The 55,388-nt window shown below is 65.5% G+C and carries 52 protein-coding genes and 1 riboswitch (2 of these 53 only partly in view); of the genes, 25 read left to right on the top strand and 27 right to left on the bottom strand.

Annotated elements, in window-relative coordinates:
• Window positions 1–615 carry the end of a xanthine dehydrogenase family protein molybdopterin-binding subunit gene (locus EUB48_RS20910; protein WP_420821422.1) on the top strand. 1,755 nt of this gene lie to the left of the window's left edge, so 615 of the gene's 2,370 nt are visible here — the last part of the coding sequence; the start codon falls outside the window, past its left edge; its stop codon occupies window positions 613–615.
• A 4-nt stretch (window positions 616–619) separates the two neighbouring features.
• Here the strand turns inward: EUB48_RS20910 and EUB48_RS20905 are convergent, their stop codons facing one another.
• Together EUB48_RS20905 and EUB48_RS20900 are read right to left on the bottom strand one after the other, a co-directional pair.
• On the bottom strand, window positions 620–1,246 hold the full coding sequence (locus EUB48_RS20905) for a glutathione S-transferase family protein (protein ID WP_142820971.1): 627 nt from the start codon (window positions 1,244–1,246) through the stop codon (window positions 620–622).
• 66 nt (window positions 1,247–1,312) lie between these two features.
• Window positions 1,313–2,248 carry a LysR family transcriptional regulator gene (locus tag EUB48_RS20900; RefSeq protein ID WP_142820970.1) on the bottom strand — a complete coding sequence of 312 codons (936 nt, stop codon included), beginning with the start codon at window positions 2,246–2,248 and terminating at the stop codon, window positions 1,313–1,315.
• Between the two features lie 144 nt (window positions 2,249–2,392).
• On the opposite strand from EUB48_RS20900, the gene EUB48_RS20895 reads away from it, so the two are divergent.
• Genes EUB48_RS20895 through fahA form a run of 4 tightly spaced genes read left to right on the top strand, consistent with a single transcriptional unit; the run spans window position 2,393 to window position 7,015 of the window.
• Window positions 2,393–2,950 carry a VOC family protein gene (locus EUB48_RS20895; RefSeq protein WP_142820969.1) on the top strand — a complete coding sequence of 186 codons (558 nt, stop codon included), beginning with the start codon at window positions 2,393–2,395 and terminating at the stop codon, window positions 2,948–2,950.
• 60 nt (window positions 2,951–3,010) lie between these two features.
• Window positions 3,011–4,363 (top strand): MFS transporter, encoded by a 1,353-nt coding sequence (locus EUB48_RS20890; protein WP_142820968.1) that lies wholly within the window; start codon window positions 3,011–3,013, stop codon window positions 4,361–4,363.
• A gap of 22 nt (window positions 4,364–4,385) precedes the next feature.
• Complete coding sequence (hmgA, locus tag EUB48_RS20885; RefSeq protein WP_142820967.1) at window positions 4,386–5,732, top strand: homogentisate 1,2-dioxygenase; 1,347 nt, start codon at window positions 4,386–4,388, stop codon at window positions 5,730–5,732.
• The gene (gene fahA, locus EUB48_RS20880; RefSeq protein ID WP_142820966.1) at window positions 5,729–7,015 is read left to right on the top strand and encodes a fumarylacetoacetase; all 1,287 of its coding nucleotides are present in this window, start codon (window positions 5,729–5,731) and stop codon (window positions 7,013–7,015) included. Before hmgA ends, fahA begins: the two co-directional genes overlap by 4 nt.
• Before the next feature lie 35 nt (window positions 7,016–7,050).
• Here the strand turns inward: fahA and EUB48_RS20875 are convergent, their stop codons facing one another.
• From EUB48_RS20875 to EUB48_RS20865, 3 genes are all read right to left on the bottom strand, one after another.
• Complete coding sequence (locus EUB48_RS20875; RefSeq protein WP_142820965.1) at window positions 7,051–7,686, bottom strand: DNA-3-methyladenine glycosylase I; 636 nt, start codon at window positions 7,684–7,686, stop codon at window positions 7,051–7,053.
• Window positions 7,687–7,786: 100 nt separating this feature from the next.
• Complete coding sequence (locus tag EUB48_RS20870) at window positions 7,787–9,184, bottom strand: M20 family metallopeptidase (protein ID WP_142820964.1); 1,398 nt, start codon at window positions 9,182–9,184, stop codon at window positions 7,787–7,789.
• A gap of 93 nt (window positions 9,185–9,277) precedes the next feature.
• Window positions 9,278–10,615 (bottom strand): D-amino acid dehydrogenase, encoded by a 1,338-nt coding sequence (locus EUB48_RS20865; protein ID WP_142820963.1) that lies wholly within the window; start codon window positions 10,613–10,615, stop codon window positions 9,278–9,280.
• A 77-nt stretch (window positions 10,616–10,692) separates the two neighbouring features.
• On the opposite strand from EUB48_RS20865, the gene EUB48_RS20860 reads away from it, so the two are divergent.
• Window positions 10,693–11,601 (top strand): LysR family transcriptional regulator ArgP, encoded by a 909-nt coding sequence (locus EUB48_RS20860; RefSeq protein ID WP_142820962.1) that lies wholly within the window; start codon window positions 10,693–10,695, stop codon window positions 11,599–11,601.
• A gap of 38 nt (window positions 11,602–11,639) precedes the next feature.
• On the opposite strand, the gene EUB48_RS20855 is transcribed toward EUB48_RS20860, so the two are convergent.
• The gene (locus EUB48_RS20855; RefSeq protein ID WP_142820961.1) at window positions 11,640–12,197 is read right to left on the bottom strand and encodes a hypothetical protein; all 558 of its coding nucleotides are present in this window, start codon (window positions 12,195–12,197) and stop codon (window positions 11,640–11,642) included.
• A gap of 166 nt (window positions 12,198–12,363) precedes the next feature.
• On the opposite strand from EUB48_RS20855, the gene EUB48_RS20850 reads away from it, so the two are divergent.
• Entirely contained in the window at window positions 12,364–12,981 is a 618-nt protein-coding gene (locus EUB48_RS20850; protein WP_142820960.1) for a TetR/AcrR family transcriptional regulator, read from the top strand.
• 81 nt (window positions 12,982–13,062) lie between these two features.
• Here EUB48_RS20850 and EUB48_RS20845 read toward each other — a convergent pair whose 3' ends face one another.
• The 3 genes from EUB48_RS20845 to EUB48_RS20835 form a co-directional block, all read right to left on the bottom strand.
• Entirely contained in the window at window positions 13,063–13,485 is a 423-nt protein-coding gene (locus EUB48_RS20845; RefSeq protein WP_142820959.1) for a universal stress protein, read from the bottom strand.
• Window positions 13,486–13,581: 96 nt separating this feature from the next.
• Complete coding sequence (locus EUB48_RS20840) at window positions 13,582–14,406, bottom strand: metallophosphoesterase (RefSeq protein WP_142820958.1); 825 nt, start codon at window positions 14,404–14,406, stop codon at window positions 13,582–13,584.
• A complete protein-coding gene (locus EUB48_RS20835; protein WP_142820957.1) occupies window positions 14,403–15,371 on the bottom strand; it encodes a LysR family transcriptional regulator in 969 nt (322 codons plus the stop codon). The genes EUB48_RS20840 and EUB48_RS20835 overlap by 4 nt, the downstream gene beginning before the upstream one ends.
• 216 nt (window positions 15,372–15,587) lie before the next feature.
• Here EUB48_RS20835 and EUB48_RS20830 point away from each other — a divergent pair, with 216 nt between their 5' ends.
• Window positions 15,588–16,040, top strand: coding sequence for a hypothetical protein (locus EUB48_RS20830; protein ID WP_142820956.1), 453 nt, complete (start codon window positions 15,588–15,590; stop codon window positions 16,038–16,040).
• A gap of 222 nt (window positions 16,041–16,262) precedes the next feature.
• Complete coding sequence (locus EUB48_RS20825; protein ID WP_210411669.1) at window positions 16,263–16,844, top strand: hypothetical protein; 582 nt, start codon at window positions 16,263–16,265, stop codon at window positions 16,842–16,844.
• Window positions 16,845–16,934: 90 nt separating this feature from the next.
• Here EUB48_RS20825 and EUB48_RS20820 read toward each other — a convergent pair whose 3' ends face one another.
• From EUB48_RS20820 to EUB48_RS20815, 3 genes are all read right to left on the bottom strand, one after another.
• Window positions 16,935–18,812, bottom strand: coding sequence for a phosphoenolpyruvate carboxykinase (GTP) (locus EUB48_RS20820; protein ID WP_142820955.1), 1,878 nt, complete (start codon window positions 18,810–18,812; stop codon window positions 16,935–16,937).
• 474 nt (window positions 18,813–19,286) lie between these two features.
• Window positions 19,287–19,439: a hypothetical protein gene (locus EUB48_RS21460; protein ID WP_168226790.1), complete on the bottom strand. Its 153-nt coding sequence runs from the start codon at window positions 19,437–19,439 to the stop codon at window positions 19,287–19,289.
• Window positions 19,440–19,516: 77 nt separating this feature from the next.
• A complete protein-coding gene (locus EUB48_RS20815; RefSeq protein WP_142820954.1) occupies window positions 19,517–20,719 on the bottom strand; it encodes a threonine ammonia-lyase in 1,203 nt (400 codons plus the stop codon).
• A 120-nt stretch (window positions 20,720–20,839) separates the two neighbouring features.
• Here EUB48_RS20815 and EUB48_RS20810 point away from each other — a divergent pair, with 120 nt between their 5' ends.
• On the top strand, window positions 20,840–23,155 hold the full coding sequence (locus EUB48_RS20810; RefSeq protein ID WP_142820953.1) for an ATP-binding protein: 2,316 nt from the start codon (window positions 20,840–20,842) through the stop codon (window positions 23,153–23,155).
• Window positions 23,156–23,192: 37 nt separating this feature from the next.
• Here EUB48_RS20810 and EUB48_RS20805 read toward each other — a convergent pair whose 3' ends face one another.
• From EUB48_RS20805 to EUB48_RS20775, 7 genes are all read right to left on the bottom strand, one after another.
• Window positions 23,193–25,151 carry a RecQ family ATP-dependent DNA helicase gene (locus tag EUB48_RS20805; RefSeq protein WP_142820952.1) on the bottom strand — a complete coding sequence of 653 codons (1,959 nt, stop codon included), beginning with the start codon at window positions 25,149–25,151 and terminating at the stop codon, window positions 23,193–23,195.
• 170 nt (window positions 25,152–25,321) lie between these two features.
• The gene (locus EUB48_RS20800; protein ID WP_142820951.1) at window positions 25,322–26,035 is read right to left on the bottom strand and encodes a GntR family transcriptional regulator; all 714 of its coding nucleotides are present in this window, start codon (window positions 26,033–26,035) and stop codon (window positions 25,322–25,324) included.
• Window positions 26,036–26,140: 105 nt separating this feature from the next.
• Window positions 26,141–26,896 (bottom strand): aspartate/glutamate racemase family protein, encoded by a 756-nt coding sequence (locus tag EUB48_RS20795; protein WP_142820950.1) that lies wholly within the window; start codon window positions 26,894–26,896, stop codon window positions 26,141–26,143.
• A gap of 28 nt (window positions 26,897–26,924) precedes the next feature.
• A complete protein-coding gene (gene hydA / locus EUB48_RS20790) occupies window positions 26,925–28,349 on the bottom strand; it encodes a dihydropyrimidinase (protein ID WP_142820949.1) in 1,425 nt (474 codons plus the stop codon).
• Between the two features lie 27 nt (window positions 28,350–28,376).
• The gene (locus tag EUB48_RS20785) at window positions 28,377–29,105 is read right to left on the bottom strand and encodes a maleate cis-trans isomerase family protein (protein WP_142820948.1); all 729 of its coding nucleotides are present in this window, start codon (window positions 29,103–29,105) and stop codon (window positions 28,377–28,379) included.
• A gap of 107 nt (window positions 29,106–29,212) precedes the next feature.
• Window positions 29,213–30,445 (bottom strand): MFS transporter, encoded by a 1,233-nt coding sequence (locus tag EUB48_RS20780; RefSeq protein ID WP_210411772.1) that lies wholly within the window; start codon window positions 30,443–30,445, stop codon window positions 29,213–29,215.
• 260 nt (window positions 30,446–30,705) lie between these two features.
• The gene (locus tag EUB48_RS20775) at window positions 30,706–31,098 is read right to left on the bottom strand and encodes a rhodanese-like domain-containing protein (RefSeq protein ID WP_142820946.1); all 393 of its coding nucleotides are present in this window, start codon (window positions 31,096–31,098) and stop codon (window positions 30,706–30,708) included.
• 68 nt (window positions 31,099–31,166) lie between these two features.
• Here EUB48_RS20775 and EUB48_RS20770 point away from each other — a divergent pair, with 68 nt between their 5' ends.
• The gene (locus tag EUB48_RS20770; RefSeq protein ID WP_142820945.1) at window positions 31,167–32,243 is read left to right on the top strand and encodes a homocysteine S-methyltransferase family protein; all 1,077 of its coding nucleotides are present in this window, start codon (window positions 31,167–31,169) and stop codon (window positions 32,241–32,243) included.
• 15 nt (window positions 32,244–32,258) lie between these two features.
• Complete coding sequence (locus tag EUB48_RS20765) at window positions 32,259–32,699, top strand: PACE efflux transporter (RefSeq protein ID WP_142820944.1); 441 nt, start codon at window positions 32,259–32,261, stop codon at window positions 32,697–32,699.
• An 18-nt stretch (window positions 32,700–32,717) separates the two neighbouring features.
• Here the strand turns inward: EUB48_RS20765 and EUB48_RS20760 are convergent, their stop codons facing one another.
• On the bottom strand, window positions 32,718–33,317 hold the full coding sequence (locus tag EUB48_RS20760; protein ID WP_142820943.1) for a Crp/Fnr family transcriptional regulator: 600 nt from the start codon (window positions 33,315–33,317) through the stop codon (window positions 32,718–32,720).
• Between the two features lie 54 nt (window positions 33,318–33,371).
• Window positions 33,372–33,460, top strand: a riboswitch (S-adenosyl-L-homocysteine riboswitch).
• Between the two features lie 74 nt (window positions 33,461–33,534).
• Here EUB48_RS20760 and metH point away from each other — a divergent pair.
• A complete protein-coding gene (metH, locus tag EUB48_RS20755) occupies window positions 33,535–36,249 on the top strand; it encodes a methionine synthase (RefSeq protein WP_142820942.1) in 2,715 nt (904 codons plus the stop codon).
• A gap of 22 nt (window positions 36,250–36,271) precedes the next feature.
• Here metH and EUB48_RS20750 read toward each other — a convergent pair whose 3' ends face one another.
• Entirely contained in the window at window positions 36,272–37,504 is a 1,233-nt protein-coding gene (locus EUB48_RS20750; RefSeq protein ID WP_142820941.1) for an MFS transporter, read from the bottom strand.
• Between the two features lie 200 nt (window positions 37,505–37,704).
• Between EUB48_RS20750 and EUB48_RS20745 the strand changes: the two genes are divergently transcribed.
• Window positions 37,705–38,748, top strand: a complete 1,044-nt coding sequence (locus EUB48_RS20745; protein ID WP_142820940.1) for a pirin family protein — start codon at window positions 37,705–37,707, stop codon at window positions 38,746–38,748.
• A gap of 121 nt (window positions 38,749–38,869) precedes the next feature.
• Here EUB48_RS20745 and EUB48_RS20740 read toward each other — a convergent pair whose 3' ends face one another.
• The 4 genes from EUB48_RS20740 to EUB48_RS20725 form a co-directional block, all read right to left on the bottom strand.
• A complete protein-coding gene (locus tag EUB48_RS20740) occupies window positions 38,870–39,940 on the bottom strand; it encodes a GlxA family transcriptional regulator (protein ID WP_142820939.1) in 1,071 nt (356 codons plus the stop codon).
• Entirely contained in the window at window positions 39,937–40,719 is a 783-nt protein-coding gene (locus EUB48_RS20735) for an ABC transporter permease (RefSeq protein ID WP_244618278.1), read from the bottom strand. Before EUB48_RS20735 ends, EUB48_RS20740 begins: the two co-directional genes overlap by 4 nt.
• Complete coding sequence (locus EUB48_RS20730) at window positions 40,709–41,485, bottom strand: ABC transporter ATP-binding protein (protein ID WP_210411668.1); 777 nt, start codon at window positions 41,483–41,485, stop codon at window positions 40,709–40,711. The genes EUB48_RS20735 and EUB48_RS20730 overlap by 11 nt, the downstream gene beginning before the upstream one ends.
• A 97-nt stretch (window positions 41,486–41,582) precedes the next feature.
• Window positions 41,583–42,569 carry an ABC transporter substrate-binding protein gene (locus tag EUB48_RS20725; protein WP_142820937.1) on the bottom strand — a complete coding sequence of 329 codons (987 nt, stop codon included), beginning with the start codon at window positions 42,567–42,569 and terminating at the stop codon, window positions 41,583–41,585.
• Between the two features lie 148 nt (window positions 42,570–42,717).
• Between EUB48_RS20725 and EUB48_RS20720 the strand changes: the two genes are divergently transcribed.
• Complete coding sequence (locus EUB48_RS20720) at window positions 42,718–43,629, top strand: LysR family transcriptional regulator (protein ID WP_142820936.1); 912 nt, start codon at window positions 42,718–42,720, stop codon at window positions 43,627–43,629.
• A gap of 7 nt (window positions 43,630–43,636) precedes the next feature.
• On the opposite strand, the gene EUB48_RS20715 is transcribed toward EUB48_RS20720, so the two are convergent.
• The gene (locus EUB48_RS20715; protein ID WP_142820935.1) at window positions 43,637–44,860 is read right to left on the bottom strand and encodes an MFS transporter; all 1,224 of its coding nucleotides are present in this window, start codon (window positions 44,858–44,860) and stop codon (window positions 43,637–43,639) included.
• Between the two features lie 263 nt (window positions 44,861–45,123).
• Here EUB48_RS20715 and EUB48_RS20710 point away from each other — a divergent pair, with 263 nt between their 5' ends.
• The 8 genes from EUB48_RS20710 to EUB48_RS20675 all read left to right on the top strand — a co-directional run bounded on the left by EUB48_RS20710 (window position 45,124) and on the right by EUB48_RS20675 (window position 51,426).
• Window positions 45,124–46,209: a TauD/TfdA dioxygenase family protein gene (locus tag EUB48_RS20710; RefSeq protein WP_168226789.1), complete on the top strand. Its 1,086-nt coding sequence runs from the start codon at window positions 45,124–45,126 to the stop codon at window positions 46,207–46,209.
• A 13-nt stretch (window positions 46,210–46,222) separates the two neighbouring features.
• Window positions 46,223–47,692 (top strand): aldehyde dehydrogenase family protein, encoded by a 1,470-nt coding sequence (locus tag EUB48_RS20705; RefSeq protein ID WP_142820933.1) that lies wholly within the window; start codon window positions 46,223–46,225, stop codon window positions 47,690–47,692.
• A complete protein-coding gene (locus EUB48_RS20700; RefSeq protein ID WP_077562151.1) occupies window positions 47,689–48,297 on the top strand; it encodes a BMC domain-containing protein in 609 nt (202 codons plus the stop codon). The genes EUB48_RS20705 and EUB48_RS20700 overlap by 4 nt, the downstream gene beginning before the upstream one ends.
• Complete coding sequence (locus tag EUB48_RS20695) at window positions 48,297–48,761, top strand: hypothetical protein (RefSeq protein ID WP_142820932.1); 465 nt, start codon at window positions 48,297–48,299, stop codon at window positions 48,759–48,761. The genes EUB48_RS20700 and EUB48_RS20695 overlap by 1 nt, the downstream gene beginning before the upstream one ends.
• Entirely contained in the window at window positions 48,758–48,997 is a 240-nt protein-coding gene (locus EUB48_RS20690) for a EutN/CcmL family microcompartment protein (protein WP_077562153.1), read from the top strand. Before EUB48_RS20695 ends, EUB48_RS20690 begins: the two co-directional genes overlap by 4 nt.
• Window positions 48,998–49,043: 46 nt before the next feature.
• Window positions 49,044–49,322, top strand: a complete 279-nt coding sequence (locus EUB48_RS20685) for a BMC domain-containing protein (protein WP_077562154.1) — start codon at window positions 49,044–49,046, stop codon at window positions 49,320–49,322.
• Between the two features lie 36 nt (window positions 49,323–49,358).
• A complete protein-coding gene (locus tag EUB48_RS20680) occupies window positions 49,359–50,009 on the top strand; it encodes a microcompartment protein (RefSeq protein WP_142820931.1) in 651 nt (216 codons plus the stop codon).
• 136 nt (window positions 50,010–50,145) lie between these two features.
• Window positions 50,146–51,426, top strand: a complete 1,281-nt coding sequence (locus tag EUB48_RS20675; RefSeq protein WP_142820930.1) for an MFS transporter — start codon at window positions 50,146–50,148, stop codon at window positions 51,424–51,426.
• 34 nt (window positions 51,427–51,460) lie between these two features.
• Here the strand turns inward: EUB48_RS20675 and EUB48_RS20670 are convergent, their stop codons facing one another.
• Window positions 51,461–52,381: a ketopantoate reductase family protein gene (locus tag EUB48_RS20670; protein WP_142820929.1), complete on the bottom strand. Its 921-nt coding sequence runs from the start codon at window positions 52,379–52,381 to the stop codon at window positions 51,461–51,463.
• Between the two features lie 174 nt (window positions 52,382–52,555).
• Here EUB48_RS20670 and EUB48_RS20665 point away from each other — a divergent pair, with 174 nt between their 5' ends.
• Together EUB48_RS20665 and EUB48_RS20655 are read left to right on the top strand one after the other, a co-directional pair.
• Window positions 52,556–53,200, top strand: a complete 645-nt coding sequence (locus EUB48_RS20665; protein ID WP_142820928.1) for a hypothetical protein — start codon at window positions 52,556–52,558, stop codon at window positions 53,198–53,200.
• A gap of 457 nt (window positions 53,201–53,657) precedes the next feature.
• Window positions 53,658–55,388 carry the 5' portion of a TrlF family AAA-like ATPase gene (locus EUB48_RS20655; protein ID WP_210411667.1) on the top strand. 1,221 nt of this gene lie beyond the right edge of the window, so the window shows 1,731 of its 2,952 coding nt (coding positions 1–1,731); it begins with the start codon at window positions 53,658–53,660; its stop codon lies off the right edge, out of view.

Below are 55,388 nucleotides of genomic sequence, written 5' to 3'. Positions count from 1 at the left end.
GCCGCCGCCGAAGACATTCAATACGCCAACGGCACCTTCAAGGTCGCCGGCACGGACCTGGAGCTAGACCTGTTTGCGCTGGCCGCGCGGCAACCCGAGCAGCGCATCTTCATGGACTCGACCAGCAGCGTGGCCGGGCCGACCTGGCCGAATGGCTGCCATGTGAGCGAGGTCGAAATCGATCCGCAGACCGGAGCGGTCGCCGTCGTGGCCTATGCCTCCGTCAACGACGTGGGCCGTGTCGTCAACCCGATGATCGTGCGTGGCCAACTCGACGGCGGGGCCGTGCAAGGCATTGGCCAGGCACTGCATGAGCATGTGGTGTACGACCGCGAGACCGGCCAGCTCGTGACCGGCAGCCTGATGGACTATTGCGCGCCGCGCGCCGACGACGTACCCGCCTTCCGGCATGAACTGGACGAATCCTCGCCCTGCCTGAACAACGCGCTGGGCGTCAAGGGCGTGGGCGAACTCGGCACCATCGGCGCCGTGCCCAGCGTGGTCAACGCCGTGGCCGATGCGCTGGCGCGCGGCGGTCACGCGAGCCAGGCGCCGGGCCTGCAGATGCCGCTGACAGCGGTAAAGATATGGCAGTCATTGCAGGCGGCTGGCTGAGCATTCAGCGCGCGTGCGCGTAGGGCCCGCCGCGCTCGATGGCGCGGCGGTAGGCGGGCCGGGCCTGGAAACGCTCGACCCACGCCTGGATATGCGAAAAGTTCTCGCGGTTGCCGCGACTGCCCGCCACTTCTCCGACAAAGCTCATCTGGATGTCGGCGCCGGTCAGGTTGTTGCCCACCAGCCAGTCGCGGCCCTGCAAGGATTGATTGACATAGCCCAGGTGGTTGGCGATTTCGCTCTCGATGCGCGGGAACAAGGGCGCACCGGCGTCACCGAGCCGCGAGACGTACAGCTTCAGCATCAGCGGCAGCATGGCCGAGCCTTCGGCGTAATGCAGCCACTGCTGGTAGGCGTCGTACTCATGCGTATGCGGCGCCGGTTGCAGGCGCCCGCCGCCGTGGCGCCGGATCAGGTAGTCGACGATCGCGCCGGATTCGATGATGGTTTGTCCGTCGTCGGTGATCACCGGCGACTTGCCCAGCGGATGCACGGCCGTGAGTTCGGGCGGCGCCAGCCGGGTCTGGGCGTTGCGCTGGTAGCGCTTGATCTCATAGGGCAGGCCGAGCTCTTCGAGCAGCCACAGTACGCGCTGCGAGCGCGAATCGTTGAGGTGGTGGACGACGATCATGGCGTGCTCCGGGGGTGTGGTATCGCTAAGCCGGCGCCGGTGTGTCGGCGTGGGGTGGAGCGCAGATTATGGACTCGGCTTGCCAGCGACAGTCCACCGGGCAATGTCTTCATGCGCGGCGACATACTGGAACAAAAAGTCCATGAAGCTTGTGGCGGCCGGCGATAGCGATTGCTCTTTACGGCTGAAGATGAAGAAGCAACGACTGACCACCGGATCGCCCAAGGCACGCATCTCCAGCTTGTACAGGCGCACCAGAGAAGCGGCGTAGGGGATGCACACGGTGACACCGAGCCCGGCGTTCACCATGCTCAGCGCTGTCGACATGAAGGCCACCTCGTTGGCGGGCATCAGCTTTGGTCCGTACACTGCGGCGCTCAGATCGATGGCAAGCCGGTCGGTGAACTGGCCCTGCAGGGAAATAACAGGGAAACGCATCAGATCGCCCCAGCAAATCTCGGGCAGCCGGTCCAGCGGATGCCCGGGCGGAAATACCGCCATGAACGGCGCTTCAAACAGGGGTGTTGCCGTGATGTCGGAGTTCGGGTCGCGTTCGGGCCCGATGCCAAAATCGACCTCGCCTGAAAAAACCCGTGACATGACGGTTTCCACCGCGCAGTCCACCAGTTTGATGCGGATGTTCGGATGTTGTGCGGTGTAGGCCGCCATTGCCTCCGGAATCAGGGTGGAGGCCATTAGCTGCGGGGCCGCAATGCGTACCAGTCCCGCTTTGAGTGACTTGAGATTGGTGACATCGTCAAGCACACCATCGAGATCGTGAATGATTTTGTCCACCAGCGGATAAAGGTCGCGCCCGACTTCTGATAACCGGGCCTTGCGCGTACTGCGGTCGATCACGCGCAGCCCGAGCGCCTGCTCCAGCTCCTTGATGAGTCCGCTCAGCGCCGATTGCGTGACGAAGAGGCTCTCGGCTGCCAGCGTGAAGCTGCCACTGCGGGCGACGGCCGCGAAGGCGCGCAATTGTCGAAGCGTCACATTCATTGGAAAGCCTCATAAATGCATCAACAAATCCCGTTTGTATTATGAATGCGGCGACGCTTTAATCAAGTTCATCCATTGCCCGCCACACTGCGAACGGCCGGGGCGCTGGACACTTCCATCAACCCTGTCAACCGGAGAAAAGCCATGCAGATCATGAGAATTCATCACGTCGCCTACCGCTGCAACGACGCCAAGGAAACCGTCGAGTGGTACGCTAAAAATTTGAACATGAAGCTTATCCTCGCGATCGCCGAGGATCAGGTACCGTCGACCAAGGCGGCCGATCCGTACATGCACCCGTTTCTGGACGCCGGTGGCGGCAACGTGCTGGCATTCTTCGAAATCCCCAACTCGCCGCCTATGGGCCGCGATCCCAACACGCCGGCTTGGGTGCAGCATATCTCGTTCAAAGTCGAGAGCGAGGCGCACCTGCTTGAGGCCAAGGCCCAGCTCGAGGCCAACGGCATCAAGGTGCTCGGTGTGACGGACCACACCATCTTCAAGTCGATCTATTTCTTCGACCCGAACGGCCACCGGCTCGAACTCGTGGCCGACACCGCCACGCCCGAGATGCAGCGCAAGCTCGACGCGGTGAAGTGGGAGATGCTCGAGGAATGGTCGAAAACCAAGAAGGCGCCCAAACATGCCGCCTGGATGCACGATGGAAGCTACGACCTTGCGGGTGAAGCCGTTGCCGCGTAGCACGGGCCACCGGAGCTACGCGTGCAAGCGCCCTTTCTTGTGGCACACAGGAGATCTCTCATGAGCATAAGCAGGACCATCGACATCCCCGCGGTGATCGATGCGAACAAGGTCGGCGGCTTCCAGAAATGGATTCTCATCCTGGTCGGCCTGACGGTGGTGATGGACGGCTTCGACGTGCAGTCCATGGGCTACGTGGCGCCGGTGATCATCAAGGAGTGGGGCGTCAACAAGGCCATGCTCGGGCCGGTGTTCGGCGCCGGCCTGCTGGGCATGCTGGTGGGGTCGCTGGCCTTGAGCGTGCTGGCCGACAGGATCGGGCGCCGCCCGGTGCTGATCTGGGCCTCCGTGTTCTTTGCGGTGTTCATGATCTGGACGGCGCACGCCACCAGCATCAGGGAGCTCGAGATCCTGCGCTTCATTGCCGGCCTGGGTCTGGGCGCCATCATGCCCAACGCGATGGCGCTGGCCGGTGAATACAGCCCCAAGCACAGGCGCGTCACGCTGATGATGCTCGTTTCGTGCGGCTTTACGCTCGGCGCCGTGCTCGGCGGGCTGGTCTCCGCCGCCCTGATCTCGGCGTTTGGCTGGCGCTCCGTGTTCTGGGTCGGCGGGATCTTCCCGCTCATCATGGCGGTGCTGATGTATATACGCATGCCCGAATCGCTGCAGTTCCTCGTGTTGCGTGGCAAGCATCTGGATCGCGTCGGGGCGTGCCTGAAGAAGATCGACCCGAGCGTGCGCATCGACCGCGACACCGAATACGTGGTGCCCGAGCCCAAGGGCAAGGGCACACCCGTCGGGGAGTTGTTCCGGCACGGCCGGGCCAAGGCTACCCTGTTGCTGTGGGTCGTCAACTTCATGAATCTGCTGAATCTCTACTTTCTGTCGAACTGGTTGCCGACGATCGCCGCCAGTTCCGGACTGACCACCACCAATGCCGTGCTGGTGGGCACCGCGCTGCAGGCCGGTGGCGTGCTGGGGACGGTGTTAATGGGACCAGCCATCGATCGCGTCGGCTTCTACCGCGTGCTGGTGCCGTGCTTCCTGGTCGCCGCGGTCACGATTGCACTGATCGGTCAGCCGGGCCTCTCGCTGGCGGTGCTGTTCGTGGTGGTGACGATCACCGGCTTTTGCATCATCGGCGGCCAGCCCGCAGTAAATGCGCTCGCCGCCACCTATTACCCGACGGCGGAGCGCTCCACCGGCGTTGGCTGGAGCCTGGGCATCGGCCGCTTCGGCTCGATCGTCGGCCCGGTTCTTGGCGGGATATTGATCCAGTACCAGTGGTCGAATGCCGGTATCTTTTACGCGGTCGCCGTGCCTGCGCTGATCTCAGCCCTGATGTTGTGGCTGATGAGCCGCGAAACGGGCACCAGCCCCAACATGGCGGCGGCCGCGGTGGGACACTGAGGCCTGCTTTTTGGAGGTGAAAATGACTGTGCTTAAGGAAAAATCGCAATCGGTGGGCGCCTTGCCCGCCGGGTCCGATCTGCGTTACCAGGCCGGCTTCGGCAACGAGCATGCGAGCGAGGCGGTGGCCGGCGCGCTGCCGCAGGGGTGCAACAGCCCGCAGCGCGCGCCGCTGGACCTGTACCCCGAGCTGGTGTCCGGCACCGCCTTTACCGCGCCGCGCCACGAGAACCGGCGCTCCTGGCTGTACCGGCGCCAGCCCTCGGTCGTCTCGGGCCGCTACCAGCCCTATGCGCAGACCGGCTGGAGCACTGGCGCCGACCGCACCGTTGCCCTGCCGCCCGAGCCGATGCGCTGGCACCCGTTCCCGCTCGACAACGCTGAAACGGATGGGGCGGACTTCGTCGACGGCATGTGCACGCTCGCGGCCAATGGCGATGCCGAGGCACAAGTCGGCATCGGCTCGCTGGTCTATCGCGCCAATCGTTCAATGCAGCGGCGCGCCTTCGTCGATGCCGACGGCGAGCTGCTCATCGTGCCGCAGCAGGGCCGCCTGGTTCTCACCACGGAGATGGGCGTGCTCGAGGTCAAGCCCGGCGAGATCGCGCTGGTGCCGCGCGGCGTGGTGTTCAAGGTGGCATTGCCCGACGGTCTTTCGCGCGGCTACGTCTGCGAGAACTACGGCGCGCAGTTCCGCCTGCCCGAGCTCGGCCCCATTGGCTCCAACGGGCTGGCCAATGCGCGCGACTTCCAGGCGCCCGTGGCCGCCTACGAAGACAGCTCCGGCGCGTACGAACTCGTGAAGAAATTCGGCGGCCGCTTCTGGTGCGCGCCGATGCAGCATTCGCCCTTCAACGTCATCGCGTGGCACGGCAACCTCACCCCGCTGAAGTACGACACCGCCAATTTCATGACCATCGGCTCGATCAGCTTCGACCACCCCGATCCGTCCATCTTCACCGTGCTCACCTCGCCCAGCGACACGCATGGCACCGCCAACTGCGACTTCGTGATCTTCCCGCCGCGCTGGCTGGTGATGGAAGACACCTTCCGCCCACCCTGGTACCACCGCAACCTCATGAGCGAGTTCATGGGCCTGATCTATGGCGAATACGACGCCAAGCCCGGCGGCTTCAAGCCCGGCGGCGCGAGCCTGCATAACAGCATGGTGCCGCACGGGCCGGACGAGGAAGCCTTCAACAAGGCCAGCCATGCCGACCTGAAGCCGCAGAAGCTCGACCACACGCTGGCCTTCATGTTCGAGAGCCGCTACCGTTTCATCCCGACCAACTGGGCGCTGCAAAGCCCGGCGCTCGACACCGACTACGCCGACTGCTGGGCCGGCCTCAAAGACAGGTTCAAACCATGAACACCCTCAACGAAACCCATGACCCGAAACTGCGCAGCTGGGTGGTCTCGGCCAACGCCGCCGGTTGCGACTTCCCCATCCAGAACCTGCCGTTCGGGCGCTTTCGCACGGCGGGCGGCGTTGATGCCCTGCGCATCGGCGTCGCGATCGGCGACCAGGTGCTGGATCTGCGCGCAACCGGCCTGATCCACACCGACGACATGAACGCACTGATGGCCGCCAGCCCGGCGGATCGACAGGCGCTGCGCGCCGCGATCTCCGCCGGCCTGGCCGAGGGCAGCAGCCAGCAGGGCGCCTGGCAGGGCGCCCTGCACGCGCAATCCGCGCTCGAGATGGCCGTGCCATGCCGCATCGGCGACTACACCGACTTCTACACCGGCATCCACCACGCCACCACGGTCGGCAAGCTGTTTCGCCCCGACAGCCCTTTGATGCCCAACTACAAGTGGGTGCCGATCGGCTACCACGGCCGCGCCTCGTCGATCGGCGTGAGCGGCCAGCGCGTCAAGCGCCCGCGCGGCCAGACCAAGGCGCCCGATGCCGCGGTACCCAGCTTTGGCCCCAGCCAGCGGCTGGACTACGAACTGGAACTGGGATTCTTCATCGGCCGCGGCAACGCGCTCGGCGAGCCGATTCCGATCCAGGAGGCTGAGCAGCACCTGTTCGGCGTCGGACTGTTCAACGACTGGTCGGCGCGCGACATTCAGGCCTGGGAATATGTGCCGCTCGGGCCGTTCCTGTCGAAGAACTTCGCCTCGATGATCTCGCCCTGGATCGTGACCATGGAGGCGCTGGCACCGTTTCGCGCCCCGTTCGAACGGCCCGCGGGAGATCCGCCGCCGCTGTCGTATCTCGACTCGCCCGCCAACCGCGAGCACGGCGCGCTCGACATCACGCTGGAGGTCTGGCTGCAGACCCGAAAGATGCGCGAGGCCGGCGCGCCAGCGGTGCGCCTGACCAAAGGCAACGCCCGCGAAGCGGCCTACTGGACGCCGGCGCAGCTGATCGCACACCACACCGTGGGCGGCTGCAACCTGCAGCCGGGCGACCTGCTCGGCTCGGGCACGCTCTCGGGACGCAAGCCTGACGAGGCCGGCTCGCTGCTCGAACTGACCCTGGGCGGAAAGAACCGTATCACGCTGCCCAATGGCGAGAGCCACACCTTCCTGGAAGACGGCGACACGCTCACGCTGCGCGGCTATTGCGAGCGCGACGGCGCCGTGCGCATCGGGCTCGGGGAGTGCGCCGGCACCGTACTGCCGGCGGTCGCGCTTGACGGATAGCGCGCGGGGTGCGCGCCCCATCGAGGGGCCTCCCGCTAAGCCGGCAACTTGAACTTCGCGCGCGCGGCCAGGGCTGCCGCTCGCGCATGGCAGCCCTCGAGATGGTCGTTGACCAGCCCCATGGCCTGCATGAAGGCGTACATGGTGGTCGGGCCGACAAAGCTCCAGCCGCGCTTGCGCAGGTCCCGGGACAGCGCGTGCGACGCAGGCGAGGTCGGCATCGCCTTGACCGCCTCGTGCGTGAGGCGCTCGGGCCGGTTGGCCGGCTCGGGTTCGAAGCGCCAGACATAGGCCGCCAGGGAACCGAATTCCGCGCGCAGTTCGAGCACGCGTTTGGCGTTGTTGATGGCCGAGCGGATCTTGCCGGCGTGGCGCACGATGCCGGCATCGCCCAGCAGGCGCTGGACATCGCTCTCATCGAAGGCCGCGACCCGCTCGGCGTCGAACTCGGCGAAGGCGCGCCGGAATGCGTCGCGCTTGTTCAGGATGGTGAGCCAGGACAGGCCGGCCTGGAAGCCTTCCAGGCACAGCTTCTCGAACAGCCGGCGCTCGTCGGCCACCGGCCAGCCCCACTCGTTGTCATGGTAGTGCCGGTACAGCGGCGTGGCCTGGCACCAGGCGCAGCGCGCGGTACCGGCGTCATCCGCAAAGAGGCCGGGTATATCGGTCATATCGGCTTGTAGCCCATATGGATCATGCACATATAGCTATCTATTTTATAGTGAGCAAGGTGAAACCATGGCGTCACTTCGCCACGGCTTTGATGGGGTCTCAAGTCATTTTCTCCTTGGGCGTCTGGCCCGCACCGAGGTCCCAGTACAGGCCGGTCATGATGCACAGGCCCTCGCGCAAGAGCGCGGGCGGCAGGTGTTCGTTGGGCGCGTGCTGCGAACAGCCGGGGTAGGAGTGCGGCACCCAGACCGTGCGCAGGCCCAGCACGTCGGTAAAGATGTCATTCGGCAGCGAGCCGCCCAGATTGGGCAGCAGCGCCGGCTTCTGGCCGCTGGTCTGCGCGATCGAGGCCACGGCCCAGCGCACCCAGGCGTCATCGGGGTCGATGCGCGTGGCGCGGAACATGTCTTCGGGCGGGGCGGAAATTTCCACCATGGGGAAGCCCTGGCGGTCCAGATGGCGGCGCAGTGCGGGCACAAAGTCGTCCGGATTCGGGCCCGCCACAAAGCGCAGCTGGCAGCGCGCCCAGGCGCGCGGCGGGATTGCGTTGACCGGCGTTTCGGGATTGCCGGTTTTGTAGGCCAGCACTTCGAACGAGCACCAGCCGAACACGCGCTCGGCGGGCGACAGGCCCGGCTCGCCCCACCCCGGGTCGATCGCTGGGCCGTCGGCGCCGCCATCGACCTCGCAGTCGGCCAGCGCGCGCCGCACCGAGTCCGGCAGTTCCGTGGGCACCCATTCGGGGATGCGGATCTGGCCGGTGGCCGAGACAATGCTGGCGATTGCATGCGCGAGCTGGATGCCGGGGTTGGAGATCAGCCCGCCCCAGTTGCCTGAGTGGTGGCCGCCCGCGCGTGCGTCGATGCGCAGGTCGAAGTTCATGCTGCCGCGCGAACCCAGGAACACGGTGGGGCGCTCGGCGCGCAGGCGCGGCCCGTCGGAGGCTATGAGCAGGTCGGCGTCGAACAGGGTTTTGTTGGCCTCGCACAGTTCGCGCAGGCCGGGCGAGCCGGTTTCCTCGCCCATCTCGATCAGATACTTGGCGTTGAAGCCCAGTCGGCCGCGCGTCCCGAGCACGTTGGCCAGCGCCTGCAGGTTGACCGAGTGCTGGCCCTTGTTGTCGGCGATGCCGCGGCCGTACCAGCGGCCATCGGCCTCGGTGAGCGTCCAGGGCGACAGGCCCGATGCCCACTCAGCCTCCAGTCCGCGAATCACATCGCCGTGGCCGTAGCCGAACACCGTGGGCAGGGCCGGGTCTTCGAGGCGCTGGGCAAACAGGAAGGGAGCACGCGCCTTGGGGTGCGTCAGCGTCTGGCAGACAAAGCCCATGGCCTCGAACGCCGGGCGCATTTCGCTTTCAAGGTAGTCGGCCAGCACGGCGCCGCGCTGCGGGTTCTGGCTCTCGGTCGGGATGGCGACGCGCCGTGCCAGCGTCTGCCGGAACGCGCCCGAATCGAACTGCTGCTGGGCTTGCGCAATCGCTTGTGTACGCGTCATGGTGGTTGTCCTGTGGGCTGCAAGGACCCTGCCGGGCGGGCAGGAAAATCCTGCCCTCCATTGTGAGCCCCGGCCCGGTAACTTGCGCCTTCTTCAGGTCGGCGTTGCCGCCATGCGCCCGCGTGGCGCATCAAACCCGTAAAACCCGAACGCCATCCCGGGCTGTTCGCCGCTGATCAGCTCGGCAATCGCCTTGCCCGAGCCCGCACCGTGGGTCCAGCCCAGGGTGCCGTGGCCGGTATTCACCCAGAGCTTGCGCACGCGGGTCTTGCCGATGTAGGGGATGTTGGTCGGCGTGGCGGGACGCAGGCCGGCCCAGAAGTGCGGCGTGCCGCCTTCGCTGGCGCTGCGGGTATCGCACACGCCGGGCAGCACGGCCTCGACGCGCTCGGCCAGCATGCGGCAGCGCGCCCGCGCCAGCGGCGTGTCCAGCGACAGGTCGTAACCGCCCAATTCAATCGTGCCGGCCACGCGCAACTGGTCGCCGAGGCGGCTGAAGGCGCATTTGACTTCGTCGTCGATGGTGCTGACCGTGGGCGCGCGCTCCGGCTGCAGGATCTGGAAGGTGGCGCTGTAGCCCTTGCCGGGATAGATCGGCAGGTCCACGCCCACGCGGCGCAGCAGCGGTGCGGTGTACGAGCCGCACGCCGCGACCACCGCGTCGGCCATCAGATTGATGGATTTTAAGGCGGTAGCCCCCGTCCCGCGAGGGCGTACAGCTATGGATTCAATAGCGTCTCCGGATTTTACGAGGCGCTCGACGTCGTGCCCGTACAGGAACTGCGCACCGCGCGCCACGCAGAGCCGCGCCAGTGCCTGGGTGAATACGCGCGCGTCGCCGCTCTCGTCGCTGGCGGTGTAGGTGGCGCCCACGATGCGTGAGGCGAAGGGCTTGAAGGCAGGCTCGATCTGGAGCAGCTCGGCCGTGCTCACCAGCCGGCGCTCGACGCCGTATTTGTGCATCAGCGCGGCGGCTGCGCCAGCGGCGTCAAAGGACTTCTGGTCGGTGAAGTAGTGCGCGATGCCGCACTCCAGCCGGTTGTATTCGATGCCGGTGGCGCGCACCACGTCTTTCAAGGCGGCGTGGCTGTAGGCGCCCAGTGCCACGATTTGCTGCACGTTGCGCTCGAAGGCGGCGTCGTTACACTGGCCGAGGAACTGCAGGCCCCAGCGCCATTGCTGCCAGTCGAGTTGCGGGCGAAACAGCAGCGGTGCATCGCTTCTGAACATCCACCTGAGCAGCTTGAGCGGCGCGCCCCGGTTGGCCCAGGGCTCGCAGTAGCTGACCGAAATCTGCGCCGCGTTGGCAAAGCTGGTCTCCAGCGCCGCATCGCCCTGGCGCTCCACCACGGTGACCTCGTGGCCGCGCTCTAACAGGTGCCAGGCGGTGCTCACGCCGATAATGCCGGCACCCAGTACGATAACTTTCATGTCGCCCAGTTTGCGGGAAGTTGCCGGTAATTAAAAGAAGAATTAAATGCGCAGTGAAAACATCAGCACCGCTAATAATGAGCACCTTTGACCCCGACGCCCTCGAATGCCTGGCCGCGATCGTGGAAGAGGGCGGCTTCGAGCGCGCCGCCCAGCGTCTGTGCATCACCCAGTCGGCCGTGTCGCAGCGCCTGCGCTCGCTCGAAGCCCAGGTCGGCACCGTGCTGATCGTGCGCAGCCGCCCGCTTCACCCGACGCCGGCCGGGCAGTTGCTGCTCAAGCACACGCGCCAGCTGCGCCTGCTGCGTGCCGACATGGAGCGCGACCTGCAGGAGCTGGCACCGGGCAACGCGGGCGGCACACGCGAAGAGGAGCGCATCGCCATTGCCATCAATGCCGACAGCATCGCCACCTGGGCGCTGCCGGCGCTCGATGCGCTGGCGCGTCAGGGCCTGCCGCTGGAGATCATCGCCGACGACCAGGATTTCACCCAGGAATGGCTGCGCGAGGGCAAGGTGCTGGGCTGCGTCACTACGCTCGACTCGGCGCTGCGCGGCTGCAGGCTGGTGCCGCTGGGCGCCATGCGCTATGTGGCGGTGGCGCAAGCGGCGTATGCGGCAGCGCAGGCGCCGCAGGGTTTGGCGCCGCATAACTTTGGCAACCTGGCGTTTGTGGCGTTCAACCGCAAGGACGACATGCAGACCGAGTTTGTGGCGAAGGCCTTCGGCCTCAAGCACGTCACCTTGAAGCAGTTGTTCGTGCCAAGTTCCGAAGGCCAGGTGCGCGCCGTGCGGGCCGGCTGGGGCGTGAGCGTGCTGCCGGAACTGCTGGTGCAGGGCCTGATGGCGCAGGGCGAGCTGGTCAACATGGCGCCCGGCCATGCGCTGCCGATCCAGCTCTACTGGCATTGCTGGAACCTGGAATCACAGGTGCTGGATGCCATGACCAGCGCACTCACAGCCGCGGCCGCGGCGGCGCTGGCCTGAAATCGCCGGACGCGTTGGAGTTTGGCTGCCGTGCCCGCTTACGGCGCACTCGAGCGCAGGGTCTCCAGCAGCGCCTGGGCCTTGTCGGGGTCGAACTTTCCTTGCGCCCGCGCCAGCACCTCGCCATTGCGGTCCAGCACCAGCACCACCGCCTGATCCGTGCCCGTCACGCCGGTGGCGCGCACAAACGCGTCGCGGTCGGTGAACACCGGCAGCAGGCTGGCCCGCTCCGACTCACTGGGATAGCGCGAGAGCAGGCGGGTTTCCACCGCGCTGCGGTGCGCCGGGTCGCCCGTGTCGTTGATCACGGGCATCCGGACCCACGCGATGGAGGAGTCCTTGCGCAGCTGCAGGCCGTTGATCCAGCTCTCCAGTTCCGCGTTCTGGTTGTGCCGGAAGGCGACCAGCGCCAGCGTGCGTCCAGCGGGCAGGCCTTCGGGCAGGCTGACCGGCTCCTGTTTGTGCCCCAGCCGATTCGCGACCAGCGACGGCAAACGCCCCATGACGTTGGTTTCGTTGGGCGTGACCACGGCCAGGATCAGGGCGAGCAGCGTCGCCGCCCCCCACGCCAGTCCATACACCCAAACCCTTTTCATGGCAGCCTCCGAATTCATACCACTTGAACCACTTTAGACAGCATGCAAGATGCGTGCAAGCGGCCTTCAGGATTGATTGTTTCATACTGTGTAGTAACTTATTAACTTCCCGGTTGTAAATTAGTCGGAGACTATGGTCTCAGATGCAACTGACTAAAATTCGAGCATGAGCAGTCCCGTCGTTGCCCGCGTGTCGTTCAAGGAGCAGATGCTCCTGGCGCGTGAAGAGGCCATCGTGAAAGCCGTGAGCCGGCTGCTGGCTGAAAAAGGTTTCGAGGCCATGACGGTGGATGAGGTCGCTGCGGAGGTCGGTATCGCGAAAGCGAGCCTTTACAAACATTTCCCCAGCAAGGAAGACCTCGCGGCCGCCGCAATGGTGCGCGTGATGCGCCGTGCGCAGGATTTTCTGCTCTCGCTGCCCGCGGGCGACGCGCCGCTCGACAAACTGCGCGCGGCGGCACGCTGGACCATGGAGCTGCAACTGGCCGGCGAAATGCCCTCGCTGCCGGGCCGGGGCTCGTCGCTGCGCGCCACGCTGATGTCGTGCCAGCCTTATCTCGATGGCTTGCTGCAAGTGCGCGAGCAGTTCGGCGGCTGGATCGAAGCGGCCCAAGCCAGCGGCGCGCTGAACCCGCGGCTGCCGGCCGTCGCCGTGCTCTACACGCTGTATGCGCGTGCCTGCGACCCGGTGCTGGAGTTTCTCAAGGCTGGGGGCCGGCACAGCGACGCCGAGATCGTCGAACTGGTGCTCAGTACCTGCTTTGATGGATTAAATGCCAGATAGCCTATGCCTGGTCCGCATTGTTCGCTCTTAAAAGTATAGTAGAAGGGTTCCCGCACAAACTCTCGCACGGGACAGGCCGTATCAGCGCACCAGCAGCACCGGCACGCTGCAGTGCGCCAGCACCTGGGTGGCCACCGAGCCCATCACCAGGCTTTTCAGGGCACCATGGCCGTGCGAGCCCATGACGACCAGGTCGTATTTGCCGGCATCCGCCGTACGCGCGATCGTCTCGCCGGCGGGGCCGATTTTCGACACGGGTGTCGGATCCATGTCGTGACGCCGCAGGAATTTGCAGACCGGGTTCAAAACCTTGCCCGACTCGTCAGCATAATAATTGTCGACGATCTCCTTGCCGACGGCCCCGCGCACGCGCGGCGGCAGTGGCGGCTGCACCGTAAGCACGGTGTACTTGTTGGTGCTGCTGAGCAACTCGTCATGCGCGGTCAGGTAGGCCAGCATTTTCTTGGTGTAGATACTGCCGTCAACGGCCAGAAGAATTTTCACGGCATTTCCCACAATAAAAAAGTCAGTCTAGCGCCCGCGGTGGCGGCATCCTTGACGGACATCAAACAAACCATGGCCGCGCCGCGCCGGGCGCACCTACACCGCAAGGCACCACTGCTCGCGAAAGGCGGCCTGCTCATTCTTGCGCGCGTATCCCAGCGGATTGGCGACGACTCGGCAGCCCGCGCGGGTGTAATCGCTCGGGGCGTGCAAATGGCCGTGCAGCCACAGGTCGGCGTGTGGCAGCAGATCATCCAGCGCATTGCAAAAACCCGCCGTGCCGGGGTTCAGGCCGTAGCGCGGGTCGGCGCTTTGCAGGCTCGGCGCGAAATGCGTGACCGCCACGGTTTTCCCCTCGAATGGACTGGCCAGTGCCTTGCGCAGCCAGTCCTGGCAGATCAGTGATTGCTCACGTACAGCCGGCGCCAGCATGGGTTCACCGCGGTAGCGGATGCCGGCCTTCTTCAGGTAAAAGTTGGCGGCCCGAAAGGCCTTTTCGCGCGCCTTGAGCTGCTGCCCCACCGTGGCATGGGGATCATCGGCACGCGGGCCGAGCGCGTCGAAGTCGCTCCATAAAGTGGTGCCCACGAAGCGCACCGTGTCCAATATCACGACCTCGCGCTCCAGCCAGATCAGCCCCAAGCGCTCGCACGTGGTGCGCAATCTGGCATGAGCCACCTCAAAATCCAGACCATCGTATTCGTGATTGCCGGGGACAAACAGCACGGGCGAGGGCCAGCCGCCAAACCGGGGCAGCGGCGAAAAGCGCGCCAGGCCGAAATCAGGGCCTGTCAGCAGCGAGCCGGCCTGGTACGAGCCAATGTCGCCCGCCAGCACCAGCACGTCGGCACCCGGTGCCGGCCGGGGCTGGAACTGCGGATGCACCTCGAGGTGCAGGTCGGACAACAGCTGGATCTTCATGCGGCGCCCGCCTGCTCGAACGCCTTGTGCGCCGAACGTGCAATGGCCTGGCGCAGCCACTGGTGGGCACCACTGCGCTCGAGCCGGCTGTGCCACAGCGACGCGACCTGCACGGGCGGCACTTCAAAGGGCAGCTCGCGCTGCACCAGATCCTCGGCCGGCCCGGCGATGCCCACGAAGTGGCGCGGCAGCACGGTGAGCAGGTTCGATTGGGCGACCACCTGGCCCGCCGTGAAGAACTGGTTGACCGTGAGCACGACGCGGCGCGCGCGTCCCTGCGAGGCCAGCGCTTCGTCGACAAAGCCGAATGGGAGCCCGGAGAAACTCACCAGCAAGTGGCGTGCGGCGCAAAAGCGGTTCAAGGTCAACGGGCCGCTGGCCAGCGGATGGCCGCGGCGCATCACGCACACATACTTGCCTTCATACAGGCGCTGGTGCGCGAACGCGACCGCCTTGCCCACCTGCGCGCGCGCCGTCAGGTCGGCCAGCACAGCGGGGAAATAACCCACGGCAAGATCGGCCGACTCGTCGTCGAGCATGCGGCGCGGGTCGCGCGTGGTCAGCGGCAGCACCTGGATGGAGACGCCAGGGGCCTCGGTTTCGAGAATCTCGACCAGGCCCGGGATCAATTCGGCGCCAGTGGCGTCGGCCATGGCCAGCATGAAGGTGTTGTCGGCGGCGGCCGGCACAAACGTGCTGGGCGCCAGCGACTCCTGCAACTGGCGCAGGGCCTCGCGCACCGCCGGCCACAGCGCGACGGCGCGCGGTGTGGGCACCATGCCCTGGCCACCGCGCCGCACCAGCTCATCGCCCAGCGTCTCGCGCAGGCGCCGCAGCGCGTTGCTCACGGCAGGCTGGGTCAGCGACAGGTTGCGCGCGGCCCGGGTCAGGCTGCGCTCGGCCATGACCTCGTCGAAGACGCGCAGCAGGTTCAGGTCCAGTGTGCGGAAGTTGGGAATGTTCATGAGGGGTCTATTGACACATAGCTATCACTATTATGAATATGCATAATCACAGATATAAAGTTGAACAACAGTAGTATTTACCCTAGTATTGCATCAAGAGTTTTCAAGAAGGGAATTAGCATGATCAACTTTGTACACGCAGCTTATCCAGCACAAAATTCCAATGCTGCCCGTATTCAATCCGCCGCGCCGGCCGTGCGGCAACCCGGTCGGGGAATGGAAAATCGCAAGGCTCTGGCGGCCCTGCTGCTGGCAGCGGTCGTTGCCGCACTGCTGGTAGCGGCGAACCAGATGATCGACACCTGGTCGGACGACCATGTGCTGGCCGCCTGGGTCGTTCTGTGGGCCATCGGCTTTGCCGCGCTGGGCTTGCTGGCCGGCACCGCCCGCAAGCTGGCCTCCCGCGTGGTCGCCCGGCTCGATGCCTGGTCATACCGCGTGGCCCGTGCGCGCGCCGATGCCCGTTTCATGGAAGCGGCGCAAAACGATCCGCGCGTCATGGCTGATTTGCGGATAGCAGTTTCGCGCCAACGCGATAACGAAGTGCAGGACATCCGCGCCGACGTGGACGTGGCCCGCATCGCGCATCGCCCGGAGACCGGCCTGATCGCCCATTACGAGTCTTTGGCGCGCAATATCCCGGTCGCGCACTTCGCTTCCTCTTGGTGAGGACCGGTGCTGCCCGACAGCAGGCAGCACCCGCAAAGAAGCCACCCATCGGGTGGCTTCTTTGTTTTTCGGCCCATTGCGGCGCTGTCGGTGATGGCAGTTGCCGGTTTCTTCGGATTAACTTATCACAGTTGTGAATGTATCAAATCACAAATATAAAGTTGAACATCACTAGTGTTAACCCTAATATAGCAACAAGAGTTTTCAAGAAGGGAAATTATCATGACCAGCTTCGTTCATACGGCCTATCCGGCGCAACACCTTGGCGTTGCGCGAGTCGAGTCCGCCATTCGCACTGCACGGCAGTTCCGCAAGGGGTTTGACAGCACCAAGGGGTTGGCAGCCATGCTGCTGGCGGCCGTGGTCGCCGCCTTGCTGGTGGTGGCCAACCAGATGGTTGACAACTGGTCCGACGGCCACTTGCTGGCCGCCTGGGTCATTCTGTGGGCCATCGGCTTTGCCGCGCTGGGCCTGTGTGCCGGCACGGCGCGCAGCCTGGCCGTGCGCATGGTGGCCGGGCTCGATGCCTGGTCGCAACGCGTGGCCCGTGCCCGCGCCGACGCCCGTTTCATGGAAGCGGCGCAAAACGATCCGCGCATCATGGCTGAATTGCAGGCCGCCTTGTCGCGCCAGGAGGCGGAGGTAGGACTGCCAACGCAGGCGCCCCAGGCGGGCTGGCTGTCGCAGTACAAGCATGTGATGGACTGGCGCGAGAGCGGGCAGGTGGTTCCGGCACGCAGCGGAAGCTGGCTGGCACAGTACGAGCCCGCATTCAATATGCTGCGCGGCGCCCCTAACGACTGAGCCGTTTCGCCAAACCACGTCCGCTGCCTGCCAGCGGGTCATTTAAAAAACCGCCCTTGGGCGGTTTTTCATTGAAGCTCGGCAAGCCGCTCAGGCCGCGAGGCGCCGTTCGATCGCCGCCTTGGTCTCCTGCAGTTCTTTCGGCAGGTGGTGTTCGAGCCGCTGGAACAGCTCTTCGTGCAACTTGAGTTCGGCAACCCAGGCGGCCTTGTCGATGCTGGTCACGGTCTTAAACTGCTCGGCCGTGAAGTCCAGCCCGGTCCAGTTGAGTTCCTCGAATGCCGGGCTCACGCCGAACACGTTCTCGCTCCCCGGGGCTGTGCCTTCGATGCGGTCGATCATCCACTTCAGCACGCGCATGTTCTCGCCGTAGCCAGGCCAGACGAATTTGCCGTCCTCACCCTTGCGGAACCAGTTGGTGGTATAGATGGCGGGGATTTTGGCGTCGGACTTCGCCAGCCGGGCGCCCAGGCTGAGCCAGTGCTGGAAGTAGTCGGCCATGTTGTAGCCGGTGAACGGCAGCATGGCGAACGGGTCGCGCCGCACCACGCCCATCTGGCCTGCGGCCGCGGCGGTAGTCTCCGAGCCCATGGTCGCGGCCATGTAGACGCCCTCGACCCAGGTGCGCGCCTCGGTCACCAGCGGCACCGTGGTCGAGCGCCGGCCGCCAAAGATGAAGGCGTCGATCACCACGCCCTTGGGATCGTCCCAGGCGGGATCGAGCGCCGGGTTGTTGGTGGCCGCCACGGTGAAGCGCGCGTTCGGGTGCGCCGCCGCACGCGGTTTGCCGTCCACGGCGTTTTCGCGGGCGATCGCCGGGGTCCAGTCCCGGCCCTGCCAGTCGATCAGGTGGGCCGGCAGGCTGCCACTGTCCTTTTCCATGCCCTCCCACCAGACGTCGCCGTCATCGGTCAGCGCCACGTTGGTGAAGATGACGTTGCGGTCCAGGCTGGCCATGCAGTTCGGGTTGGTGTGGAAGTTGGTGCCTGGCGCCACGCCGAAGTAGCCGGCCTCGGGGTTGATGGCGCGCAGCGAGCCGTCGGGCTGCGGCTTGATCCAGGCGATATCGTCGCCGATGGTGGTGACCTTCCAGCCCTCAAAGCCCTTGGGCGGCACCAGCATCGAGAAGTTGGTCTTGCCGCAGGCGCTGGGGAAGGCTGCAGCCACGTGGTACTTGGTGCCGTCGGGCTTGGTCACGCCCAGGATCAGCATGTGTTCGGCCAGCCAGCCCTGGTCACGCCCCATGTTCGAGGCAATGCGCAGCGCAAAGCACTTCTTGCCCAGCAGCGCATTGCCGCCGTAGCCCGAGCCATAGCTCCAGATCTCGCGCGTTTCGGGGTAATGCACGATGTACTTGGTCTTGTTGCACGGCCACTTGACGTCTTTCTGGCCGGCCTCGAGCGGCGCGCCCACGCTGTGCACGCAGGGCACGAACTCGCCGTTCACGCCCAGCACGTCGTACACCGCGCGGCCCATGCGCGTCATGATCTTCATGTTCACCACCACATAGGGGCTGTCGGAGAGTTCGATGCCGATGTGCGCAATCGGCGAGCCCAGCGGGCCCATGGAGAACGGCACCACATACATCGTGCGCCCGCGCATGCAGCCGTCGAACAGCGGCGCCAGCGTGGCGCGCATCTCGGCCGGGGCCATCCAGTTATTCGTCGGGCCGGCGTTTTCCTTGTGCTCGCTGCAGATGAAGGTGCGGTCTTCCACGCGCGCCACATCGGTCGGGTCGCTGCAGGCCAGGTAGCTGTTCGGGCGCTTGGCTTCGTTGAGCTTTTTGAAGGTGCCCGCGGCCACCAGTTGCTGGCACAGGCGCGTGTATTCCTCGTCGCTGCCGTCACACCAGTGAATCTGTGCGGGCTTGCACAGCGCGGCCATGTCGGCCACCCAGGCGACCAGTTTTGCGTTTTTGACGTAGCCGGGGGCATTGAGATTCAATCCCTGCATGGCGGGTGAGTTCATCGGGTCGCTTCCTGAAGTTGAAAATCGTTTTTTCAAAAGCGGGGGCCTTTGAAAAAACGGCTTGGCGCATGAAGGGAGGGTGTGAGGTTTTTTGTGGGCGGGGAAAAGAAGTGGGAAGGGGGCGGGCCGAGCACGGTGTGGCCGGGAAGTCGATTTTATGAAACCCGAACCTCGTTACCAACCCGTTACCGGTGAAAGTAATGCAAAACTTGCATGAGGTTATGCATTAATTTCCTGCGTTTGAAGCCGCGCGAATGCCCGCCGCGGCACGCATTTTCAGGACGAAAAAATGCCTCTGGCCGGCTCGGGGCCAGCACAGTTTGCTATGAATTTGGGGATCACTGGCTGGCCGGGGATGACGGCCGCGGCGTTGGCAAAGAGCGCATCGCCGGCGCGTTGCGAGACGCCTCGCGATATGTCAGTGCTATTTAATCTGCAGCGGCAAGTGAGGTGCCAGCATGGGTTGCAGCCCGTTCAGGCCATGGATACGGCGATGAAGGCGAGCAGGAAGATCAACACGCCGCCGACCAGCGGGATCACCAGCGGAATCATCGGGACAATGCCTTCGATCGGATCTTGCTCCGGCGTGGCGGGCTCGTGACTGGCGGGTGTATTGGGTATGGTCATGGGGCGCTCGACTCTCGTAGTTACGCGATTTTACCTTGGCAATCGCCGCCGGGCACGACGTGCACCGGCGCGCTCATTCATTTCTGCTCCTGCGCCGACAGTCCCGCGGCGTGCAGCGCGGCCAGCACGTCGGCAATATGCTCGCGCCCGCGGGTTTGCAACACCAGCTCGATCTCCACGCTTTGCGCCGACAGCGTCGTGAAAGCGCGCTGGTGGTGCACTTCGTCGATGTTGGCGCCCGCATTCGCCACCACGCTGGTAATGCTCGCCAGCACGCCGGGAATGTCGCGCGCGCTGACCCGGATGCGCGCCAGCCGCCCGGCCCGCGCCATGCCGCGCTCGATGATGGCGGCCAGCAGCAGCGGGTCGATATTGCCGCCGCACAGCACCAGCCCCACGCGCTTGCCGCGAAACCGTTCGGGGTACTTGATCAGCGCGGCCAGCCCGACCGCGCCCGCGCCCTCGACCACCGTCTTCTCGATCTCCAGCAGCATCAGCACGGCCTGCTCGATGTCGCCTTCGTCCACCAGCAGCAGGTCGTCCACGCGCTGCGCGATGATGGCCCGCGTAACCCGCCCCGGCGCGCCCACCGCAATGCCCTCGGCAATGGTGCTGTTGCCCTGCGGGTGATGGCTGCCCGTGATGGCGTTGACCATGGCCGGAAAGCGCGAGGTCTGCACGCCGACGATCTCGATTCCCGGCTTGAGCGCCTTGGCCGCTGTGGCAATCCCCGCGATCAGCCCGCCGCCGCCCACGGCCACGATCAGGCTGTCGAGATCGGGCACGGCGTCCAGCATCTCCAGCCCCACGGTGCCCTGGCCGGCCACGATGGCCTCGTCGTCGTAGGGATGGACGAAGGTCAGGCCCTGCGCGCGGGCCAGGGCCAGTGCGTGGGTGCTCGCCTCTTCCAGCGTGTCGCCATGCAGCACCATCTCGGCGCCAAAGCCGCGCGTGCGCGCCACCTTCACGCCCGGCGTGGCGCGCGGCATCACGATGACGGCGCGCAGGCCCAGGCGCTGTGCGTGGTAGGCCACGCCCTGCGCGTGGTTGCCGGCGCTCATGGCCACCACGCCGTGCCGGCGCTCCTCGGGGGACAGCTGCGCCAGCTTGTTGCAGGCGCCGCGCTCCTTGAAGGAGGCGGTGAACTGCAGGTTTTCGAATTTCAGGAATACCTGCGCGCCCGAAATCTGCGACAGTGTCTTCGATTCCACGCAGGGGGTGTTGAGAACCTGGCCTTGCAGGCGCGCCGCGGCCTGGCGAATATCGTTGAGTTCAATCATTTCCGGATTGTCCGTGGTAAAGGCACAAAATCGTGCTAATGTTTTCAGCATTAGTGTCTTCCAAACCCCAGCAGTCTGCGTTATCGTGGAACTGCGCATGTCGTTGCTGGAGGCCTTTCCATGACCAAGCGTTCGGTTGACTTGAAAGATTCGCAGCTCATCGCGTCCCCGGGCCTCAAGAGTGCGCCCGTGCTGGACCTGATGTGTTCGCACTTCGTGTTGACGCTGGCCGCCAAGCAGGGGCCGAAGTTCAATGTGCGGCGCGATCTGAACGGCCTGCTGTCGCTCTCGGGCCGGCACCTCGTGTGGCCGGTGCACGTGTTCAACCGCGTGCGCGAGTTTCTGGTGCGGCGCTGCAAGGACAACGAATTCTGGCGCGGGCACGAGGAACTGGGCAACGCCGAATTCCTGGAGCGCCACGCCGTCTGGCGCGGTCCGTACGAGGAAGGCACGCTGTTCTTCTACCTCGACGAATACGCCAAGGACCAGCCGAAGGATCTGCTGTCGGTATTGGCCGTGACCGGCGACTGGCTCACCCACGCGCTCAAGAAACAAAGCACGCTGGTCGAGAAAAACATCGATGCACTCTCGAATCTGCTGCAGCTCAATCGCGCCGAGCGCGCACTGCTGCTGTACGGCACGCTGGCGCGCTACCAGCGCGACCTGCGCAGCCTGCTGGTCGAGTTCAAGGTCAACAACGCGCCCGAGGCGTATGCGGCCATCGCCGACATCGCCGGCGTGAACGCCTCCGAGGTCGGCGAGGCGCTGCGCGCGGGCTCGCGGCTCGAGCGCATCGGCCTGGTGGAGAACCTGATCTCCGAGCACAACATCACCGACCTGGCCGACCTCATGAAGGTCAGCGAAAAGCTGCCGCCCGTGCTGATGCGCGAGTACCGCGACCAGAACGAGTTGATGGCGGTGTTCACGCGGCCCGCCGCGAAATCCAGCCTGACCCTGAACGATTTCTCGTTCGCGCAGGAAGACGCGCAGGTGCTGTGTGCGCTCTTGCGCAACGCGGTCGAGCGCAAGGAGCCCGGCGTCAACGTGCTCCTGTACGGCCCGCCCGGCACCGGCAAGACCGAACTGGCCAAGGTGGTGGCGCAGGCGGCCGGGCTGGACCTGTTCGAGGTCGAATACGCGGACCGCGACGGCAACTCCCTCTCGGGGCGCGACCGCTACCGCTCGCTGCAAATCGCCCAGGTATTTTTAAAGGGCAGCCAGCAGGTGGCGCTGCTGTTCGACGAGGTGGAAGACGTGTTCCCGTCGGTCAGCGTGGACGCCGCCAACCTGATGGCACGCCAGGAGCAGCAGGCGCTGGCCGCCGCCGTCGGCCACAGCGTGAACGGCAAGGCCTGGGTGAACCAGATCCTGGAGTCCAACGCCGTGCCCACGCTGTGGGTGACGAACCGCATCGAGCAGATCGACCCGGCGTTTCGGCGCCGCTTTGCGTATCACCTGGAGCTCAAGTCGCCGCCGCCGGGCGCGCGCGAGCAGCTGGTGCGCAAGACGCTCGAGGGCGTGGAGGTCAGCAATGAATTCGTTGCCAAGCTGACCGAGCGCAAGGGCCTGACGCCCGCGCAAATCCGCACCGCGGTGCGCTTTGCGGGACTGGCCACGAGCGAGGCGCTGGGGCTGGAGGCGCTGATCGAGCGCCAGCTCAGGAACGCCGATGCCGCACTCGGCAACAAGGTCGAGACGGCGCCGGGGCGCCCCGCGGTCACCACCTACGACCTGGCCATGCTCAACGTGGAGTCGCGCTTCGAGATCGAGCGCATCGTGCAGGCGCTGCGCGCACGCGGCCACGGCACGCTGTGCTTTTACGGCGCGCCGGGCACCGGCAAGACCGCACTGGGCGAGTACATCGCCAGGGCGCTGGACAAGCCGCTGATCATCAAGCAGGCCAGCGACCTGATGAGCAAGTACGTGGGCGAGACCGAGCAGAACATGGCCGCCATGTTCAAGGAAGCCGAGGCCGAGAAGGCGGTGCTGCTGCTCGATGAGGTGGACAGCTTCTTGCAGGACCGGCGCGGCGCCCAGCGCACCTACGAGGTGACCGAGGTGAACGAGATGCTGCAGGGCATGGAGCGCTACCACGGCATCTTCATCTGCACCACCAATCTGCTCGATCGCATCGACCAGGCGGCGCTGCGCCGCTTCACCTTCAAGATCAAGTTCAAGCCGCTCAGCACTGCGCAGCGCGAGGCCATGTTTGTGACCGAGGCGCTGGCCGGCCAGGCCGCGCAGCTCACCGAGGCAATGCAGTCACGCCTGCACAAGCTCGAGCAACTCTGCCCCGGCGACTTCGCCGCGGTGAAGCGCCAGATCGATATTCTGGCCACCGAGTTCAGCGCCGAGGAATTCCTCGAACAGCTCGAGGCCGAGCACCGCATCAAGCCCGAGGTGCGCGATGCGCGCGGCATCGGATTTGTGCAGTAAAAAAGACGAGTAGCCCTTTGCTGATATGCATTTGATGCTACTTATCTGGTAGCGCGCAGACCCGCAGCACCTCGCCGCCATAGGCTTCGAGCTTCTTCGCGCCGATGCCGCTGATGCCCTGCAGGTCCGCCAGCGTGGCGGGCGCGCGCTCGGCAATCGCAGCCAGCGTGGCGTCGTGAAAGATCACATAGGCCGGCAGGTTGTGTTCGCGCGCGACTTCGCCGCGCCAGGCCCGCAGCGCCTCGAAGCGGGCGTGGCCGGCCGCGTCCAGCGCGGTGGCGGCGGGCGACGCGGTGCCGCGGGTCTTTGCAACCGGGCCGCCGCGCCGCGACTTGCGTGCGGCGGGCGTCGTGACCGATTCGCGCAGCTGCACGTTCTGCTCGCCGCGCAGCACGGCGCGCGAGCCCTCCGTGAGCTGCAGCGTGTTGAAGGCCTGCGCATCGACGCTGAGCGCGCCGGTGGCGATCAGCTGGCGCAGCACGCCGCGCAGCTGCGTCTCGCTGAAGCCGGCGCCGATGCCGAAGGTGCTGAGCGAGGCATGGCCGAACTGCGTGATCTTCTCGGTGGTCTTGCCGCGCAGGATGTCCATGATGTGGCCGGCACCGAAGCTGATGCCGCTCATCTGCTGTACGCGGTAGATGGTGGACAGCAGCTTGCGCGCCGCATCGGTGCCGTCCCACACCTCAGGCGGGTTCAGGCAGTTGTCGCAATTGCCACATGTGGCCCCCACGCTCGGCACTTCGTGTCCTCGCTGCCCCCCGAGGGGGCCGTGTCCGCCTTGGGGCGGCCCGGCGTCGGACGAGGCGCGCTCATAGGTTTCGCCGAAATAGCCGAGCAGGCGCACGCGCCGGCAATCGCTGGCTTCGGCCAGCGACAGCAGCGCGTCCAGCTTGCCGCGCATCACGCGCTTGAAGTCGTCGCCGGCCGGGCTCTCGTCGATCATGCGGGCCTGGTTCACCACGTCCTGCAGGCCGTACACCATCCAGGCGTCGGCTGGCAGGCCGTCGCGGCCCGCGCGGCCCGTTTCCTGGTAGTAGCCCTCGATGTTTTTCGGCATGTCCAGGTGCGCGACAAAGCGCACGTCGGGCTTGTCGATACCCATGCCGAACGCTATTGTGGCGACCATCACGACGCCTTCCTCGCGCAAGAAGCGGTCCTGGTGCGTTTGCCGCAGCGCGGCGTTGAGCCCCGCGTGGTACGGGAGCGCGTTGATGCCCGCGTCCTGCAGCGTCTGCGCCACGTCTTCCACGCGCTTGCGCGACTGGCAATACACCACGCCGGCGTCGCCCTCGTGCTCGCCCTCGATGAAGCGCAGCAGTTGCGTGGTCGCGTCCTTTTTCTCGACGATGCTGTAACGGATGTTCGGCCTGTCAAAACTGCTGATGAACAGCCGCGCCTCCTCCAGCTGCAGCCGCTCGATGATGTCGGCGCGTGTGAGCGCGTCGGCCGTGGCCGTGAGCGCGATGCGCGGCACGCCGGCGTAGCGTTCGTGCAGCACGGTCAGCGCGCGGTATTCGGGGCGGAAGTCGTGGCCCCACTGGCTCACGCAGTGCGCCTCGTCGATGGCGAACAGCGACAGCTGGCCGCGCGCGTGCAGCGCATCGAGCTGCGACAAAAAGCGCGGCGTGGTCACGCGCTCGGGCGCCGCGTACAGGAGCGTGATCTCGCCGCGCAGCAGGCGGCGCTCCACGTCCTGTGTCTGCTCCCAGTCGAGCGTGGAATTGAGGAAGGCCGCGGCCACGCCGGCCTCGCGCAGCGCGCCGACCTGGTCGTGCATCAGCGCGATCAGCGGCGACACCACCACCGCGATGCCCCGGCCGGCACGCTGGCGCGCGATCGCCGGGATCTGGTAGCACAGGCTCTTGCCGCCGCCCGTGGGCATCAGCACCAGCGCGTCACCGCCCGCCACCACGTGCTCGACGATGGCCTGCTGCGGGCCGCGAAACGCCTCGTAGCCGAACACCTCGCGCAGGATGGCGCTGTTTTGGGAAGTCATGCGGGGAAGGAAGTTCTCAGGATGCTATTAAAAAAATAGCTGGTAGCGCATACCACTTATGGGTTTGAAGGTGATTTGATGCGGAATCGAACGATTCATGCCCTCTATTGTCCGGGCAAACCGGCACGGCCCGGCGGCGGGTCTGCCGTCATGGCACCGCGCGCCGTGGCTCACAGGTCCTGGAAGATCGCTTCGAGATCGCCGTCGACCGGAACGCCTTCGAGCTTGAGGCTTTGCTCGATGCTGTCGAGGTGATGCAGCATCAGTGTCTCGGCCTTGCTGGCGTCCTTCGCAGCGATGGCGGCCACGATGGCGCTGTGCTCGTCTTCACGGCAGCTGGTGGCCGTTGGCGCGTCGTACAGGAAGATGATCAGGCAGGTGATGGTGGACAGCTCGCGCATGCTGCGCACCAGGGCTGTATTGCCCGCCAGTTCGGCCAGCAACAGGTGGAACTCGCCCGACAGGCGCACGATGGCGCGCTGGTCTCCGATACGCCGTGCCTCGGCTTCCATGCGCTGGTGCTCGCGCAGCCGCGTGAGGATGCCGGCGTCCAGCCGCGCGACGAGCCGGCGCAGGATGCCGGGCTCGATCATGCGGCGCGCCTCGAACACGTCAAAGGCCTGCTCCACCGTGGGTTTGACGACAAAAGCGCCGCGCTGCGGGATCAGGTCGACGACGCGCTCATTGGCCAGGCGCGCCAGTACTTCGCGGATGCGCGCGCGGCTGGTGCTGAAAATCGCGGCCAGCCGGTCCTCGCCCAGCTTCGTGCCGGGCGCGAGGCGGTGCTCGAGAATCGCCGTGTAGATCTTCTCGACGATTTCCTCGACGGTGTTCTCCGCAGCGGCGGTGATTTTCTCGCGAATAGGGATGGCTTTGGGTGGCATGGCTCGGAAGTGGTGTCGCTGCCCGTGCGGGGGCTTCGGGCATGGGCCGCGCCAGCGGGAGGCGAGCGGACCAGCAGGCATTTTAGCGGCCCACCGTGCGGGCGTTCAGACGGGCGGCCGCTCGCGCGCCAGCAGGGCCTGCATCGGCGCCGACAGGCCCTGGTTAGGCTTGCGCGGTGGCGGCGCGTAGCTGCCCCCGCGCGCGCGCCCGGGCGCCAGCGCGATCAGCGTTTCCGCATGGCGCACGGCACTGGACACGCCGTCCACCAGCGGCACCGGAATGTCCGCGCGTATCGAGCGCGCCAGGCCCGCGAGCGGCGCGCCGGCGATGATCAGCACGTCGGCGCCGTCCTGCTCCACGGCTTGCAGGCACAGCTCGCGCAGTCGGGACTCGTGGTCTTCCTGCACCGCGCCGATATCGCGCAGCGGCTGGTTCAGGCAACGAATGCTCGCGAGCCGGTCCACCAGGCCGTTGGCCTGCACCGTCTCGCGGTACCACGCCGTGATGCGGCGCGAAATCGCGATGATGGAAAAGCGGCTGCCCAGCATGCAGGCACTCATGAGCGCCGACTCGGTCAGGCCGAGCACCGGAATGTCGACCGCCTCGCGAATGCCCGCCAGGCCTGGGTCGCCGAACGCGGCAATCACGAGGGCGTCGTGCCGGGCCTCGTGCTCCGCGGCGAGCGTGGCGCCGGCGTAGGCGCCGATCAGCGCCTCGAAGCGGGTTTCGATGTAGGCCACGCCGAACGGCGCGGTCACCACCTCGATCTGGGTGGATGCAGAGGCGGCCCGGCGTGCCTCTGACCCAATCAGGTCGGAAACGCTTTGGGAGGTATTGGGATTGATCAGCAGGATGCGCATACGCGGGACTCCATGACAGAGGGTGAATTCAACGCCGGCTTGATGGCAGCAGCGACGGTGTCGCACAAGGCAGGAAACGCCCGCGACCCTGGCGCGGATGGAAGTTCTGCCCATCCCACACCACCTCGCCGCCGGCCAGCGTAAGGGCGGGCCAAGCCTGCAGCTGGATGCCTTCGTAGGGCGTGTAGTCCACATTGTGGTGCAGTTGCTCGTTGCGCAAGGTCACCGCGCGCTCATCCCAGATCACCAGGTCGGCATCGCTGCCCACGGCAATCGTGCCCTTGCGCGGATGCAGGCCGTAGGCCTTGGCGGGGTTGGTGGCCGTGAGTTCGACAAAACGGTTCAGCGTGATGCGCCCGCCCAGCACGCCTTCGGAATACAGCAGCGGCAGGCGGGTTTCCAGTCCCGGAATGCCGTTGGGAATGTGGCGGAACGCCACTTCCTCGCCGCCCGGCTTCTTGCCTTCGGGCGCGTCGTATTTGAAGGGCGCGTGGTCGGACGAAAAAATGGTGAACAGGCTGTCGGCCAGGCCGTCCCAGATCACCTGCTGGTTGCGCTTGTCGCGCGGCGGCGGGCTGCAGATGCAGCGCGCGCCCTTGTAGCTGTCGTCCAGCCCCAAGTCTTCGGCCGTCAGGAACAGGTACTGCGGGCAGGTTTCAGCAAACACCTTCAGGCCGTGGCTGCGGGCTGTGCGAATCTGCTCGACCGCCTCGCGGCCCGACACGTGCACGATCAGGATCGGCACATCGACCAGCTCGGCCAGCGCGAGCGCGCGGTGCGTCGCCTCGCGCTCCACCAGCATCGGGCGGCTGTGCGCGTGAAAACGCGGCGCGGTCTTGCCGCTGGCCTCGAGCCGGCGCGTCAGCCACTCGATGCAGTCGGCGTTCTCGGCGTGCACCATGGCCATGGCGCCGTGCTGGCGCGCCACGTCGAGCACATCGAGGATCTGGCCGTCATCGAGCTTGAGGTCGTCGTAGGTCATGTAGATCTTGAACGAGGTGTAGCCCTCGCGGATCAGCGCGGGCAGCTCCTCGGTCAGCACCTGCGGTGTCGGGTCGCTCACGATCAGGTGAAAGGCATAGTCCACATGGGCGCGGCCCTCGGCGCGGCGGTGGTAGTCCTCGACCGCGGCACGCAGCGACTGGCCCTTGTGCTGGGCCGCGAAGGGGATCACCGTGGTGGTGCCGCCGCAGGCTGCCGAGCGCGTGCCGCTGTCGAAGTCGTCGGCCATGCGCGCGGGCGCTTCCATGGGTTGGTCGAGGTGGCAGTGGGCATCGACGCCGCCGGGCGTCACCACGCGGCCGGCCGCGTCGATTTCGCGCCGCCCGGCGGGAAGGCCCAGTCCCAGTTGCACGATGCGGCCGCCCTGGATGCCAAGGTCGCAGTGGAAGGTGTCGCTGGCGGTGGCCACCTGCGCGTTTCGCACCACCAGGTCGAGTTCGGAAGATGTCATGGTCGTTTCTTGTCGGGGGATTGGGGCTCAGGACCGCTCGCTGAAGAGGCGGCCCCAGCCCTTCACGGCGCGCGGCCCGACGCCGATGGTCTTGAGCGCCCGCCACACCACGGTGGAGACCGAGTCGTAGATGGGGATGCCCAGTTCGCGCTCCATCTCGTCCGCGAGTTGGGCGCCGTGCAGGTTGGTGCACATGATGGTGATGGCGTCCGGCCGCTGTTGGGCCACCTCGCGCAGCATGCCGCGCAGCGTGTCGGGCGCGACCTCGCTGAACGCGAAGTTCACCGTCAGATCGAGATGCCGTTCGGCGACGCAATCGATGCCGATACCGGCGTAATTGGCGACGATGCGCTCCTGCACGTCCTGCACATAGGGTGACACCAGACCCAGGGTGCGCGCGCCCTGCGCCGCCAGCAACTCGTTGAGCGCCAGTACCGAAGTGGTGGCCGGAATGCCAGTGGCCTCGGTGATGCGTGCGCACAGCTGGCGGTCCTTCTCGAAGCCGAGCCAGCTCGCAGAGGTGCCGCTCCAGAGAATCACGTCGACGTGCGCATCGGCCAGCAGCCGCGCCGCCTCGATGATCTTGCTGTCCTCGAACTGCTTGAGCGACTGGTCGCCCAGCGAGATCTCGGTCACGGTGAAGCGCGAGAAGTGAGCCGAGACGCCGGGCACGCTGCTGACGATGGCACTGGTCAGCGGCTCGAGCGCGGTGTTGGAGGAGGGCGTCAAGACGCCGATCAGTTTGCGTTGGGTCATGGTGAATTCGGTTGTGGGTAGCGTTGCATGCGCTTCTTGGAGGCCGGCAGCCCGGGCCGCCGCCTCAATTTGGCGGCGGCCCGGGCTTGTGGCTGCGCTGTCGCTCCTCAGACCGGCAGCTTCTTGCTGTAGTCGATGAGGAACGTGGAGCAGATGAACAGGCCCGCGCCGGCCGCCGCAAACAACATCAGTGCGAGGAAGTAGGAACCCGTCGCCTGGACGATCAGGCCGACCACGATGGGGACGCCGATGCCCGCCACGTTGCCGCCCAGGTTCATCGTGCCGCCGAGGAAGCCGACGCGGTCGCGGGTGCCCAGGATGGACGGAATGCACCAGAACAGGCCGCACCAGCGCAGGAAGAACAGGGTGACCGACAACATGATCACGACGGTGACCGGGTCCTTGATCTGCGACACGCTGTAGATCGCGGCGGTGGCAATGATCGAGGAGAAGCCGAACAGCGAGCGCAGCACCTTGCTTTGCGAGGCGCCGGCAGCGCGCCATTTGTCCGCGACCCAGCCGCCCACCAGTTCCCCGACAAAGCCCGAGAAGAACATGATGAACACCGCGCCGCCCATCTCCTTGATGTTCAAGCCATGGACCTTGGACAGGTAGGTCGGCATCCAGGTCAGCAGGCCGTAGAACAGCGCGTTGAAGCACATCCAGCCGAAAAACATGCCCCACACCGAGCGGTACTTGAAGAAGTCCAGCACACGGCCGCTGATGACGGCGGGCTCACTGGCGACGTCCCGTGCGTGCGCGGCCTCGATGTAGCTGGCCTCGGCCTCGTTCACGCCCGGATGTTCACGCGGGTCGTTGCGGATGTAGCTCCAGGCGAAGTAGCCGGCGATCAGGGTGCCGACGCCGGCCACCACGAACGACGTGCGCCAGGAATCGAAGGTGGCGATCAGGCCCGAGATCAGGATCGCCCCCAGCGCGGCGCCCAAGGGGGCACCGCCATCGAGCAACGTTGCGCCGCGGCCGCGCTCGGTCTGCGTCATCCAGATGCCGTTGAGCTTGCCGCCGGCCGGGTAGATCGGCGCCTCGGCCGCACCCAGGCCCAGGCGCGTCAGCAGCAGCGGAACCCAGCCGGTGCAGACGGCGGCGATGGCCTGGAAGAAGCCCCAGCCGATCGTGGCGCCGGCGATCACGATGCGCGGGCCGAAACGGTCGGCCAGCATGCCGCCCGGGATCTGCATGAAGGCATAGGTCATGAAGAACGAACTCAGCAGCAGACCTTCGATGGCCGGACCGATGTTGAACTCCTTGGAAATGATGGGCATGGCCACCGACAGGGAGGCCCGATCGACGTAGTTGATCGAGATGAGAAACAGCATCATCAGGAAAATCTTCCAGCGCACCTTGGTAGGCGCCACGTTCTCGCCGGCCAAGGCGGCCGGGCTTTGCAAAGCCGCTGTCGTGTTGGGTGAAACTCTCATAAACGCTTACTCCATTAGGTGGCGGCCCGGACGTGGCGCCGTGGAATGGAAGTCTAGGAGGCATCGATTGACATCAACATCAGTGTTTACACTAATGTTGACAATACGTTAAACAAAACACTGCTGACAGAAATGGTGGTAAAGAATGGGCCCGGGCCCGCCTACATCTGCTCCCACGGCAAGTTGTCATGCCGCCAGCCATTGAGCACGGAGCGGCGGAAGTGCGCGTCCAGATCGCCCTCGAAGCCATGCACCACGTGCGCCACGTCGGTGAAGCCCGCGGCCTCCAGCGCCTGGCCGGCGTGCTGCGTGCGCGTTCCGCTGCGGCAGATCAGCAGCAGCGGGCGGTCCTTGCGGCCGGCCTCGCGCTCCACGGCGGCCGCGAAGTGGGCCGGGTCGGGCGTCATGTCGGGGTATTCGTACCAGGGAATGTTTTCCACGCCGGGCGGGCGCCCCACATAGAGCGACTCGATTTCCATGCGCACGTCCACGAACAGTGTGTCGGGCTGCTGCTGGATCAGTGCCCAGGCCTCGTGGGGGAGCAGGTTTTTCATGCCGGTATTGTCCGGGGGAAACCCCCGCGCGAGCCCGGCCGGGCCACACTTTCTACAATACAAACCTTATGAAGCCCCTTCAATACACCCGCGCCCAAGCCCTGCCAGCCCTGCTGGCCCAACGCATCGTCATCCTGGACGGCGCCATGGGCACCATGATCCAGCGCTTCAAGCTCAGCGAGGAGCAGTACCGCGGCGAGGGCTACGCCGGCCCCGGCAGCGTCGGCGACCGCTTCAAGGACTTCCACAAGCACGTCAAGGGCAACAACGAGTTGCTGAGCCTGACGCGCCCGGACGTGATCCGCGACATCCACGAGAGCTACCTCGCGGCCGGCGCCGACCTGATCGAGACCAACACCTTCGGCGCCACCAGCATCGCGCAGGCCGACTACGACATGGCGAATCTGGCGCGCGAGATGAACCTGCAGTCGGCCAAACTGGCGCGCGCCGCCTGCGACAAGTTCTCCACGCCCGACAAGCCGCGCTATGTGGTCGGCACGCTGGGCCCCACGCCCAAGACCGCCAGCATCAGCCCCGACGTGAACGACCCCGGCGCGCGCAACGTGAGCTTCGAGGCGCTGCGCGCCGCCTACTACGAGCAGGTCGAAGCCCTGGTGGAAGGCGGCGCCGACGTGCTGATGGTCGAGACCATCTTCGACACCCTCAATGCCAAGGCCGCGCTGTTTGCCATCGACGAGTTTTTCGACCATTCCGGCGAACGCCTGCCGCTGATCATCAGCGGCACCGTGACCGATGCCTCGGGCCGCATCCTGTCGGGCCAGACGGTCACCGCCTTCTGGCACAGCGTGCGTCATGCCCGTCCGCTCGCCATCGGGCTGAACTGCGCGCTCGGCGCGGCGCTGATGCGCCCCTACATCCAGGAGCTGCACCGCGTGGCGGAGGACACCTTCATCAGCTGCTACCCCAACGCGGGCCTGCCCAACCCGATGAGCGATACCGGCTTTGACGAAACCCCCGACGTCACGGCGCGCCTGCTCAAGGAGTTTGCGGCCGAGGGCCTGGTGAACATCGTGGGCGGCTGCTGCGGCACCACGCCCGAGCACATCGGCGCCATCCGCGAGGCGGTCGCGCCGCTGGCCGCGCGCACGCTCAAGCGCGATTTTTTCTACAAGGAAGCGGCTTGAACTGAGCGGCGCGCCATGCAGGGCCTCAAGAGAAAATTTGTCTACGTCACGCTGTACGAGCTCATCGCCATCGTCTGCTCCACCTGGGCGCTGGCCGCGATGTCGGGCCACGGCCTGGGCGACTCGGGCGGGGTGGCGGTGGCGGCGTCCTGCATCGCCGTGGCCTGGAACCTGGTGTTCAACACCCTGTTCGAGGTCTGGGAGGCGCGCCAGAGCGTGCGCGGGCGCAGCCTGGCCCGGCGCGTGGCGCACGCCATCGGCTTCGAGGGCGGCCTGATTGCGGCGCTGGTGCCGTTGATCGCCTGGTGGTTCGGCATCAGCCTGCTGCAGGCCCTGCTGCTGGACCTGGGCCTGGTGGTGTTCTTCCTGATCTACACCTTCGTCTTCAACTGGGGTTTCGACCGGGTGTTCGGCCTGCCGGCCTCGGCCACGGGCGATCCGGTGCGCGGCGTCTAAGGCCGGCCCCGACCCGCGCTACTGCACCGTCGGCTGGTTGATTTCCTGCTGCATGGCTTGCGTGAGCTGGGTGTACATCTTGAGCTTGTCGGTACTCTCGCGCAGGCGCACGGCCAGGCGCAGCGAGATCGCCATCATGAGCTTGGCGGCGGTGCGCGGGTCGTCGTCCAGCAGTTGGGCCAGCCCGCCGCGCGTGAGGATCGCGCCGTGCACGTCGGTGGTGGCCGTACACGAGGCCGCGCGCGGCTCGCCATCCAACAGGCCCATCTCGCCGATCACGCGCCCCGGCCCGAGCACGGTCAGCGTGATCGGCTCGGAGCGGCTGACCACGATGGTTTCCACCGTGACCTCGCCGTGGAGCACCAGCAGCATGAAGTCGGTTTTGTCGACATCGCCTTCGCGGATAAAAATGGTGCCCTGATCGATCCGGTGCGGGCGCATGTAGCTCACCACGATGCGGGCCTCGTCGTGGCTCAGCTGCATCAGGGCGGCCGGGCCGATCAGCATGGCGGCGGCCTTGTCCGCGCTGGCCGAGCCCTCGAGCGCGCGCAGCCGCGCACTGTGGTTGTTGGAATGGCTGGAACTCGCCGGATTTCTGCCAAAAAGGGTCTTGAACATGGTTACGCCAGTGGTGCCGCGAGCCCAAACTGCCGGACCCGATTAAAATCATGGTAACTCAAGGAGCGTTGCAGCGAACCGGCACCATGGCCGGCCCGCCAGGCTTGAGCAGGATCCAGCCCGATCAACGACGCTCACCGGTATCAACGGCTGGCCCTGCAACCAGGGGGTCAGCGCAGACACAAGGTGAGCCATGCCAGATGCACAAATTTCCCCCATGAAACTCTCGGGCCTCGAGCCCGTGAGCATCGACGCGTCCTCGCTGTTCGTGAACGTCGGCGAGCGCACCAACGTGACCGGCTCCAAGGCCTTCGCGCGCATGATCCTGAACGGCGAATACGAGAAGGCGCTGGCCGTGGCGCGCCAGCAGGTCGAGAACGGCGCCCAGGTGATCGACATCAACATGGACGAGGCCATGCTCGACAGCAAGGCGGCCATGGTGCGCTTCTTGAACCTGATCGCCAGCGAGCCCGACATTGCGCGCGTGCCGATCATGATCGACTCGTCCAAGTGGGAGGTGATCGAGGCCGGCCTGCGCTGCATCCAGGGCAAGGGCATCGTGAACTCGATCAGCATGAAGGAGGGCGTGGAGCCCTTCAAGCAGCAGGCCAAGCTGCTGCGCCGCTACGGTGCGGCCGCGGTGGTGATGGCCTTTGACGAGCTGGGCCAGGCCGACACCTACCAGCGCAAGATCGAGATCTGCGAGCGCGCCTACCGCGTGCTGGTCGACGAGGTGGGTTTTCCGCCCGAAGACATCATTTTCGATCCCAACATCTTCGCCATTGCCACCGGCATCGAGGAGCACAACAACTACGCCGTGGACTTCATCAACGCCACGCGCTGGATCAAGCAGCACCTGCCGGGCGCCAAGGTGTCGGGCGGCGTCTCCAACGTGAGCTTCTCGTTCCGCGGCAACGACCCGGTGCGCGAGGCGATCAACACCGTGTTCCTGTACCACGCGATCAAGGCCGGCATGGACATGGGCATCGTGAACCCCGCCATGATGGGCGTGTACGACGACCTCGAGCCCGAGCTGCGCGAGCGCGTGGAGGACGTGGTGCTGAACCGCCGCCCCGACGCCGGCGAGCGGCTGGTCGAGGTCGCCGAAAACGCCAAGGGTGCGGCCCGCGACGACAGCAAGAAGCTGGAGTGGCGCGGCACGCTGGAGCGCCCCGCCACCGTGGGGCAGCGCCTGTCGCATGCGCTGGTGCATGGCATCACCGACTTCATCACCGAGGACACCGAAGAGGCGTACCAGGGCATCCTGGCCAAGGGCGGGCGCCCGCTGCACGTGATCGAGGGCCCGCTGATGGACGGCATGAACGTGGTGGGCGACCTGTTCGGCCAGGGCAAGATGTTCTTGCCGCAGGTGGTCAAGTCGGCGCGCGTGATGAAGCTGGCCGTGGCGCACCTGATTCCCTACATCGAGGAAGAAAAGCGCCAGGACGAGGCCGCCGGGCGCGACGTGCGCACCAAGGGCAAGATCGTCATCGCCACCGTGAAGGGCGACGTGCACGACATCGGCAAGAACATCGTGACCGTGGTGCTTCAGTGCAACAACTTCGAGGTCATCAACATGGGCGTGATGGTGCCCTGCCACGAGATCCTGGCGCGCGCCAAGGTCGAGGGCGCGGACATCGTGGGCCTGTCCGGCCTCATCACGCCGAGCCTGGAGGAGATGCAGTACGTGGCCGGCGAGATGCAGAAGGACGATCACTTCCGCATCAAGAAGATCCCGCTGATGATCGGCGGGGCCACCACCAGCCGCGTGCACACCGCGGTGAAGATTTCGCCGCACTATGAAGGCCCGGTGGTGTACGTGCCCGATGCCTCGCGCAGCGTGGGCGCCGCGCAAAGCCTGCTGTCGGATCAGGCCGCCAAATACGTGGCCGAGATCAACGCCGACTACGAGCGCGTGCGCATCCAGCACGCCAACAAGAAGCAGGTGCCGATGTGGGACCTGGCGCGCGCGCGCGCCAACAAGACGCCGATCGACTGGGCGGCGTACAAGCCGACGCGGCCGAAGTTCATCGGGCGGCGCGTCTTCAAGAACTTCGACCTGACCGAGGTCACCCGCTACATCGACTGGGGCCCGCTGTTCCAGACCTGGGACCTGGCCGGGCACTTCCCCGAGATCCTGAAGGACGAGGTCGTGGGCACCGAGGCCGTGCGCGTGTACGCCGATGCCAAGCGCATGCTGCAGCGCCTGATCGAGGGCCGCTGGCTCTCCGCCAGCGCCGTGCTCGCGCTGTACCCGGCGAACAGCGTGAATGACGACGACATCGAGTTCTACACCGACGAGAGCCGCACCGAGGTGGCGCTGACCTGGTACGGCCTGCGCCAGCAGACCGAGAAACACGTGATCGACGGCGTGCAGCGCCCGAGCCGCTGCCTGGCCGACTTTGTCGCGCCCAAGTCCAGCGGCATTGCCGACTACGCCGGGCTGTTCGCCGTCACGGCCGGCCTCGGCATCGAGAAGAAGGAGAAGTACTTCATCGACGACATGGACGACTACTCGGCCATCATGCTCAAGTCGCTGGCCGACCGCCTCGCGGAAGCGCTGGCCGAGTGCATGCACCACCGCGTGCGCACCGACCTGTGGGGCTACAGCGAGCACGAGGCGCTCAGCAACGAGGACATGATTGCCGAAAAGTACGCCGGCATCCGCCCCGCGCCCGGCTACCCGGCGTGCCCCGACCACAGCGTCAAGCGCGACATGTTCGAGCTGCTGCAGGCCGGCGAGATCGGCATGTCCGTGACCGAGAGCATGGCCATGATGCCGGCCGCCAGCGTCAGCGGCTTCTACATCGGCCACCCTGAGAGCACGTATTTCAACGTCGGCAAGATCAGTGAGGACCAGGTGCAGGACCTGGCGCGCCGCCGCGGCATGGTGCAGAAGGAGTTGCAGCGGCTGCTGTCGCCGAATCTCTAGGCGCGTGCGCCGGCCGTCGTGGCTAGGCCCGTGCGCCGGCCAGGGCGCGCCGCTGCGCCAGCAGCAGGGCCAGCACCGCCACCATGCTGGCGACCAGCAGCAGCCACAGGCCGTAGGTGTAGCCCACGCCGGGGCGCCACAGCAGGCCCAGCGCCAGCGGCGCCAGCGCCCGCGCGACGGCCTGCGGCACGCCGAGGGCGCCGTTCAGCGAGGCCACATGCTCGCGGTTGACGTACTGGGCGACGGCCGTGCCCTTCACGATCGTGAGCATGCCGTTGCCGATGCCGTAGAGCGCCACAAACAGCATCACCAGCAGCAATGCGGCCGTGCCGTGACCGCCGCCGGCCAGCGGCGCCGCCAGCAGCGCCGCAAGGCCCAGCGGCACCAGGCAGGGAATCAGCCGGTTCGCCAGATGCAGGTCGAAGTGGCGCTCGAAAAAATACAGCAGCAAGCGCCCCAGCACCTGGATCAGCCCGATGGCGGCGGGCACGGCCACGACCCAGAAGTCGCTCATGCCGTTGTCGCGCAGCAGGCTCACCATGTGGGCCGGCAGCGCGGCGGTCACGCCCATCATCAGCATCACAAAAAGGCCGATCAGCAAAAACGGCGCGCTGCGCAGGTAATGCCCCAGCGGCGCGGGCGGTGCGTTGTGGCTTGACGCCGCGGCCTGCCTCGGTGCGCCGCGCAGCACCACGGCATGCAGCGGCGCGCACAGCAGCAGGTGAAAGGCGGCCAGCACCCACAGCGCGTGGCGCCAGCCCAGGTGGGTGATCAGCGCGTCCGTGAGCGGAATGAACACCGTGCTGGCCAGCCCGCCCAGAAAGGTCAGCGTGATGATGGCGCGGCGAAAGTCATGCGGAAAGCGCCGCGTCACCACCGCAAAAACCGGCGTGTACAAGGTGGCCGACAGGCCCGCGCCCAGGCCGATCCACACCGCGTAGAAACCCGCCATGCCGGTCACGAAACTGTGCAGCAGCAGGCACCCGGCAATCAGCAGCGAGCCGCCGGTCATCACGATGCGCTCGTGGCCGCGGTCGATCCAGCGGCCCACCGGGTAGGCCAGCAGCCCCTCGGCCATCAGCGCCAGGCTGAAGGCCAGCGAGGTCTGGGCGCGCGTCAGCCCGAGGTCGCGCTCGACCGGCTCCAGCAGCAGCGAGAAGCCATAGAACACGCTGCCCCAGCTGACCAGTTGCGCCAGCGACAGCCAGCCGACCAGGCGGCGGTTGTAGGCGGAGGCGGCAGCCGTGGTTCTCATCACTTTATTATGACAAAAGGGCCTGTAGCCCTTGATCGGTATGCGCAGGTAGCTATTGATTTAGTAGCGATAAGGTAAGGCAGGCGACCGCTGCAGGCCCTCTGTCCCGCGCCCAGCAGGGGCCGCCCCGGTGCTTGAAAAGACGCGAAACAACCGCACCTGTATTCTTTGCGAACCTCCTGCCAAGAAAGCGCCTCGCCATGTCCACCAGCCCGATCCTGCACCTCAAGCCGCTTGGTTTTCCGTGGGAAACCATCGACCCCTTCCTGTTTTGCGTCTACCACGACGACGCCTATCCGCGCGGCAATGCGCAGATGGGCCCGGACGCGTCGCTGGCGGGGCGTGACATCGGGCAGGACTTCAGCCGCAAGGACGGCTGGAGCATGTACCACGGCAGCACGGTGCCGGGCTTTCCGCCGCACCCGCACCGCGGCTTCGAGACCGTGACCATCGTGCGCAAGGGCCTGATCGACCATTCCGACTCGCTCGGCGCCACCGCGCGCTTTGGCCGGGGTGATGTGCAGTGGCTCACGGCCGGCCGCGGCGTGGTGCATTCCGAAATGTTTCCGCTGCTGGAGCAGGAGCAGCCGAATCCGCTGGAGCTGTTCCAGATCTGGCTGAACCTGCCCGCCCGCAGCAAAATGGCCGACCCGCACTTCACCATGTTCTGGTCGCAGGACATTCCGCGCCTGATCGCCAAGGACGCCGAAGGCCGCACGACCGAGGTCGCCGTGATCGCGGGCCGGCTGCAGGACCCGAACGCCGGCGCCGCCGTGGCGGACCCGCTGGCCCCGCCGCCCGACTCCTGGGCCGCGCAGGCCGATGCCGATGTAGCGATCTGGACCCTGCGCATGGCGCCCGGCGCACGCTGGACCGTGCCCGCCGCGAGAGGTGAGGGCACGCGGCGCAGCCTGTACTTCTTCAAGGGCGCGTCCATTACCGTGGCCGGTCAGCCGGTGGCGAGCCACGCGGCCATCGAGGTGCGTGCCGATGCGGCGGTCGAACTGGTCAACAGCGGCGGCGAGGTCGCGGAGTTGCTGCTGCTGCAGGGCTGCCCGATAGGCGAGCCCGTGGTGCAATACGGCCCGTTCGTGATGAACACGCAGGCCGAGATCGCGCAGACCATGGACGACTACCGCCGCACGCAGTTCGGCGGCTGGTCGTTTGCCGACGATGCCCCGGTGCACGGGCGCGACCCGGCGCGCTTTGCGAAACACCCCGGCGGGCGCGAGGAACGGCCGTAACGCCTGCGCGCGCCGTGCACAGGCGAGGGACTACAGTTTTCATAGCTGACTGTGCAGACCACATAAGGGCTGCAAGGCCTTTTTTCGAAAATAAAATGTGCTCGCAACGCCATATTGCGCGCTACAACACCTCCTGCGCCATCTCCAGCATGCCCCCCATCCCGAAGGCCTCGCGGTAGTGGCTGGGTGTCATGCCGGACATTCTCGTGAACAGGCTGCGGAAGTGCGCTACGTCGCCGTAGCCCACGAAGCCCGCGACCTCGTCCACGCCGTGCACGGTGGAATCCAGCAGATGCCGGGCGCGCTGCATGCGCACCTCCTGCAGGTAAGCGAGTGGCGAATAGCCGGTCGCTGCCCGAAAGCGGCGTTCGAAGGTACGGCGCGTCATGGACGCCTTTTCCATTGCATCCACCAGCGCGTCGGCATGCTCGAAATTGCCGGCGATGGCGCGCTGGGCGCGCAGCACCTGGGCGTCGCCGTGGTCGCTGGGCGGCACAAAACCGGGACAGCCACGCTTGCCCTGGTCGGCCAGGGACTGGGTCGAGAACAGGCGCGCCAATTCGATCGACTGCTGCGCGCCGGCGAACCTCGCGACCAGCAGCAGCACAAGGGATTGCCAGGCGGTGCCCGCCGCGGTGGTCACCAGCCGGGAGCCCGCCCCGGCGGACTGCAAGCCGTTCTGGTGCACGAATTCGATGCGGCGGTAGTTGGCCGCCATGGCTTCCATCATCGCCCAGTGCGTGGTCGCCCTGTGGCCGTCCAGCAGCGCGGTTTCCGCCAGCAAGGCGACGCCGGTGGAAATCGCCGCCACGAAGGCGCCGCGCGCGTGCCGCGCCTTGATCCATTCGACGAAGGGGCGCCAGGGCGTGGACCAGCCCGAACGCCCGAAGCGCACCGATTCTTCGAACAGCGCCGGCACGATGATGACGTCGGGCTCGTAGCCGGCATCGCCGAGCAGGATATCCGGCATCAGCCGCAGGCCCTGGAAGCAGACCACGGGCTGACTCGAACGGCCCACGATGGCCACTTCGAAACGGTTTACCGCATCCGGTTCGCCCTGCAGCGAGGCCCACAGCGTGCCCGCGCTGTGAAGCATGTCGGCCGGGCCCATGATGGTCCAGCCCAGGGCGTGCTCGGGTGCCAGGATGGCCACCCGCACGCGGCGGCCCGCGGGTGCAACGGCCGACTTCATTGCCAGCGCAGCAGGCGCCTCTCGAGGGCGGTCATCAACCAGATCACGCCCATGCCCAGCAGCGACAGCACCAGCAGCACACCCATCACGCCATTCATGTTGAAGGTGGAGCCGAGATAGGCCAGGGTCTGGCCCAACCCGTGTTCGGCGGCAATGATCTCGCCGCCGACCACGCCCAGCATCGCGTAGATCAGCCCCAATCGCAGGCCGGAGAAGATCACCGGCACCGCCCCCGGCAGGGTGACGAAGACGAACATCTGGAACGGCTTCGCGCCCAGTGTGCGCGTGAGGGTCAGGTGGTCCTGGTTCAGGCCCCGCATGCCGGCCACCGTGCTGGACAGCACGATGAAAAAAACCAGCGAGAAGCCAATCGCGATCTTGGAGGACACGCCCAGCCCGAACCACAGGATGAACAGCGGCGCCAGCGCAATGCGTGGCATGGCGTTGATGGCCGACAGGTAAGGATCGACGAAGCGCTCCACGCGCGGCATCGAGACGAACAGCAGCCCCGTCAACAAGGCCGCGATGCTGCCCAGCACGAAGGACGCGAAGGTGCCCAGCAAAGTCCAGCCGAGTTCTATCCAGAGCTTGGGCGACACCACCACGTTGGACCACAGAAACTGCGCGATGCCGGAGGGCTGGCCGAAGAAGGAGGGGTCGACCTTGCCGTTGCGCGCAGCGTATTCCCACAGTCCGAGCAGCACGGCCAGCAGACAACCATGCTGGACCACACCGGTGAGCATTCTCGTGCCAGCCGACCGTTTGATTTCATTCGTCATCGGAATGCCTCCATCCTTGTTCCAGGGTTTGCCAGATCTTGGCGTAGAGCTCGTGAAAATGCGGCTCCTTCTGCAGCTCGCGCACGCTGCGCGGGCGCGGCAGATCGATCGGCAGGTCGGCCACGATGCGGCCGGGGCGCGCGCCCATCACGACCACACGGTCAGAGATGGCGATGGCCTCGGCCAGGTCGTGGGTGATGAAGACGACGGTTCGTCGCTCCTGCTGCCACAGCTCGACCAGCAGTTCCTCCAATTGCAGCTTGGTCTGTGCGTCCAACGCGCCAAAGGGTTCGTCCATCAGCAGGAAAGGCGCGTCGAGCGCGAAAGTGCGGGCCAGGGCACAGCGCTGGCGCATGCCGTGCGAGAGATGCTTGGGGTAAGTGTTCTCGAATCCGGCCAGACCCACGCGCTTGAGCAAGTCGCGTGCGCGGGCTTCGCGCGCCTGGGGCGGCACGCCGCGGATTTGCATGCCGTAGCTGGCGTTCTCCAGTGCGCTGCGCCAGGGCAGCAGCGAGTCGCGCGCCAGCATGTAGGCAATGCGCTCGTCGCCCAGCCGCGGCGCCGCGCCGCCCAGCCGCAGCGTGCCCAGGTAAGGCGCGTCGATCAGGCCCGCCAGCAGGTTGAGGAGGGTGGTCTTGCCGCAGCCGCTCGGACCGACGATGGACAGGAACTGGCCTTCGGGAATGTCGAGGGACACGCCGTCGATCACCTTGCGCTCGCCGAAGGCGAGCTCGAGCTTGTGCACTGCGATGGCGGTTCTTGGCATGGGTGACTCCGCGCCTGCGGCGGGCGCCGCGGAAGCGTGGGCAGTGGGGAAGCGCGATATGGGGTGGACTGTGGCCATGAGGGAACCCATGCTGCGCTCAGAACAGGCGGGCGGCGTCGAAGGTTTTTTCAAGCTGCCCCGTCTGCTGCAGGTAGTCGGCCGCGGCCTGCACGGCCTCCTTCTTCACGGCCACGACCATGTTGGGGCGGAAGCGCTCGAGCGAACTCTTGAGAATTTCGTCGCCCTTGGGCATGTCGATGCGGTAGTGCTTCAGCGTGATCTGCAGCAGCTCGGCCCCGTTGGCCGGGTCCGCGGTAAAGCGCTCGGCCTCGTGCAGCGCTTTGACGAAGGCCGCAACGGCGACGGGGTTCTTTTCCGTGTAGTCGCGCCGCATCACGTAGAGGCCGCCCGCACCGTTCAGGTCGGTCAGCACCTTGGGCCCCTCGCCCTTGGCGGGCAGGACGGCAATGCGGCAGGTCTTGAGCACGTCGCAAAAGCCATCGAAGGGCACGAAGCTCATCACGGCATCGACCTGCTTGTTCAGCAGCGCGGGGTAACCGGTGTTGGGCGAACCGACCGCGACGAAGGTGACGTCATCCTCCTTCAGTCCGGCCGACCGCAGCATGGTCTTGATTTGGAATTCCGGCCCGGCGCCGCGCGACGTGACACCAATCTTCTTGCCCTTGAGGTCCTGCATGATCGCGGGGTAGCCCTTGTCGGCGCTGGCGAGCAGACCCGGGCCGACGATCAGCATGAAGGGGTTGACATTGAACATGCCGCCCACGATCTTGAGATCCGCACCCCTGGCCACCGACTGGATCGCTACTTCCGAAGGCGCCAGCGCGACTTCGATGCCGCCGGCCATCAACGTCTGCACGCCGAGCGGCGCGGCGGGGATGGTCGTGAGGGTGCACTGGATGCCATTCTTCGCGCAGTAGCCCTTTTCGACAGCCACGCGCGCCAGCGTGCCGATGATGCCGGGGTAGTCCTGGATGCGAATGGTGGGTGCCTGGGCCTGTGCGGCGGTGCAGGTGGCGAGGGTGATTGCGGTGGCCAGCAACCAGCGTGGAAGTGAACGCGTCATCAATGTCTCCTATATATCGCCGGTTCAAATGCTCGACCGGCGTGGCGCCAGTGTATGGATGGATTATTTATGCGTCTATTGCATTTTTTCTTGCATTTATATGCAGTGTCTGCAAAATTAGGCACAAGTCAACTACGAATGTTTCACCATGAACCTGCGCAAGTTTGCCCACTTCCTGGCCGTGGTGGAAAACCGCAGCTTTCGCAAGGCATGCGAGGCCGTGCACCTGTCGCAGCCAGCCTTGAGCCGCAGCCTGAAATCCCTGGAAGACGAGCTGGGAATTCCGCTGCTGGACCGCGCCTATGGCCGCATCGTGCCCACCGCCTACAGCAAGCCCATCGTCGACCACATCCGCCGGATGACGGCCGAGGCCCGTGCGCTGGAAGAATCGGTGCGGCGCATCAAGGGCCTGGAGGAAGGCGAGATCGGCATCGGCTTCGGGCCTTTCGCGGCGGCGACGGCGTTGCCATCGGTCATGCGCGAGATGGTGTCGCGCTACCCGAAGCTGCGCCTGCGCGTCGAGATCGCCAACTCCGGCCTGCTGCTCGAACTCCTCAGCCAAGACCGGCTGGACCTCGTGGTCGGCGATTCGCGCTATTCGGCCGACCCGGACGAGATCAGCGTCATCCAGATGTCCAAGCAGGAAATTGCAATGGTGACCCGTCGTGACCATGCACTCGCACGGCGCGCAGGCCGGCTGACCCTGGCCGACCTGAAAGATCAGACCACGGGCGCACCGACGCTGCCCCCCGACCTGCTGCGGAGCTTCAAGGGCCACGGCCTCGCGGACTTCCCCACGCTGACCTGCGACGACATGCGTGTGCTGGCGGAACTGGCCGAGAACACGCAACTGATCGCGCTGGTGCCGCAACTGGTGGTCGACGAACTGGCTGGGCGCAATACGCTGACGGTTCTGCGCGTGTCGACACCCTTCGACCGCTATGCCTACCCTTGCATCATGCACACGCGTGGGCGCACGCCGGGGCCGGCAGCCACGCTGGCGATCGAGCTGGTGAGTGGGTGGTTCGGCGTGCCGCGCGCAAAGAAGCGCACCGGTTGAGGGCCATTCATACCTTCTTCAGCGTGTGCCATTGCGCGAGCAAGCCCGCCAGGCCGGCTGCGCCCGACAGCGCAGCGGCGCGAAAGGCGAGGCCATAGTCTCCCGAGTGGTCGCGCAGCAGTCCGCCGGCCCAGGTGCCGGCGCCGGCTGCGATGAAGCCCAGGAAATAAATCTCGGCGATACGCCTGCCGGCCTGGCTCGCAGGAAACAGCTCGCCTGCGAGCACGGCATAGCCGGGCAGGTACGCGCCGAAGCCCAGGCCGATCAGTGCGACGCCGATTGCCGTGGCGGCATAGCCGCCGCTGAATGACAGCCAGAGCAAGCCAAGCACATGGAGCATTGATGCGGCGACCAGCACGCGATAGCGGCCCAGTCGCAGGCTCAGTTGCGCCACGCCCAGGCGCGTGGCAAGGCTGGCGCCCAGCATGACGGAAAGCAGCGCCGCTGCGGCGGCCGGCGTGGCACCCAGCTCTTCGCCGGCGGCGGTGATGTGGCCCATCACCAGAAAGGTGGCCACGCTGGACAGGCCCAGGCAAATGCCCAGACTCGCCAACAGGCCATTCGGCCCGCGGAGGCCGCGTGTCTGGCGAGTACTGGACTCCCACGCCTGCGTGCTGGACTGGTGCTGTCGCGCACTGGGCGGCGGCGCCTTGCGGAATGCGAAGGCGCAGACAAGCAGCACCACCCCGCCCAAGACGCCGAAGCCGAGCAGCGTAGCGCGCCAGCCATGGTCGCGCGCCGCGATGCGCAGCAGGGGTGGAAACAGCAGACCGCCCACGCTCTGGCCGGCGGCCGCGATGGCGACGGCCAGTGGCCGATGGCGATCGAACCACCGACTGAGGGCCGCCGTCAGAGGGCTGAAAAAGATGCCCTGCCCGCACGCACCCACCAGCAGGCCGAAGGCCAGGTGCAAGCCGCCAATGCTTTGCGAGAAAGAGGCTGCAACAAGACCCGAGGCCGTAGCCAGCGAGCCGATCACTGCCAGCGGGAAAAAACCGAAGCGGTCATGCATCCGGCCGAACACCAGCCCGCCGAACCCCGCGCCTATCAGCATGAAGGTGTGGGCCAGGGCCAGCGCCGCCGTGCTCGCGCCCCACTCCCGCGACAGAGGCTTGAGCAGGATGGGCACGCAGGTCGCCGCGCCGAATCCGATGGAGGCGATCAGCAACGTCAGGGCAGCGAGCCACCAGCCATAGGCGGTTTCGATCGAGGGCAGCGGAGTGCGTTGCATGGGGAATGCCTTGACGGTGTAAAGGGGTGCATCGACTCTCGCAGAGCGAAGGCTCGCGCAGCACCGGTCGGCCGTGCGCCATGGCGCAAATGCCCCTGTGCATGCATCCCTTGCGCCATGCCCCCATCGCGCCGCGTCTCTCTCGGGAGAACGCAACACGGTGTCGCAATAGCCACTAACGCCGCTTGCCCTGCTCCGCGCAGAATTGTTTCAACCCAAGGCGCTTCGCTGCGATGCGAGGCACAGCAAAAGGAAGCAATGCAATGAAGTTTCGGCACATCGAAGTGACACGGATGACGCCCACCATCGGCGCGCTCATCTCCGGCGTGGACCTGAACGCGGTGAAGAACCCCGCGGTCTATGACGAGATCCGCAACGCCCTCTGGGACAACAAGGTGATCTTCTTTCGCAAGCAGCCGCTGACGCCGCAAGCACACCTGGCGCTGGGCCGCGCGTTCGGCGAGATGGAGAGACACGAGTTTTTTCCGCACGTGGACGGCCACCCCGAGATCCAGACCATCGCCAACACCGGCAAGAAGTCTCCCGATACCGACCGCTGGCACGCAGATTGCACGTTCCGGGAAAAACCCAATGCAGTGTCCATCCTGCGCGCCGTGGAGATTCCTCCCGAGGGCGGCGACACACTGTGGGCGTGCATGAACACGGCCTACGAGGCGCTGGACGAGCCGATGAAGAAGATGCTGCTGGAGCTCGATGCCGAGCACGACATCTCCTACGCCTTTCGCAGGATGGGCTACACCGGCGAGGCGCGCCAGCTCGATGCGACCAACCCGCCCTATATCCATCCTGTTGTGATCAATCATCCAGTGACGGGCAAGCTGTGCCTGTTCGTGAATTCGATCTGGACCAAGCGCTTCACCAACCTCATCGACCGGTACGGCGAGAGCCTGCTCAAGTTGCTCAATGAGTGGGTGATGAAGCCCGACTTCCAGGTGCGTTTCCGCTGGGAGCAGGACTCTATCGCGATCTGGGACAACATGGCGACGCAGCACTACGCGGTGTTCGACTATGCGGGTCACAACCGGCGCATGCACCGGGTGACTTGTGAGCCGACGAAGGTTCGCCTCAATGCACGCCCCGAGGCCTCGCGCCCCGCACCGATCGCCCATTTCGGCGAGGCGTCGATGATGACTGCGATGCGGCCCACGCTGCAGGAGCCCATGCAAGGCAACGGCGCACGCCCGCAACCGCAACCAGGCATGGGCATGCTGGACGATTCGCGCATGCAGCGCCTGTCGGACACCGAGCGCCGAGCCGTAAAGGCCGTCTTCGAGGCGATCAGCTCGCTCGACCTGGCCGACATCGCTCGCCGCAGCGCAACCGTCTGAAGAGGGCCGCCTCGTGAACGAAGCCTTTGACGACGACCTGGCCGCCCTGCAGGAGACGCGCACCCTGGTGGCCCGCGCGCTGCCTGCCGCGCAGGCCCTGGCGCGCCTTGAGCCAGCCGAGGCCTGGCGCATTGCCGAGCGGGTCTGCCGCGCTTGCGAAGACCGTGCCGAGCACTACGCGCGCCTGGCCGTCGAAGAGACGGGCATTGGCCGCGTGCAGGACAAGGTGTTCAAGAACCTGCTCGCCAGCCGCGATCTCATGGCCTTTTACCAAAACACCGTGCTGGGCGGCATGCGCGTGGATGAAGAACGCAAGATGCTGCTGGTCGGCCGGCCTGCGGGGGTGGTGATGGGCCTGGTTGCGTCGACCAGCCCGATCGCCACCCTGTATTTCAAGGTGCTGTCCTGCCTGATGTCGCGCAACGCCATCATCCTGAGCCCGCATCCGCTGGCGCTGCGTTGCTCCATCGACGCGGCCGAGTACCTGCGCGAGGTGGCGCGCGAGGCCGGCGCCCCTGCTGACGCCATCCAGATCCAGAAGACGCCGACGCTGGACGCCACGCACGCGATGATGCGCAACCGTGGCGTGAACCTGATCCTCGCCACTGGTGGCACCCCCATGGTGCGGGCCGCCTACAGCTCCGGCACGCCTTCACTGGGCGTGGGGCCAGGCAACGTCCCGGTGTACGTGGACGCGAGCGCCGACCTTGGACTCGCCGTGGACGAGACGATGGCCGCCAAGACCTTCGACTACGGCTCGGCCTGCTCTACCCCCTCGGCGGTGTTCGTGCACCGCGATGTCGAGGCTGACTTCACCGACAAGATGAAGCGCGCGGGTGCCTTTTATTGCAACGCCGAGCAGCAGCAGCGCCTGGAGGCATTCGCCTTCCCAGAGGGTCGCCTGAATCCGAAGATCGTGGGGCGCGCGGCCGCGTGGATTGCGCAGCAGGCGGGTCTGTCCGGTGCGGGCCACGCGACGGTGCTGGTCGGCACGCTGAACGAAGTCTCGCGCGCCTCGCCGATGGCCAAGGAAAAGCTCTCTCCCATCCTTGGGTTCAAGCGCGTGGACGATCGGGAGCACGCAATCCGCGAGGCGCGCGCCATGCTGGCCGTCTCGGGTGCGGGGCACACATCGGGCATCTTCGCGGAAGACCTCGAAACCATCGCCTTGTGGGGTGGCACGCTGGACGTGAACCGCACGGTCGTGAACAAGGGCACGTCCATGGGCGTGATCGGCGCCGGCACCGGTCTGGCTCCCACTTTCACCATCGGCACCGGCTTCGCGGGCCGCAGCTCCATCGCCGAGAACGTGGGTCCCGAGCATCTCATCAACTGGAAAAAGATCGCCTTCCCCACCGGCGCGCCCGCGCCTCGCAGCGAGGCATTGCCAGCGCAGCGCACCAGCGATGCGCACGACGACCACATTCGCGACACCGTCCGGGCCATCCTGGCCTTGGCCCTCGAATCCCGGACCACCTCATGACCACACTGCGCTCTTTCGACTTCCTGGACCGCCTGCAGCCCCAGACCATGTGCTATCTCGGCAGCATGGTGCGCGGGTTCCTGCCACGCGCCAACGACGCGGCGATGATCATCGAGATCGCGCCCGGGCTGGACGTCGAATGGCTGACCGACATCGTGCTCAAAGAGATCGACGTGAAGCCCGGCGTGCTGATGGTGGAGCGGCAGTTCGGCTACCTCGAGTTCCATGCGCGCCACGCGGCGTCGGTGAAAGCGGCGGGGGCGGCGGTCCTTCAGGCCCTGGGGCTGTCATCGCCCGAGCTCCCGCAGCGGCAGATCCTGGCCTCGCGGCAGATCGATCGTGTCGACAGCCTGCATTCCTTCCTGGTCAACCGCAACAAGTCCGGTTCGATGCTGCTGCCGGGACAGTCGCTCTTTTTGCTGGAAACCACGCCCGCGGCCGGCGCGCTGCTGGCCGCGAACGAAGCCGAGAAGGCGGCTGACATCACGCTGGTGGACTGCCGCTTCATGGGAGCGAGCGGGCGCCTGTACGTGAGCGGAACCGAGTCCGCCGTGCGCGCGGCCAGCGAGGCCGCGATCGCGGCGCTGACGCCCGAGGCGCGATGATGAGCACGCCGCGCTCCCCAGAGTTCGAAAGCCTCGTCGGCGAGGCGGTGCGCGGCTTTATGCAGACACGCCGCGCTCCCCCGGCGCCGGCGCAATCGGTGCGGTTGCCGCTCACCATTCGCAGCGATGCGGACCTGGCCGAACTTGTTCGCTGGTTCAAGTTGCTGTGTGCGAGCGATGCCTTGCGCGAACGTTTCGTGAGTGGGGCGATTGCGCTGGACCTGAAGCTGCTGGCGCCCGAGCCTGCGGCTGCGCCCATGCCTGCGGCCATGGCCGCGCCCGGAAATGGCGCGCCGCAGGCCGGCTTGCCCATGGCGATCGATGAATCGGTGATTACCGAGGCTGTCTTGCGGCGCCAGCACGCCGGCGGCCAGGTTGTGAGCTTGAGGCGCGGCGCCGTCATCACGCCGGCGGCGCGCGATTACGCCAGGACGGCGGGTATACGAATGGAGCGCAGCGAATGAAAACAGGTACCGTGACCGGTCGCATCTGGGCCACCAAACGACATGAACTGCTGCCGCCGGGCGCCCTGGTGCGCCTGGAGATGGATGGCGGCGGCTCTCTGGTCGCGCTCGACGGATTCGGTGTGGGCATCGGTGACGAAGCCCTCGTGATCCAGGGTTCGGTGGCGGCGCATTACTGCGGTAGTCCGGTGGACGCCATGGTGGTGGGGATCATCGATCCCAGCGGCGAGCGCTAGGCCGCCCCCTCATTTTTGATCGTAGTTTTTTAACAGGAGAGATGACATGTCCCAAGCAGTTGGATTGATCGAGACGGTTGGCTACGTGGCGGCTTACGCCGCCGCGGACGCCATGGTGAAGGCGGCGAACGTGACCCTGGTGGGCCGCGAGCAGGTGGGGGCGGGGCTGGTGGCGATTACCGTGACCGGCGACGTCGGGGCCGTCAAGGCCGCCACCGACGCGGGCGCCGAGGCGGCGCGGCACGTGGGTGAAGTCAAGTCCTGCCATGTGATTCCACGGCCGCACGCCGACGTGCTCAAGTATTTCGAAGCCGCCAAGAAGTAAACGCCCTCCCGCCCGGGGGGCGTTGCGAAAGCCGATATGCAAAACGAACTACGCGTTTATCTGATCCTCGAACGCCTGGAGCGGCAGTTTGCCGCCTACCTGAGTTCGCCCACGGGCGGGCGCGGCTACGTTCCGCTGGAAGGCATGAGCTCGCTGATTCTCGAGATCGCACCGGGCCTGGCCATCGAGCGCGTGACCGACACGGCGCTGAAGGCGGCGCCCGAACTGGAGCCGGGCCTGCTGGTCGTCGAACGGCAGTTCGGCGTGCTGGAGGTCCATGCCGACCAGCCCGCAGATCTGGCCCGTGCCGGCGAGGCGATCCTGGCATCGCTGGGCGTGCGCGCCGAGGACCAGCTCAAACCGGAAATCCTGGTGATGGACGTCGTCGAGGACATCACCGACCGCCACGCCGTCATCATCAATCGCAACAAGCAGGCATCCATGGTGCTGCCCGGCGAGAGCGTGCTTCTGCTTGAGCTGGTGCCGGCACTGTTTGCTTCTTACGCGGCGAATGAGGCGGAAAAGGCGGTGCCTGGCATCCGCCTGATCGATCTCCGGATGATCGGGGCCACGGGACGGCTTTACCTCTCGGGGTCACACGCAGATGTGCTGGCAGCGGCAAAGCACATCCAGGCGAAGCTGGCAAAGATTCCGGGTCGGGCGTCACGCACGGAGAAGAGCCGTTAGTGGTCCGGGTTATCGAATCGGCTCACGCATGACGGGGGCGCTGGAACTGGCCAACAGCGGGCGCGAGGAACGGCCGTAACGCCGCGCGCGGCGAGTGCGGGGCCAAGCAGGTGTACGCTTGCACCCCTGCACCGCCATGAAATCTACTGCTTCGCCGCTGCCCCGCTCAGCCTCGCCCACCACGCCCTCTGACGCGCCCGCAATCCGCGCCATCTGGCCCATGCTGCTGGCGCTTACCACGGCGTTTGCGCTGAGCCAGGCCTACCGCACCGTGATCGCGCTGATGGCCGTTTCGGTGCAGGGCGACTTTCATCTGGACGAGGAGGCGCTGGGCCTGTTTGCCGCGTGCTATCACTTCGCATTCGCCGGCATGCAGTTATTCATGGGGATTGGCATTGACCTGCACGGCGTGCGCCGTACCGTGCTGGTCGCATTCCCGCTGGCGATTGTTGGGGCGGTGGTCTCGGCCATGGCGCACAACTACGCCATGCTGGTGCTGGGCCAGGTCCTCATCGGCGTGGGTTGCGCGCCTACGTTCCTGGTCTGCACCGTGTTCATCGCGCGGCACCTGCCGCCGCTGCGCTTTGCGGCGGTGTCCGGCATGGTGCTGGGGCTCGGCGGCATCGGCATGCTGATCACCGGCACGCCGCTGGCGTGGCTGATCCAGGCCACGTCCTGGCGCGGCGGCTACTGGGCACTAGGCGCGTTTTCCGTGCTGTCGTGGTTTCTGATCTACGCCCTGGTGCATGAGCCGTCGACTCCCGCGCTGCATGTGGGCGGTGCAGCCCCGCAGCGCGAAACGGTGGGCCAGGCGATCAGGAAATTTGGCGCGCTCTTGACGCTGCCGCACACCTGGGGCATCTTGCTGTTGGCCAGCGTGGGCTATGCGTCCTTCATTGCGCTGCGCGGCCTGTGGCTGGGGCCGATGTTGATCCAGCGCCATGGTTTCTCGCTGGTGCAAAGCGGCAATGTGGCGCTGGCGATGTCGTTTTCGTCGATGTTCGGGCCGCCGCTGTTCGGCCGGTTCGACCCCGGCCCGGCGCATCGCCGTCGCTGGATCATCGGCTTCACGCTGCTGATGGCGGGCCTGTTCGCGATCTTCGTGGTGACGCACAGCGCCGTCATCGATGTGGTCGATCCGATCGTGATCGGCCTGCTTTCGGGCTTCATGGTGCTGCAGTACGCCGACGTGCGCACCGCCTATCCCGCCGCGCTGACCGGGCGCGCCATGGCGCTGTTTACCATGGCCATGTTCATGGGCGTGGCGCTCATGCAATGGTTCACCGGCTTCGTGGCCACGCTGGCCACGGCGCATGGCATCGAGCCCTATGCCGCCGTGCTGGGCAGCATTGCCGCGATCGTGGCCGCGGGCGCGCTGGCGTTCGTAGTGTTGCCGGGGCCGGCCAGGCGGGACTGAAGCGCGCTTGCCGTGCGCGCTCCAGGCCAGCCCGTCACACCGGCGCGCCGTGCTCGTACAGCACCAGCGCGCGGTACACGGCGCTGTGCGCCGGCGTCGGCACGCCGTGCTGCAGCCCCAGGCCATGCACCCGGCCCGACAGCCACTGCAACTCCAGCGGCTTGCCGCGCTCCAGATCCTCGGACATGGAGGAACGGAACGAGCCCGGCAGCGAGGTCAGCCTGCTCATGACGTCATCGGCCAGCTCGGCGCGCAGCAGCTGGCCCGCGGCCCGGCCCACCGCAACGCCTTCGTCGATCAGCTGGCGCTGGAAGATGCGCGTCTCGGGGTGGCCCATGATTTGCCCCATGCGCGCGCGGAGCAGCGACGTGGCACCGGCGATCGCCGCCAGCGTGACGAACTTCTCCCAGATCGCAATGTCGATGGCGTCGGTGGCCGTGGCATCAAGTGCGGTGGCCCGCTCGCAGGCCGCGCAAAAGGCAGCAATCACCGCGTCGCCGCCGGCCGCATCCACCACGATGCGGTGCATGCCGCCCGGGCTGCGGATCACACCGGGGCTCTCGATTACCGCCGAGACGTAGATCACGCCGCCCAGCACGCGCGCGCCGGGCAAGGCGCCCGAGATCAGCGCGACACTGTCGATGCCGTTTTGCAGCGTCACGATGCGCGTTTGCGGCCCCACCAGCGGCGCCATGGCGCGCGCCGCGGCTTCGGTGTCCCACAGCTTGACGGCAAAGATCACGAGGTCGACCGGCCCGATGCTGGATGGGTCGTCGGTGGCCGTGACGCGCTCCAGGTGAAGCGCATGCTCGGGCGTTTCAATCCGCAAGCCACTGTGCTGCAGCGCCTGCAGATGGGCGCCGCGCGCAATGAAGACGACGTCCTCTCCCGCGGCCTGCAGCCGCGCGCCGACGTAGGCGCCGACCCCGCCTGAACCCATGATGGCGATGCGCATTCGATCTCTCCTTTTGATGTTTAAGCAGTGATTTTCAGCCCAGTGCGTCACGCTCCTGTATTTATAGCTTCTCGCCTATGTCCTGTATGGGCTAACGGCCAATTTGATGCTTAAACCACAGCTAAAACCGGGATGAGACGCGCCGTGTGCCAATGACCATTGCAAGCGGCCTTGGTGAATAAGTCACAAAAATCCTTTGTGCAATTACAGACCTTTGCCGCACTTCACCGTACATCCCCGCTGGCCGAACGACACATTCGGCGCGATGATGGTTGTGTCAAAGTGTTAGCGACCTGGTTTCTTCCGATGGCGGCTTTTATTCGTTCGAGCCCCCTTTCTCTCCCTTCAATCTTCACCAAACCCCCAATGAACCGCTTCTTTTTCTCGCTCGCCGTACTTATTTGCGCTCTGATGACCGGCTGTGCAACTTCCCAGAATGTGACGCTGGCCCAAATCGCTGCGCCCAAGCCCATAGCTACCGCCGCGCTGATTCCGCAGGAAGGAAACTCCGTTGACATGGATACCAACGTTCGGGCTGCTCTGCTGGCGCAGGGGGTAGCGCCTAAGGCAGCTCTGCCGGCCGGGACAAGAAAGAGTGCTGATGTCGACGCAATCGTCAGCTATTCCGACGTGTGGCGCTGGGACGTTGTCATGTACCTGCGGACGTTGACCATCGATATCTTTGATGCCAGCTCGGGAAATCTACTGGCGATGGGGCGTTGGGACAACTCTGCTCTTCATGGATTCCAGGACTCCAAACTAGTCACCAGCGATCTCATGTCTGAAATGTTTGCAAAGCTCAAAGCGGGCAAACCATAAGACAAATTGCCTGCGCACACCCGGATGGCGACCCTTATTCTTTCGATCGGTACCTGCGTTTCGCGCATGACCGGCGGCGAGCGACGGCTTGCCGAGCGACTTGCGCAAAAGCTCGTCGACGATCACCTCCTCTGGTACGACGTTCCGAGTGGCCCCCGGCATTTGCATTCGACCTTGTCGTGCTGTATCCGCGTCGGCGCTTGCTGGTACTGGAGGCATAGGACTGGCAGTTCAGCACGATTCAAAATGCGGACAAACTTAGTTGCAAAGTCATTCGCGATGGCGTCTCCAAAGTCGTGATCAGCGCACTGAAGATGGCACGGTGGTACGGACATCAGGTCGTCAATGCGCTGGACCGCGACCCGTGGCTAGTGCGACAAAGTGGCGACCGCCAAGAAGGGCTCGCGTTTTCATGGAGCTACATGTGGTGTTTAAGTTGACGGACTGAGGAGAGGTTATGCAGCAAAAAAAGCCGGGGCAATCCGCCTATCCCAATGGCTCGGAATGGCGCAGGTGGGATCTACATATACATACCCCCGAAAGTAAACTCGGCGCATCCTTTCTAGGGATCAGTTGGGATCAATACATCGATTCCCTGGAGGTGTCGGCAGCCACGAGCGGAATTGCGGTGATCGGCGTCACTGACTACATGTCCATCGACGGCTATGAAAAGCTTCTCTCTGCCTACGGAGACAACGCCAAGCCGCGACTCCAGTCGGTCAAGCTATTAGTTCCCAACATAGAGTTTCGTGCGCTTCCTTCCACTAAGGACGGCAAGGCACTGAACATCCACCTATTAGTAGATCCGTCGGACTCGCAGCATATCCAGAAAATCAAACGAGCGTTGAAGAACCTCAAAGTCTCATACAACCAGCTAAGGTATGGATGCATCCGAGAGGAGCTAATCGAGTTCGCGCGTGCGCAGGACGCCGCATTGAACGATGACGACGTCGCGTACCGACGAGGAATTGAGCAATTTAAGCCTTCTTATGAAGTGATTTTGAATTGGTTTCGGGACGAAGGTTGGCTGAGGGCGAATTGTCTGATCGGAATTTCCAATGGAAAAGACGGGATCAGCGGCCTTCCATTGGACGGCTTCGCCGCGATGCGAGAAGAAATCCTCAAGAACTGTGACTTCGTTTTTTCCGGCAATCCAAGCGACCGACTTCACTACTTAGGGCAGAAGGAAAATCTTTGCCCTGAAAAGATCGAGCAGCTTTATGGATCTCTGAAGCCTTGCTTGCATGGCTCCGATGCCCACGAGGTTTCGAAGCTTTTCAAGCCAAACGATGACCGCTTCTGCTGGATCAAAGCGGATCCGACGTTTGAAGGCTTGAGACAAGTACTATGGGAGCCCGAAGCGCGAGTCCAAATCAGTTCGACTAAGCCCCAGCTTTCCGATGCCAGTCGCGTGATTGCATCTCTTCAAATTTCTAAGAGTAATGGCTGGTTCACGCAGTCGTCGATTTCTTTCAATTCTGGGCTGGTTGCGATCATTGGGGAAAAGGGGTCCGGCAAGACAGCTATCGCGGATTTGGTAGCTTTCGCGTCCGGTATTGCTATGGACCCCAATTCTCAATCCTCATTCGTTACAAAGGGTCGCTTGCACTTAAGCGGTACCACGGTGGAGCTTGGATGGGGCGCTGGGGCAAAAACGTGCGGGGTGTTGACCGATCATCCGTACCCAAGTCAACGCCCATTGGTGCGCTACCTGTCCCAAGATTTCGTCGAACGACTTTGTTCCGATGACCATCATGGAAATGAGTTGCAGGTGGCGATTGAGGAGGTCGTTTTTTCTCATCTTGGTGAGATTCACAAGGAAGGCTTCTCTTCATTTGAAGAATTGCGCTCGTCACGGGAGGCGGCGTCTCAATCGCGTCAAGACGAATTTCGCGGTCAGCTCGCTACATTGAACAGGGAAATTGAGCGCTTGTACGGCAGTCTCGGCCAACGGTCAAGCAAGGAGGCCCTCAAAACGCAAACGCAAGCGCAAATCGGAGAGTTGAAAAAACAACTTCCATCGGTTCAAGGGCTCGCGGATCAGGCGGTTTTGAAGCAGCTTGAGGCGGAGCAAGGAGCGCTGAACGCGTGTGAAAAGGTCATCGCTGAGAAAACCAGACAACGACGCGGCGTGGAGGATTTCCAGAAATCCTACGTCGCTATAAAGGAGCGAACCGAGCGCCAAATC

Origin of the sequence: Rhodoferax sediminis, from assembly GCF_006970865.1 — a bacterium.
Classification (GTDB): Bacteria; Pseudomonadota; Gammaproteobacteria; order Burkholderiales; family Burkholderiaceae_C; genus Rhodoferax_A; species Rhodoferax_A sediminis.
The sequence above is the reverse complement of the archived record's forward strand: the minus strand, read 5'-3'. Positions and strand labels throughout refer to the sequence as shown.

What these genes read in the sequence shown, in the direction of transcription:
- EUB48_RS20905 (WP_142820971.1), bottom strand. Translation starts at nt 1,246, where the DNA reads ATGATCGTCGTCCACCACCTCAACGATTCGCGCTCGCAGCGCGTACTG.
- EUB48_RS20900 (WP_142820970.1), bottom strand. Translation starts at nt 2,248, where the DNA reads ATGAATGTGACGCTTCGACAATTGCGCGCCTTCGCGGCCGTCGCCCGC.
- EUB48_RS20895 (WP_142820969.1), top strand. Translation starts at nt 2,393, where the DNA reads ATGCAGATCATGAGAATTCATCACGTCGCCTACCGCTGCAACGACGCC.
- EUB48_RS20890 (WP_142820968.1), top strand. Translation starts at nt 3,011, where the DNA reads ATGAGCATAAGCAGGACCATCGACATCCCCGCGGTGATCGATGCGAAC.
- hmgA (WP_142820967.1), top strand. Translation starts at nt 4,386, where the DNA reads ATGACTGTGCTTAAGGAAAAATCGCAATCGGTGGGCGCCTTGCCCGCC.
- fahA (WP_142820966.1), top strand. Translation starts at nt 5,729, where the DNA reads ATGAACACCCTCAACGAAACCCATGACCCGAAACTGCGCAGCTGGGTG.
- EUB48_RS20875 (WP_142820965.1), bottom strand. Translation starts at nt 7,686, where the DNA reads ATGACCGATATACCCGGCCTCTTTGCGGATGACGCCGGTACCGCGCGC.
- EUB48_RS20870 (WP_142820964.1), bottom strand. Translation starts at nt 9,184, where the DNA reads ATGACGCGTACACAAGCGATTGCGCAAGCCCAGCAGCAGTTCGATTCG.
- EUB48_RS20865 (WP_142820963.1), bottom strand. Translation starts at nt 10,615, where the DNA reads ATGAAAGTTATCGTACTGGGTGCCGGCATTATCGGCGTGAGCACCGCC.
- EUB48_RS20860 (WP_142820962.1), top strand. Translation starts at nt 10,693, where the DNA reads ATGAGCACCTTTGACCCCGACGCCCTCGAATGCCTGGCCGCGATCGTG.
- EUB48_RS20855 (WP_142820961.1), bottom strand. Translation starts at nt 12,197, where the DNA reads ATGAAAAGGGTTTGGGTGTATGGACTGGCGTGGGGGGCGGCGACGCTG.
- EUB48_RS20850 (WP_142820960.1), top strand. Translation starts at nt 12,364, where the DNA reads ATGAGCAGTCCCGTCGTTGCCCGCGTGTCGTTCAAGGAGCAGATGCTC.
- EUB48_RS20840 (WP_142820958.1), bottom strand. Translation starts at nt 14,406, where the DNA reads ATGAAGATCCAGCTGTTGTCCGACCTGCACCTCGAGGTGCATCCGCAG.
- EUB48_RS20835 (WP_142820957.1), bottom strand. Translation starts at nt 15,371, where the DNA reads ATGAACATTCCCAACTTCCGCACACTGGACCTGAACCTGCTGCGCGTC.
- EUB48_RS20830 (WP_142820956.1), top strand. Translation starts at nt 15,588, where the DNA reads ATGGAAAATCGCAAGGCTCTGGCGGCCCTGCTGCTGGCAGCGGTCGTT.
- EUB48_RS20825 (WP_210411669.1), top strand. Translation starts at nt 16,263, where the DNA reads ATGACCAGCTTCGTTCATACGGCCTATCCGGCGCAACACCTTGGCGTT.
- EUB48_RS20820 (WP_142820955.1), bottom strand. Translation starts at nt 18,812, where the DNA reads ATGAACTCACCCGCCATGCAGGGATTGAATCTCAATGCCCCCGGCTAC.
- EUB48_RS21460 (WP_168226790.1), bottom strand. Translation starts at nt 19,439, where the DNA reads ATGACCATACCCAATACACCCGCCAGTCACGAGCCCGCCACGCCGGAG.
- EUB48_RS20815 (WP_142820954.1), bottom strand. Translation starts at nt 20,719, where the DNA reads ATGATTGAACTCAACGATATTCGCCAGGCCGCGGCGCGCCTGCAAGGC.
- EUB48_RS20810 (WP_142820953.1), top strand. Translation starts at nt 20,840, where the DNA reads ATGACCAAGCGTTCGGTTGACTTGAAAGATTCGCAGCTCATCGCGTCC.
- EUB48_RS20805 (WP_142820952.1), bottom strand. Translation starts at nt 25,151, where the DNA reads ATGACTTCCCAAAACAGCGCCATCCTGCGCGAGGTGTTCGGCTACGAG.
- EUB48_RS20800 (WP_142820951.1), bottom strand. Translation starts at nt 26,035, where the DNA reads ATGCCACCCAAAGCCATCCCTATTCGCGAGAAAATCACCGCCGCTGCG.
- EUB48_RS20795 (WP_142820950.1), bottom strand. Translation starts at nt 26,896, where the DNA reads ATGCGCATCCTGCTGATCAATCCCAATACCTCCCAAAGCGTTTCCGAC.
- hydA (WP_142820949.1), bottom strand. Translation starts at nt 28,349, where the DNA reads ATGACATCTTCCGAACTCGACCTGGTGGTGCGAAACGCGCAGGTGGCC.
- EUB48_RS20785 (WP_142820948.1), bottom strand. Translation starts at nt 29,105, where the DNA reads ATGACCCAACGCAAACTGATCGGCGTCTTGACGCCCTCCTCCAACACC.
- EUB48_RS20780 (WP_210411772.1), bottom strand. Translation starts at nt 30,445, where the DNA reads ATGATGCTGTTTCTCATCTCGATCAACTACGTCGATCGGGCCTCCCTG.
- EUB48_RS20775 (WP_142820946.1), bottom strand. Translation starts at nt 31,098, where the DNA reads ATGAAAAACCTGCTCCCCCACGAGGCCTGGGCACTGATCCAGCAGCAG.
- EUB48_RS20770 (WP_142820945.1), top strand. Translation starts at nt 31,167, where the DNA reads ATGAAGCCCCTTCAATACACCCGCGCCCAAGCCCTGCCAGCCCTGCTG.
- EUB48_RS20765 (WP_142820944.1), top strand. Translation starts at nt 32,259, where the DNA reads ATGCAGGGCCTCAAGAGAAAATTTGTCTACGTCACGCTGTACGAGCTC.
- EUB48_RS20760 (WP_142820943.1), bottom strand. Translation starts at nt 33,317, where the DNA reads ATGTTCAAGACCCTTTTTGGCAGAAATCCGGCGAGTTCCAGCCATTCC.
- metH (WP_142820942.1), top strand. Translation starts at nt 33,535, where the DNA reads ATGAAACTCTCGGGCCTCGAGCCCGTGAGCATCGACGCGTCCTCGCTG.
- EUB48_RS20750 (WP_142820941.1), bottom strand. Translation starts at nt 37,504, where the DNA reads ATGAGAACCACGGCTGCCGCCTCCGCCTACAACCGCCGCCTGGTCGGC.
- EUB48_RS20745 (WP_142820940.1), top strand. Translation starts at nt 37,705, where the DNA reads ATGTCCACCAGCCCGATCCTGCACCTCAAGCCGCTTGGTTTTCCGTGG.
- EUB48_RS20740 (WP_142820939.1), bottom strand. Translation starts at nt 39,940, where the DNA reads ATGAAGTCGGCCGTTGCACCCGCGGGCCGCCGCGTGCGGGTGGCCATC.
- EUB48_RS20735 (WP_244618278.1), bottom strand. Translation starts at nt 40,719, where the DNA reads ATGACGAATGAAATCAAACGGTCGGCTGGCACGAGAATGCTCACCGGT.
- EUB48_RS20730 (WP_210411668.1), bottom strand. Translation starts at nt 41,485, where the DNA reads ATGCCAAGAACCGCCATCGCAGTGCACAAGCTCGAGCTCGCCTTCGGC.
- EUB48_RS20725 (WP_142820937.1), bottom strand. Translation starts at nt 42,569, where the DNA reads ATGACGCGTTCACTTCCACGCTGGTTGCTGGCCACCGCAATCACCCTC.
- EUB48_RS20720 (WP_142820936.1), top strand. Translation starts at nt 42,718, where the DNA reads ATGAACCTGCGCAAGTTTGCCCACTTCCTGGCCGTGGTGGAAAACCGC.
- EUB48_RS20715 (WP_142820935.1), bottom strand. Translation starts at nt 44,860, where the DNA reads ATGCAACGCACTCCGCTGCCCTCGATCGAAACCGCCTATGGCTGGTGG.
- EUB48_RS20710 (WP_168226789.1), top strand. Translation starts at nt 45,124, where the DNA reads ATGAAGTTTCGGCACATCGAAGTGACACGGATGACGCCCACCATCGGC.
- EUB48_RS20700 (WP_077562151.1), top strand. Translation starts at nt 47,689, where the DNA reads ATGACCACACTGCGCTCTTTCGACTTCCTGGACCGCCTGCAGCCCCAG.
- EUB48_RS20695 (WP_142820932.1), top strand. Translation starts at nt 48,297, where the DNA reads ATGAGCACGCCGCGCTCCCCAGAGTTCGAAAGCCTCGTCGGCGAGGCG.
- EUB48_RS20690 (WP_077562153.1), top strand. Translation starts at nt 48,758, where the DNA reads ATGAAAACAGGTACCGTGACCGGTCGCATCTGGGCCACCAAACGACAT.
- EUB48_RS20685 (WP_077562154.1), top strand. Translation starts at nt 49,044, where the DNA reads ATGTCCCAAGCAGTTGGATTGATCGAGACGGTTGGCTACGTGGCGGCT.
- EUB48_RS20680 (WP_142820931.1), top strand. Translation starts at nt 49,359, where the DNA reads ATGCAAAACGAACTACGCGTTTATCTGATCCTCGAACGCCTGGAGCGG.
- EUB48_RS20675 (WP_142820930.1), top strand. Translation starts at nt 50,146, where the DNA reads ATGAAATCTACTGCTTCGCCGCTGCCCCGCTCAGCCTCGCCCACCACG.
- EUB48_RS20670 (WP_142820929.1), bottom strand. Translation starts at nt 52,381, where the DNA reads ATGCGCATCGCCATCATGGGTTCAGGCGGGGTCGGCGCCTACGTCGGC.